Origin of the sequence: Thermovenabulum sp. (assembly GCF_049723235.1) — a bacterium.
GTDB lineage: Bacteria > Bacillota > Thermosediminibacteria > Thermosediminibacterales > Thermosediminibacteraceae > Thermovenabulum.
The window spans coordinates 57,672-115,342 of record NZ_JBNARB010000005.1 but is presented as its reverse complement, the minus strand read 5'-3'; the positions used below and the strand labels follow the sequence as shown (position 1 = coordinate 115,342).

The 57,671-nt window shown below is 33.7% G+C and carries 64 protein-coding genes, 4 tRNA genes and 1 riboswitch (2 of these 69 cut by a window edge); of the genes, 5 read left to right on the top strand and 63 right to left on the bottom strand.

Annotation, left to right across the window (positions count from 1 at the left end):
* The 18 genes from ACPLOV_RS04445 to ACPLOV_RS04360 form a co-directional block, all read right to left on the bottom strand.
* A protein-coding gene (locus tag ACPLOV_RS04445) for a thiolase family protein (protein ID WP_424908726.1) crosses the window boundary here: on the bottom strand, window positions 1-677 show its 5' portion. The gene continues 508 nt to the left of window position 1, outside the view; the window shows 677 of its 1,185 coding nt (coding positions 1-677); it begins with the start codon at window positions 675-677; its stop codon lies beyond the left edge, outside the window.
* A gap of 272 nt (window positions 678-949) precedes the next feature.
* Window positions 950-1,153 carry an FmdB family zinc ribbon protein gene (locus ACPLOV_RS04440; protein ID WP_424908727.1) on the bottom strand — a complete coding sequence of 68 codons (204 nt, stop codon included), beginning with the start codon at window positions 1,151-1,153 and terminating at the stop codon, window positions 950-952.
* 13 nt (window positions 1,154-1,166) lie between these two features.
* Entirely contained in the window at window positions 1,167-2,594 is a 1,428-nt protein-coding gene (purB, locus tag ACPLOV_RS04435; RefSeq protein WP_424910715.1) for an adenylosuccinate lyase, read from the bottom strand.
* 46 nt (window positions 2,595-2,640) lie between these two features.
* Window positions 2,641-3,840: a pyridoxal phosphate-dependent aminotransferase gene (locus ACPLOV_RS04430; RefSeq protein WP_424908729.1), complete on the bottom strand. Its 1,200-nt coding sequence runs from the start codon at window positions 3,838-3,840 to the stop codon at window positions 2,641-2,643.
* A 23-nt stretch (window positions 3,841-3,863) separates the two neighbouring features.
* Window positions 3,864-4,592 (bottom strand): DUF6612 family protein, encoded by a 729-nt coding sequence (locus ACPLOV_RS04425; protein WP_424908730.1) that lies wholly within the window; start codon window positions 4,590-4,592, stop codon window positions 3,864-3,866.
* A 104-nt stretch (window positions 4,593-4,696) separates the two neighbouring features.
* Window positions 4,697-5,797 (bottom strand): AAA family ATPase, encoded by a 1,101-nt coding sequence (locus tag ACPLOV_RS04420; protein ID WP_424908731.1) that lies wholly within the window; start codon window positions 5,795-5,797, stop codon window positions 4,697-4,699.
* 77 nt (window positions 5,798-5,874) lie between these two features.
* A complete protein-coding gene (locus ACPLOV_RS04415; protein ID WP_424908732.1) occupies window positions 5,875-6,036 on the bottom strand; it encodes a YpmA family protein in 162 nt (53 codons plus the stop codon).
* 22 nt (window positions 6,037-6,058) lie between these two features.
* Complete coding sequence (gene surE, locus ACPLOV_RS04410; protein WP_424908733.1) at window positions 6,059-6,820, bottom strand: 5'/3'-nucleotidase SurE; 762 nt, start codon at window positions 6,818-6,820, stop codon at window positions 6,059-6,061.
* Window positions 6,821-6,834: 14 nt separating this feature from the next.
* The gene (locus tag ACPLOV_RS04405) at window positions 6,835-8,025 is read right to left on the bottom strand and encodes a tetratricopeptide repeat protein (RefSeq protein WP_424908734.1); all 1,191 of its coding nucleotides are present in this window, start codon (window positions 8,023-8,025) and stop codon (window positions 6,835-6,837) included.
* Window positions 8,026-8,151: 126 nt separating this feature from the next.
* A complete protein-coding gene (locus ACPLOV_RS04400) occupies window positions 8,152-8,457 on the bottom strand; it encodes a hypothetical protein (protein ID WP_424908735.1) in 306 nt (101 codons plus the stop codon).
* 135 nt (window positions 8,458-8,592) lie between these two features.
* Window positions 8,593-9,786 (bottom strand): PLP-dependent aminotransferase family protein, encoded by a 1,194-nt coding sequence (locus tag ACPLOV_RS04395; RefSeq protein WP_424908736.1) that lies wholly within the window; start codon window positions 9,784-9,786, stop codon window positions 8,593-8,595.
* Between the two features lie 19 nt (window positions 9,787-9,805).
* Window positions 9,806-10,327, bottom strand: coding sequence for a 2-oxoacid:acceptor oxidoreductase family protein (locus tag ACPLOV_RS04390; RefSeq protein ID WP_424908737.1), 522 nt, complete (start codon window positions 10,325-10,327; stop codon window positions 9,806-9,808).
* A gap of 13 nt (window positions 10,328-10,340) precedes the next feature.
* Window positions 10,341-11,177 carry a thiamine pyrophosphate-dependent enzyme gene (locus ACPLOV_RS04385; protein ID WP_424910714.1) on the bottom strand — a complete coding sequence of 279 codons (837 nt, stop codon included), beginning with the start codon at window positions 11,175-11,177 and terminating at the stop codon, window positions 10,341-10,343.
* Window position 11,178: 1 nt separating this feature from the next.
* Entirely contained in the window at window positions 11,179-12,306 is a 1,128-nt protein-coding gene (locus ACPLOV_RS04380; RefSeq protein WP_424910713.1) for a 2-oxoacid:acceptor oxidoreductase subunit alpha, read from the bottom strand.
* Window positions 12,299-12,520 (bottom strand): 4Fe-4S dicluster domain-containing protein, encoded by a 222-nt coding sequence (locus tag ACPLOV_RS04375; RefSeq protein ID WP_424909926.1) that lies wholly within the window; start codon window positions 12,518-12,520, stop codon window positions 12,299-12,301. Before ACPLOV_RS04375 ends, ACPLOV_RS04380 begins: the two co-directional genes overlap by 8 nt.
* 150 nt (window positions 12,521-12,670) lie before the next feature.
* Window positions 12,671-13,648 carry a M42 family metallopeptidase gene (locus ACPLOV_RS04370; protein ID WP_424910712.1) on the bottom strand — a complete coding sequence of 326 codons (978 nt, stop codon included), beginning with the start codon at window positions 13,646-13,648 and terminating at the stop codon, window positions 12,671-12,673.
* A 1-nt stretch (window position 13,649) separates the two neighbouring features.
* A complete protein-coding gene (locus tag ACPLOV_RS04365; RefSeq protein WP_424910711.1) occupies window positions 13,650-14,666 on the bottom strand; it encodes a M42 family metallopeptidase in 1,017 nt (338 codons plus the stop codon).
* Window positions 14,657-15,706 carry a M42 family metallopeptidase gene (locus tag ACPLOV_RS04360; protein WP_424909929.1) on the bottom strand — a complete coding sequence of 350 codons (1,050 nt, stop codon included), beginning with the start codon at window positions 15,704-15,706 and terminating at the stop codon, window positions 14,657-14,659. The genes ACPLOV_RS04365 and ACPLOV_RS04360 overlap by 10 nt, the downstream gene beginning before the upstream one ends.
* A 129-nt stretch (window positions 15,707-15,835) precedes the next feature.
* Between ACPLOV_RS04360 and ACPLOV_RS04355 the strand changes: the two genes are divergently transcribed.
* From ACPLOV_RS04355 to ACPLOV_RS04335, 5 genes are all read left to right on the top strand, one after another.
* Window positions 15,836-15,912, top strand: a tRNA-Ile gene (locus ACPLOV_RS04355).
* 9 nt (window positions 15,913-15,921) lie between these two features.
* Window positions 15,922-15,997 (top strand) — tRNA-Thr (locus ACPLOV_RS04350).
* Window positions 15,998-16,007: 10 nt separating this feature from the next.
* Window positions 16,008-16,093 (top strand) — tRNA-Tyr (locus ACPLOV_RS04345).
* An 8-nt stretch (window positions 16,094-16,101) separates the two neighbouring features.
* A tRNA-Lys gene (locus tag ACPLOV_RS04340) sits at window positions 16,102-16,177 on the top strand.
* Between the two features lie 492 nt (window positions 16,178-16,669).
* Complete coding sequence (locus tag ACPLOV_RS04335) at window positions 16,670-18,109, top strand: sigma-54 interaction domain-containing protein (protein ID WP_424908715.1); 1,440 nt, start codon at window positions 16,670-16,672, stop codon at window positions 18,107-18,109.
* On the opposite strand, the gene ACPLOV_RS04330 is transcribed toward ACPLOV_RS04335, so the two are convergent.
* The 45 genes from ACPLOV_RS04330 to fliR form a co-directional block, all read right to left on the bottom strand.
* On the bottom strand, window positions 18,091-18,864 hold the full coding sequence (locus tag ACPLOV_RS04330) for a CheR family methyltransferase (RefSeq protein ID WP_424908714.1): 774 nt from the start codon (window positions 18,862-18,864) through the stop codon (window positions 18,091-18,093). The two genes, ACPLOV_RS04335 and ACPLOV_RS04330, sit on opposite strands and share 19 nt — an antisense overlap.
* Before the next feature lie 291 nt (window positions 18,865-19,155).
* Window positions 19,156-19,530, bottom strand: coding sequence for an adenosylmethionine decarboxylase (gene speD, locus ACPLOV_RS04325; RefSeq protein WP_068749060.1), 375 nt, complete (start codon window positions 19,528-19,530; stop codon window positions 19,156-19,158).
* A 102-nt stretch (window positions 19,531-19,632) separates the two neighbouring features.
* Entirely contained in the window at window positions 19,633-20,673 is a 1,041-nt protein-coding gene (fni, locus tag ACPLOV_RS04320; RefSeq protein WP_424908713.1) for a type 2 isopentenyl-diphosphate Delta-isomerase, read from the bottom strand.
* Window positions 20,674-20,728: 55 nt separating this feature from the next.
* Window positions 20,729-22,720: a bifunctional 4-hydroxy-3-methylbut-2-enyl diphosphate reductase/30S ribosomal protein S1 gene (locus ACPLOV_RS04315; protein ID WP_424910710.1), complete on the bottom strand. Its 1,992-nt coding sequence runs from the start codon at window positions 22,718-22,720 to the stop codon at window positions 20,729-20,731.
* A gap of 32 nt (window positions 22,721-22,752) precedes the next feature.
* On the bottom strand, window positions 22,753-23,334 hold the full coding sequence (locus ACPLOV_RS04310) for a lysophospholipid acyltransferase family protein (protein WP_424908711.1): 582 nt from the start codon (window positions 23,332-23,334) through the stop codon (window positions 22,753-22,755).
* A 4-nt stretch (window positions 23,335-23,338) separates the two neighbouring features.
* Window positions 23,339-23,989 (bottom strand): (d)CMP kinase, encoded by a 651-nt coding sequence (gene cmk, locus ACPLOV_RS04305; protein WP_424908710.1) that lies wholly within the window; start codon window positions 23,987-23,989, stop codon window positions 23,339-23,341.
* Between the two features lie 12 nt (window positions 23,990-24,001).
* Entirely contained in the window at window positions 24,002-24,358 is a 357-nt protein-coding gene (gene aroH, locus ACPLOV_RS04300; protein WP_424908709.1) for a chorismate mutase, read from the bottom strand.
* An 8-nt stretch (window positions 24,359-24,366) separates the two neighbouring features.
* The gene (locus tag ACPLOV_RS04295) at window positions 24,367-25,608 is read right to left on the bottom strand and encodes an NAD(P)/FAD-dependent oxidoreductase (protein ID WP_424910709.1); all 1,242 of its coding nucleotides are present in this window, start codon (window positions 25,606-25,608) and stop codon (window positions 24,367-24,369) included.
* 23 nt (window positions 25,609-25,631) lie between these two features.
* On the bottom strand, window positions 25,632-26,093 hold the full coding sequence (locus tag ACPLOV_RS04290; protein ID WP_424908707.1) for a hypothetical protein: 462 nt from the start codon (window positions 26,091-26,093) through the stop codon (window positions 25,632-25,634).
* A 15-nt stretch (window positions 26,094-26,108) separates the two neighbouring features.
* Window positions 26,109-27,359 carry an ABC transporter ATP-binding protein gene (locus ACPLOV_RS04285; protein ID WP_424908706.1) on the bottom strand — a complete coding sequence of 417 codons (1,251 nt, stop codon included), beginning with the start codon at window positions 27,357-27,359 and terminating at the stop codon, window positions 26,109-26,111.
* Between the two features lie 14 nt (window positions 27,360-27,373).
* Window positions 27,374-28,237, bottom strand: a complete 864-nt coding sequence (gene speB, locus ACPLOV_RS04280; RefSeq protein WP_424910708.1) for an agmatinase — start codon at window positions 28,235-28,237, stop codon at window positions 27,374-27,376.
* A 14-nt stretch (window positions 28,238-28,251) separates the two neighbouring features.
* A complete protein-coding gene (gene speE / locus ACPLOV_RS04275; RefSeq protein ID WP_424908703.1) occupies window positions 28,252-29,076 on the bottom strand; it encodes a polyamine aminopropyltransferase in 825 nt (274 codons plus the stop codon).
* 110 nt (window positions 29,077-29,186) lie between these two features.
* A complete protein-coding gene (locus ACPLOV_RS04270) occupies window positions 29,187-29,645 on the bottom strand; it encodes a GNAT family N-acetyltransferase (protein WP_424910707.1) in 459 nt (152 codons plus the stop codon).
* Between the two features lie 13 nt (window positions 29,646-29,658).
* The gene (locus tag ACPLOV_RS04265; RefSeq protein ID WP_424910723.1) at window positions 29,659-30,342 is read right to left on the bottom strand and encodes a pseudouridine synthase; all 684 of its coding nucleotides are present in this window, start codon (window positions 30,340-30,342) and stop codon (window positions 29,659-29,661) included.
* 61 nt (window positions 30,343-30,403) lie between these two features.
* Entirely contained in the window at window positions 30,404-31,684 is a 1,281-nt protein-coding gene (locus ACPLOV_RS04260) for an FAD-dependent oxidoreductase (RefSeq protein ID WP_424910706.1), read from the bottom strand.
* The gene (locus tag ACPLOV_RS04255; protein WP_424910705.1) at window positions 31,681-32,625 is read right to left on the bottom strand and encodes a sulfide/dihydroorotate dehydrogenase-like FAD/NAD-binding protein; all 945 of its coding nucleotides are present in this window, start codon (window positions 32,623-32,625) and stop codon (window positions 31,681-31,683) included. The genes ACPLOV_RS04260 and ACPLOV_RS04255 overlap by 4 nt, the downstream gene beginning before the upstream one ends.
* A 96-nt stretch (window positions 32,626-32,721) precedes the next feature.
* Complete coding sequence (locus ACPLOV_RS04250) at window positions 32,722-33,807, bottom strand: hypothetical protein (RefSeq protein ID WP_424910704.1); 1,086 nt, start codon at window positions 33,805-33,807, stop codon at window positions 32,722-32,724.
* 6 nt (window positions 33,808-33,813) lie between these two features.
* Window positions 33,814-34,047, bottom strand: a complete 234-nt coding sequence (locus tag ACPLOV_RS04245) for a hypothetical protein (RefSeq protein WP_424910703.1) — start codon at window positions 34,045-34,047, stop codon at window positions 33,814-33,816.
* A gap of 59 nt (window positions 34,048-34,106) precedes the next feature.
* Complete coding sequence (locus ACPLOV_RS04240) at window positions 34,107-34,850, bottom strand: FCD domain-containing protein (RefSeq protein WP_424910702.1); 744 nt, start codon at window positions 34,848-34,850, stop codon at window positions 34,107-34,109.
* An 84-nt stretch (window positions 34,851-34,934) separates the two neighbouring features.
* On the bottom strand, window positions 34,935-36,059 hold the full coding sequence (locus ACPLOV_RS04235) for a D-alanyl-D-alanine carboxypeptidase family protein (protein WP_424910701.1): 1,125 nt from the start codon (window positions 36,057-36,059) through the stop codon (window positions 34,935-34,937).
* 79 nt (window positions 36,060-36,138) lie between these two features.
* Window positions 36,139-36,543, bottom strand: coding sequence for a MazG nucleotide pyrophosphohydrolase domain-containing protein (locus ACPLOV_RS04230; RefSeq protein ID WP_424908695.1), 405 nt, complete (start codon window positions 36,541-36,543; stop codon window positions 36,139-36,141).
* A 75-nt stretch (window positions 36,544-36,618) separates the two neighbouring features.
* Window positions 36,619-37,035 (bottom strand): GerW family sporulation protein, encoded by a 417-nt coding sequence (gene ytfJ / locus ACPLOV_RS04225; protein ID WP_424908694.1) that lies wholly within the window; start codon window positions 37,033-37,035, stop codon window positions 36,619-36,621.
* Complete coding sequence (locus tag ACPLOV_RS04220; protein ID WP_424910700.1) at window positions 37,016-37,402, bottom strand: DUF2953 domain-containing protein; 387 nt, start codon at window positions 37,400-37,402, stop codon at window positions 37,016-37,018. The genes ytfJ and ACPLOV_RS04220 overlap by 20 nt, the downstream gene beginning before the upstream one ends.
* Window positions 37,403-37,659: 257 nt before the next feature.
* Window positions 37,660-38,193, bottom strand: coding sequence for an SMC-Scp complex subunit ScpB (scpB, locus tag ACPLOV_RS04215; RefSeq protein ID WP_424908692.1), 534 nt, complete (start codon window positions 38,191-38,193; stop codon window positions 37,660-37,662).
* Complete coding sequence (locus ACPLOV_RS04210; RefSeq protein ID WP_424908691.1) at window positions 38,166-38,942, bottom strand: segregation and condensation protein A; 777 nt, start codon at window positions 38,940-38,942, stop codon at window positions 38,166-38,168. Before ACPLOV_RS04210 ends, scpB begins: the two co-directional genes overlap by 28 nt.
* 17 nt (window positions 38,943-38,959) lie before the next feature.
* On the bottom strand, window positions 38,960-39,946 hold the full coding sequence (gene trpS / locus ACPLOV_RS04205; RefSeq protein ID WP_424910699.1) for a tryptophan--tRNA ligase: 987 nt from the start codon (window positions 39,944-39,946) through the stop codon (window positions 38,960-38,962).
* Window positions 39,947-39,970: 24 nt separating this feature from the next.
* On the bottom strand, window positions 39,971-40,582 hold the full coding sequence (locus ACPLOV_RS04200; RefSeq protein ID WP_424910698.1) for a site-2 protease family protein: 612 nt from the start codon (window positions 40,580-40,582) through the stop codon (window positions 39,971-39,973).
* Between the two features lie 98 nt (window positions 40,583-40,680).
* Window positions 40,681-42,018, bottom strand: coding sequence for a diaminopimelate decarboxylase (lysA, locus tag ACPLOV_RS04195; protein ID WP_424910697.1), 1,338 nt, complete (start codon window positions 42,016-42,018; stop codon window positions 40,681-40,683).
* A gap of 129 nt (window positions 42,019-42,147) precedes the next feature.
* Window positions 42,148-42,337: riboswitch (Lysine riboswitch) on the bottom strand.
* Window positions 42,338-42,388: 51 nt separating this feature from the next.
* Window positions 42,389-43,393 (bottom strand): AI-2E family transporter, encoded by a 1,005-nt coding sequence (locus ACPLOV_RS04190; protein ID WP_424910722.1) that lies wholly within the window; start codon window positions 43,391-43,393, stop codon window positions 42,389-42,391.
* Window positions 43,394-43,478: 85 nt separating this feature from the next.
* The gene (locus ACPLOV_RS04185; protein WP_424910696.1) at window positions 43,479-43,661 is read right to left on the bottom strand and encodes a hypothetical protein; all 183 of its coding nucleotides are present in this window, start codon (window positions 43,659-43,661) and stop codon (window positions 43,479-43,481) included.
* A gap of 119 nt (window positions 43,662-43,780) precedes the next feature.
* On the bottom strand, window positions 43,781-44,857 hold the full coding sequence (gene mnmA / locus ACPLOV_RS04180) for a tRNA 2-thiouridine(34) synthase MnmA (protein WP_424910695.1): 1,077 nt from the start codon (window positions 44,855-44,857) through the stop codon (window positions 43,781-43,783).
* A 3-nt stretch (window positions 44,858-44,860) separates the two neighbouring features.
* Window positions 44,861-45,247: a Fe-S cluster assembly scaffold protein NifU gene (gene nifU / locus ACPLOV_RS04175; RefSeq protein ID WP_424909721.1), complete on the bottom strand. Its 387-nt coding sequence runs from the start codon at window positions 45,245-45,247 to the stop codon at window positions 44,861-44,863.
* Window positions 45,248-45,287: 40 nt separating this feature from the next.
* Window positions 45,288-46,460, bottom strand: coding sequence for a cysteine desulfurase NifS (gene nifS, locus ACPLOV_RS04170; RefSeq protein ID WP_424910694.1), 1,173 nt, complete (start codon window positions 46,458-46,460; stop codon window positions 45,288-45,290).
* A gap of 163 nt (window positions 46,461-46,623) precedes the next feature.
* The gene (locus ACPLOV_RS04165; RefSeq protein ID WP_424909718.1) at window positions 46,624-46,944 is read right to left on the bottom strand and encodes a hypothetical protein; all 321 of its coding nucleotides are present in this window, start codon (window positions 46,942-46,944) and stop codon (window positions 46,624-46,626) included.
* A gap of 26 nt (window positions 46,945-46,970) precedes the next feature.
* Window positions 46,971-47,597: a sigma-70 family RNA polymerase sigma factor gene (locus tag ACPLOV_RS04160; protein WP_424909726.1), complete on the bottom strand. Its 627-nt coding sequence runs from the start codon at window positions 47,595-47,597 to the stop codon at window positions 46,971-46,973.
* Window positions 47,598-47,650: 53 nt separating this feature from the next.
* Window positions 47,651-48,130, bottom strand: a complete 480-nt coding sequence (locus ACPLOV_RS04155; protein ID WP_424909725.1) for a chemotaxis protein CheD — start codon at window positions 48,128-48,130, stop codon at window positions 47,651-47,653.
* Window positions 48,108-48,740: a chemotaxis protein CheC gene (locus ACPLOV_RS04150; protein WP_424909717.1), complete on the bottom strand. Its 633-nt coding sequence runs from the start codon at window positions 48,738-48,740 to the stop codon at window positions 48,108-48,110. Before ACPLOV_RS04150 ends, ACPLOV_RS04155 begins: the two co-directional genes overlap by 23 nt.
* A 2-nt stretch (window positions 48,741-48,742) precedes the next feature.
* On the bottom strand, window positions 48,743-49,183 hold the full coding sequence (locus tag ACPLOV_RS04145) for a chemotaxis protein CheW (RefSeq protein WP_424909716.1): 441 nt from the start codon (window positions 49,181-49,183) through the stop codon (window positions 48,743-48,745).
* Window positions 49,184-49,185: 2 nt separating this feature from the next.
* Window positions 49,186-51,237 (bottom strand): chemotaxis protein CheW, encoded by a 2,052-nt coding sequence (locus ACPLOV_RS04140; RefSeq protein WP_424910693.1) that lies wholly within the window; start codon window positions 51,235-51,237, stop codon window positions 49,186-49,188.
* A gap of 22 nt (window positions 51,238-51,259) precedes the next feature.
* Window positions 51,260-51,895, bottom strand: coding sequence for a flagellar brake protein (locus tag ACPLOV_RS04135; protein WP_424910692.1), 636 nt, complete (start codon window positions 51,893-51,895; stop codon window positions 51,260-51,262).
* Window positions 51,896-52,771, bottom strand: a complete 876-nt coding sequence (locus ACPLOV_RS04130; RefSeq protein WP_424910691.1) for a MinD/ParA family protein — start codon at window positions 52,769-52,771, stop codon at window positions 51,896-51,898.
* Window positions 52,764-53,939: a flagellar biosynthesis protein FlhF gene (flhF, locus tag ACPLOV_RS04125; protein WP_424909385.1), complete on the bottom strand. Its 1,176-nt coding sequence runs from the start codon at window positions 53,937-53,939 to the stop codon at window positions 52,764-52,766. The genes ACPLOV_RS04130 and flhF overlap by 8 nt, the downstream gene beginning before the upstream one ends.
* Window positions 53,936-55,969: a flagellar biosynthesis protein FlhA gene (flhA, locus tag ACPLOV_RS04120; RefSeq protein ID WP_424909384.1), complete on the bottom strand. Its 2,034-nt coding sequence runs from the start codon at window positions 55,967-55,969 to the stop codon at window positions 53,936-53,938. Before flhA ends, flhF begins: the two co-directional genes overlap by 4 nt.
* A gap of 3 nt (window positions 55,970-55,972) precedes the next feature.
* A complete protein-coding gene (gene flhB, locus ACPLOV_RS04115; RefSeq protein ID WP_424909383.1) occupies window positions 55,973-57,043 on the bottom strand; it encodes a flagellar biosynthesis protein FlhB in 1,071 nt (356 codons plus the stop codon).
* Window positions 57,040-57,671, bottom strand: the 3' portion of a protein-coding gene (gene fliR, locus ACPLOV_RS04110) for a flagellar biosynthetic protein FliR (protein ID WP_424910690.1). Its footprint extends 154 nt past the window's final position; only the last 632 of its 786 coding nucleotides appear in the window; the start codon falls outside the window, past its right edge — the gene reads right to left on this strand; its stop codon occupies window positions 57,040-57,042. Before fliR ends, flhB begins: the two co-directional genes overlap by 4 nt.

Genomic DNA, 57,671 nt, shown 5'->3' with positions numbered 1-57,671 from the left:
AAGGAAATATCTCTTCTTGGTATCTCTTCGGTTTCAAAATATAAATTAGGATTTTTCTTATTTCCTATATTAATTGGTATTATTTCTTCTTTAAATTTACCTTTATCTATAGCTTCAATTGCCCTTTTATGGCTGAGATAAGCATATTCATCCTGCTCTCTCCTTGTTATACCGTACTTTTCAACCAATACTTCTGCCGTTGCTCCCATCATCATCCCGGCTAAGGGACACATGAAGCCATCTTGATGTAGATGATCTTGTATTTCACCGGCCCCCAAGCGATACCCCCATCTTGCTCCCGGCAAAAGATAGGGGGCACGGCTGGCCATTTCTGTACCACCGGCAATTATACAGTCTGCGTCACCTGCTCTTATAGCCTGGGCAGCTAAGGCTATAGCCTTTAATCCGGAAGCACACCTTTTGTTGATAGAAAAAGCAGAAACATCTACTGGAAGGCCGCTTTTTACAGCAACTAATCTTCCGAGATTTGGTCCCACACCGGCCTGCCATGCATTTCCCCAGATAACTTCATCCACCATATTTTTTTCTATTCCCGCTCGTTTTACCGCTTCCTTAATTACTTCACTTCCCAATTCAACAGGAGTTTTTTCAGACAAACTTCCGCCAAATTTACCGCAGGCGGTGCGAACAGCACTTAATATAACAACTTCACGCATTTTTACACCTCCTTCAAATAGTTAATTTCATAATATCAGCAAATTTTATGCCATTGTATAATTCTCAGATAAATCATGAAAAAATAATATAAAACTAAGGGTTTTAACTTTAATAAATGATATGTGTTTAAAAATTAAACTTATTGATTATATCAAATATATTAATATTAAAAAATCTTGTTCATTTTTTAAAGCATTATGTTCAAAAAATAAACATAAAAATATAAATAAAAAAGCTGGCTACCAAAATTATAGCCAGCATCTTATATTACTTATTTACATCCACTGCAAGAAGAACAGCTCCCGGCACATCCTCCCTGACCAGATTCTCCCTTTCGGGTATAAATAAACCCTGTAAATCTTTGAGTAACATTACCATTACATTTAGGACATTTTACTTTATCTTTATCTTTAATATTTATAAATTCGCTAAATAGAAATCCGCATTGATTACATATAAAATCATAGGTAGGCATTAAGATACCTCCTTTATACTTTTAATTCGCTGGAAATACCGAGAAATTCCTGGTACTTTTGCAAATACGGCTTTACCTCTTCCTGAAGAAATTCCAAAACCTGAGATGGACTCCTGCCAATATAATTTTTAGGTTCAAGTATTTTAATAATCTCCTCTTTGCTGATATTAAATCTTTTATCTTCTACAACTTTATTTATTAGATTGTTTTCCTTCCCTTGTTTTATTTCCTCCTGCGCCTCCCTGGAATAAACTCTTATTGCTTCATGAAGCTCCTGGCGATCTCCACCCTTTTTTACCGCTTCCATTAGTATATTTTCGGTAGCAATGAAAGGCAGTTCTTCTCTTACATGATTTTCAATTATTTTTTCATTTACAATAAGGCCCGCACTTACGTTCAAATAAATGTTTAAAATTGCATCCGTAGCAAGAAACATTTCGGGAATAACAATTCTTCTATTTGCAGAATCATCCAGGGTTCTTTCAAACCATTGGCAGGATGCTGTAATATAAGGATTTAATCCATTTACAATTACAAATCTGGAAAGTGCGGTCATTCTTTCACATCTCATGGGATTTTTCTTATATGCCATTGCCGATGATCCTATTTGAGTTTTTTCAAAAGGTTCTTCTATCTCCTTTAATCCCGAAAGTAATCTTATATCATTTGCAAATTTATGTGCGCTCTCAGCAATACCCTGTAAAACTCTCAATATAAAGCTATCTATTTTCCTGGTGTATGTTTGCCCGGAAACAGGAACGGATTTTTCAAAGCCAAATTTTTTAGCAATGATTTTGTCAAGTTTTTTAACCTTTTCTTCATCCCCATCAAAAAGTTTCAAAAAGCTCGCCTGAGTACCCGTTGTGCCTTTTACACCCCGTAATACCAAATTTTGTTCTGTATATTCCATATCCTTTAAATCCAAAATTAAATCGTATATCCAGAGGGTAGCCCTTTTCCCCACCGTAGTCAATTGGGCTGGTTGAAAATGTGTAAATCCCAGCGTAGGAAGGTCTTTAAACCTCATTGCAAATTCCGACAGGTTGTAAATCACATTAATCAATTTTTTCTTTAAAATCCCAAGCCCATCTCTCATTAAAATTATATCGGTATTATCCCCTACAAAAGCACTGGTAGCACCCAGGTGAATAATCGGCTTTGCCTTAGGACACTGTTTCCCATAGGCTAATATATGTGCCATCACATCGTGTCTTGTAGACTTTTCAAATTCTTCTGCATCCTCATAATTAATAATTTCAGCAAATTTTTTCATTTCTTCTATCTGTTCGTCTGTAATTGGAATTCCAAGTTCCTTCTCTGCTTCAGCAAGAGCAATCCACAACTTACGCCATAGGGAATATTTTTTTTGAGGTGAAAAGTTTTCCAACATTTCTCTACTTGCATACCTATCTATTAAAGGATTTTCGAAAACATCCCTCAATGCCTTCACTCCTTTTTAAAAAAATAAGCAGGCCTTTACCTGCTTATTATACCAAGTCTCTAACAAAATTTTCAATTCGATCAAGTCCTTTTTCAATATTTTTTAAAGAGGTGGCATACGATAACCGCACAAAATCCTCTGTTCCAAAAGCTATACCCGGAACAACAGCCACCATATAATTTTCTAATAGCTTTTGAGCAAAATCGGTAGAATTATTTATTTCAAAACCTTTTATTTTCTTCCCAAAAGTTTTTGAAATATTCATCATTACATAAAAAGCACCCTTAGGTTTTATGCATGAAAGCCCTGGTATTTGATTTATCCTTTCCACCATATAATTCCTTCTCTTGGAAAACTCTTCTACCATCGAAGATATAGCTTTCTTTCTCTCGGGATTTGTAAGTGCTTCTAAAGCAGCTTTTTGGGCTATGGAATTGGGGTTTGATGTGGTATGACTTTGAAAATCGGTCATGGCTTTCACAACTTCCTCGGGTCCCGCCGCATAGCCTATTCTCCAACCGGTCATTGAATATGCCTTCGATACACCATTAACTATCAAAGTCCTATCAAAAACATCTTTGCCGAGGGTAGCTATACTTATATGTTGTTCACCATCATATATGAGTTTATCGTAAATTTCGTCGGAAATAATGAATAAATTGTATCGAATTGCAAGCTCAGCAATGTCTTCCAATTCTTTCTTTGAATATACACTACCTGTCGGATTATTTGGGCTATTTACAATAATCACCTTCGTCTTAGAAGTGATTAAAGGTTCAATTACATCCTTTTTCATTTTAAAATCATCTTTTTCATAAGTGGGTACAAAAACCGGTGTTCCCCCACATAGTTTTACAAGCTCCGGATAGCTTACCCAATAAGGATGGGGTATTAATACTTCGTCTCCGGGATTTACAATACAATAAAGGGCATTATAAAGACATTGCTTGGCTCCATTGGAAACTATAATCTCACCGGGCTTATATGTAAGTCCCAACTCTTCATTAAAAATATCAGCTATTGCCTTTTTTAATTCAGGAATACCTCCTACCGGGGTGTATTTTGTAAAACCTTCATTTATAGCATTGATTGCCGATGATTTAATAAAGGAAGGAGTGTCAAAATCCGGTTCTCCAGCTCCAAAACCGATCACATCATAACCTTCACTTTTCATTTGTTTGGCTTTGGAATCTACTGCCAAAGTAGGAGATGGACTTATACCTTTAGCTTTTTCCGAAAGAAACATAGCTTTTACCTCCTATTCAATAATTATTTAGGCAAATCGGCGGGGAAATTAACGACAACATCTTTTTTATTAAAATCAAACAAATCAACGGTCATATTCATAGTTCTATTCCCGGAGGAATTATCTTTAATCAATATATCCACTTTCATTTTATAAATTAAGAAATCTTTTTTACCGACCCATAAAGTATAAACCGCCTGCACCTCATCCACATCTTCCGTATTAGTACCTTCTATTAATAATTCCTTTATTTTTTCACTATTTGGAACAAATTTTATAACCTTGCAGTCTACTCCTTTTACTTTTTCATCATTAAGATATTCAGCTTTTTCAATTATATCCTTAAGTTTTTCTAACGTTTTTTCCGGTGTTTTAAGAATATCGTTCATTTCACCAAACGCAAAATCATCCGTCTTAACCCATTTGCCATTTAGAGGATTTTTTATATAAAAACTGTTGTCTTTTTGATAAATATCAATGCTCATTCCCATTAAATCGCCATTCAGGTGCATCATATTTGGATTCTGTACTTCTCCTGTAAAAGAAAGTTTTTGGTCTACTTCTTTTATTGTAAACACCGCTTCTATATTCATCCTATACGATTTTACTAATTTTAATTTTTCACTAGCTTTTATTATAGAATCCTTTGGCTGTAAATTGCTGAATTTATCTCCACAACTTATAACATATATTGCCGTAGTAATAACGATCAGAATAATTATAAAATTTAATTTAATTCTATTTAATCTCATTGTTTTCCTCCTAAAATTTACTTCCTTTTATTATTATAAATTATTCTTCATTAATTTTATTTTTCCTTTTTTGTAACAAAAAAGTAAAAAAGGGCTAAAAAGCCCTATTTCTGATCAATATTTTTAATGATATCTTCATATATATCTTCTAATAATTTATCTATTCTATTAAAATTCATAGATTCTATATAGAATTTTTCTAAATCGTCATGCAGATGTTTTGCTTCTTTCATCCCTTCAACAGCTTCATCTAAAGCATTGATTATTCTTTCAGAAGCTAATTTAACAAATTTGTTTTGATTTATCTTGTTGAAATCTATATAGTTATCCAAATTCACAAGTTTGATATTTCCTACCGGTTCAGAGTATAAATGAGGTTCTTTTGAAGTAACAAAACCCAGGCTTATTTCCGGTAATATTAAATGATCAATCTTCTCTGTAGTAACCGGGCAATGAAATTCTTCTATATTATATCCCAACATTAATGCTCTATCCCTAATAGCTTTCAAAACCTCGTTTACTAATTCACCGGAGGCAGATGTAAAAATATATTTATATTTAAGGGGATCGAAAAGATTCTTAATAAAATTAACCTTGCCCTCGGGTGTTATTGAACTGGCAAACATTTTTCTTACCTTTGGGATTTTATGGGCTGCTTGCTTATCTTTAAATACATCATAAATAAATTCGTTTAAAAATCTTTGAAACTCCAATTTTTTAACAGCTTTAATGTAAATACTTTCTACCTCATCATAACAAGCCTTGGCAATTTTTAAATGAGTAAAAGCATGTAAATAACAATCTTTGATTTGCTCCTGCAGATTTATAATTTCATCCTTATTTTTTATTAGAATATTTGCGCTCCAATAATCTCCTAAATTTATTATTACATCCACTGCTCCAGGAAAATTTGGGTCTATCACATGAGGAGCTGTCCCATCCACAAGAGCTATACCTTCCTTAGCCAGGTAAATGCCATCTAAAGAATTGCTATCGGCTGAACAATGAAGGAATTCTACATCGTAACCTTCTTCCAATAATCTTTCCCCCAATTTCCCCAGGAATGTGGACTTACCGGTTCCTGGACCGCCTTTTAAAACATAAATTTTTTTGGCTTCTTTCCACGATATCACATTACTAAAAAATGGCAAATATCCGTAAGGAGTACTGGTTCCCGGAAAATATCTTCTTTCTTTTCCTCTCATAAAAATTACCCCCCCAAAAATGACTTTAATACTTAGGTTATTCAGGAGGGGTAAAAAAGGTTCCTTTTTTTATTGGGTTAAGTTTCGTATACGGATATTATAGCTTTATCTTCTTTTTTTGTTATTCCGAAAATAAAACCTTTCTTTTTAAAGGTTTTATTTAAAAAATCCACGAATTTATATAATTCATCATTATAATTTAATTCCTTTTGTGCAATTAATTCCAATTTGTCCTCCATTAAATCCCCTTCTTAAAATTATTCACAAATTTATTTTCCATGATTTTAACATATCCATAATTTCATACTTTGTCAAATCAAAGTGAATGGGAGTAATCGATATGTAACCATTATGAATTGCCCATACATCCGAATCCTCATCCATAAGATCTTCGACCACTTCCCCGGCTAACCAATAATAATCTTTTCCCCTTGGATCACATCTTTTATGAAAACAATTTTTATATTTTCTTGTCCCTAAGTGGGTTATCATTACCCCCTTTATTTTTTCCTTTGGCAAAGCAGGAATATTTATATTTAATAGTGAATCCTTCGGAAATTCCTTATCTTTTATGTACTCACACAACTTTCTAATGACTTCTGCTGGATAATCGAAAATTACATCCTCATAAGAAGCTACTGAAGCAGCAATAGCAGGAATACCATAAATTGATGCTTCTATTGCTGCAGATACGGTACCCGAATAAATTACATCTGTCCCTAAATTAGGTCCTTTGTTAATTCCCGAAATCACTAAATCCGGAGGTTCTTTAAGCAATGCATCTAAAGCCAACTTTACGCAATCGGAAGGCGTACCATTTACCTTAAATGATGTTACCTCCGATCCAAAAATTTCCACTTTATCAACCCTTAGAGGTTTATGCATGGTTATAGCATGAGCAGTAGCACTTCTTTCCCTGTCGGGCGCCACTACAAAAACTTTTCCAATATTTTTCAGTTCTTTTACCAGTGCGAATATTCCTTCAGCATATATTCCGTCATCGTTTGATACAAGTATTTTCAAAATTTTCACCCCGCTTAAGCTGTTAACGCTTTATTATAAAATTCTACTGCCTTTTCCTTATCACCCATATTTTCGTAGCATATACCAATAATGGTCTTTATATTAAAATCTATTCTTTCAGGGTTTATTTTTTCATAGCATTCTGCAGCTTCCTTATACATACCCATTTTGAAAAGACAGTAGGCTTTATTCAATAATATATCATCTTTTGCCTTTTTTTGCAAAATCCTATTTAATATTTCCAATGCCTCTTTATAGCGTTTCAAAGATATCAGACAATAAGCAATATTGTTTTGAAGGGTGAAGTCTTCGGGGTTTATTTTTTCAGCCTGTTTAAAACATTCCATAGCCTTATTAATCATATTTTTCTTATACAAGCAGTACCCTAAATTTATTAAAAGATCGCTATTTTGACAATCAATTTTTAATCCTTTTTCACATAATTTTATTGCTTCATCATATTTTCCTAAACCTGCTAACGCTGTAGTAAAGTTGTTAAGCAATGTAATGTCCACATCATTTTTTTCATAAACTTCTTTAAAAAGCTTTACGGCCTTTTTATAATCTTTCATCATCAATAAGCATGTAGCAAGATTCTGTTTAACACTCAGATCGTTTTCCGAAATTTCCAAGGCTTTTTCAAAGCTCTTCTTGGCATCTTTAATATTCCCTGTTTTCAATAAACATAGCCCTTTATGGTTTAATAAAGTCTTCAAATTTTCACCTTCAGTAGAATCTATTATAAAATCAATAAGATTTATAGCCTCTTCATATTTTTCAAGTTTATATAAAATTTTTATTATATTGCAATAGGATTTTAATTTTAATTCCGGGGTAGTCAAAGTAAGCTCATACTTTTCAATGGCTTTATCGTATTCGGACAATTCCTCAAAAATTTTCCCTAAGAAATATTGAACATAAGAGGAATTAGTAATTTTTTCTATTTCTCTGAAGTATTTCAATGCCTTTTTATAATCCTTTAATAAAAAAGAAAACAATCCCCCAAAGGCCAAAAGATATATATCCTGATACTTTTCCTTTTTTATTTTTTCTTCTATTTTATATAGCCCTTTGGAGTAAAGACCAATATGGAACATAATTTTATAAACATATATCTGTATGTAAGATAAAGAATTCTGAATATATATTGTACCTACGCTCTCAAGTATTTTACTAAAGACTTCCCAAACTTCGGTTTTTATCATCTAAATTCCCCCCAAATAAACTGAAAGCTTGTCTTAATTAAAAACATATATATTTATTCTATAATCAAAGAAAATTTCCTTTATACAAATTTTCATAAGATTTTATAAATATCGACATATTTTTATTTAATTTTCTCGATATTTGCATTTAAGCAAACAAAACTCTTCGGGTTCACTAAAAATTACGTTCATCAAAGTACAAAGAAAAGATGTTTCGCTTAAACCGCGTTTAATAAACTCTTTTTGCGGAATTAAATTAATGCAAATTTTGTCGTTAAAATCTTTCACTTTACAACCTTTACAGGCCCATTTTTCATCCAAGTCCTTTTCTTTTAATAGAGCATTCCCTAAAAGACACTTATAAATTTTAAGTTCGTTTTCTATAAGCGGTATTTTTTTGTGTAGTTTTAAAAATTTGCAATCGTATGTCAATACAATCCCCTCCACTGCATTTATCCCTTAAATTACTTTTATGATATTTTCCTATATAATGTGAATAAAAATAAAAAACTGTCGGAAATTAATTTCCAACAGTCTAAAATTAAATTTCTTAAATTATTGAACTTATCAAAAAATCTCCGACAATATTTTTACTCCTTTTTTTATATCATCTTTATTTACAGTAGCGAATGAAAGCCTCAAAGAAGATTTTAATTCTTTTTCTTCTCCTGGACCAAAGGAAGAACCAGGAACGTAGACCACACCTCTTTCAATAGCTTTATATATTAAATCTTTGGTATCTATTTCCTGTTTTAAAGTAATCCATGAAAAAAATCCGCCTTCAGGACTTGTAAAAATTATCCTGTCTCTAAAACATTCATTGATGGTTTTTACCATAATATCGCACTTTTCACGATAATAAGGAACAATACGATCTAAATGAGATTTAAGCTTCCCCTGCTTAAGAAATTCCGCTATTATTGCCTGATTTAAACTGCTGGTATGCAAGTCCATTCCCTGTTTTGCGATTATCATCTTTTTTATGATTTCTTTATGCGCGATTATCCATGCAACCCGTACTCCCGGACAAAAAATTTTAGAAAAGGAATTCATATATATTACAAATCCTTCATCGTCATAGGACTTTATCGGTTTAATGAATTCGCCGGAATACCTCAGTTTTGAATAGGGATCATCTTCAACTACAATTATTTCATATTTCTTTGCTATTTCTATAATATTCTTTCTTCTTTCTTCAGATAATGTGGTTCCAGATGGATTTTGAAAAGTAGGAATAGTGTAAATAAACTTAGGCATCTTCCCTATTATGGCCCTTTCTCGAATAATGTCTTCTAATAGATTTACATTTATACCCTTTTCATCCACCGGTACCCCGGTTATTTTAGCCTTATAACTTCTTAAAGTATGAAGGCTCCCGGGATAAGTAGGCAATTCTACTATAACTTCATCTCCCGGATTTAAAAGTACCTTGCATACTAAGTCCATACCCTGCTGAGAACCGGTTGTAATTAAAATATTATCCATCTCGCAATTTATTTCATCTTCTACAGATAAAAATCGAACCGCTTCTATTAATTCAGATAATCCCTCGGTGGGACTATATTGAAGTATTTTTTTGGCTCTTTCCTCAATTACTTTTTCAAAACATATTTTTAAATCCTCTACAGGAAAAGTATCCGGTGAAGGGTTACCTCCTGCTAAGGAAATAACACCGGGTTTTTGGGATATTTTTAAAAGCTCTCTTATAGGAGAGGGAGGCAGGTTAACAATCCCATCGGAAAAAAATTTATTGTAATCCATTTTTTTCACCCCTTATAATTTACGATACCATCTCAAAACCTTTATAAAACGCCCTAATATTTTGGTCCCTGAATTGAAGAGGAGAATTCTTTTCCAGCGATTTAATTATTGCCTCTAAACTTACAATCCCCGAAATCTTGACCAGAATACCCAATGCTATCATATTTAAAATTCTGATGTTTTTTAATTCCACTGCAGCGTTTGTCATCGAAAAACCATAATACTCTTTATTTTCACATTTTATCGTATCTTTATCGTAAATTAATATAGCTTTTTCCTTTATTTTGCCTTTGTAAATATCAAAGGCCTGGGGTGAAAGACATACAATATAATCGGGATTCATAGCTTCCGGAAAGGCAATTTCGTCTTCAGAAATTATTACCTCCGATTTTGAAAATCCCCCTCTTGTTGCTACTCCATAGGCTGTAGTCTGCACGGCATTTTTTCCATCAAAAATTGCTGCTGCTTCACCTAATATTTTACCGATTAATAACAATCCCTGTCCCCCGGAGCCTGCAAGAACAACTTCTATTCTTCCCATACTAATACCCCTCCTACCTTGCACCAGAATCTTGCTCAAGGGAAGATATTTTTTCCTTCGCTTGTTTTTGAACCTCTAAGTACTTTGTGGAAAAATCCGGTTTCTCAATATTCACAAATTCTCCCAGAGCAAACTTATTTGAGTTAATATCTCCTTCATTTTTATTAAATGTGCTATTATCCCTTAAAAACTCCATCATTTCCACAGAAGTCTTCATTTTATTGAGTCTTCCAAAATAAGTGGGGCATACATTTATTACATCCACCACCGAAAAACCTTTTTTCATGATGGCATTCTTTATATATTTTTCTAACAAATTAACGTGATATACGGTAGCCCTGGCCACATAACTTGCTCCTGCAGCAATTGCTAAATTAACTACATCAAAGGGGGGCTCAACAGAACCAAATCTCGATGTGCTGGTAACGCTTCTTTCCGGTGTGGTACCCGATACTTGTCCTCCGGTCATACCGTAATTGAAGTTATTTGAAATAATTGCGGTAATATCAATATTTCTTCTGGCTGCATGAATAAAATGATTACCTCCTATGGTCAACCCATCTCCATCTCCCATTAAAGCTAAGACTTTCAAGTTGGGATTTACCAGCTTAACTCCCGTAGCAGCAGGCAGTGCTCTGCCATGAGTTACATGAAGGCTGTTAACCGATAAATAATCATCCGCCTTTCCCCAGCATCCTATTCCAGTGACAACAACAATTTCACGAGGATCTAAATTTAAATCTGCAAATACCTTAGCAATAGTTTTCAATATTATTCCGTTACCGCATCCCTCACACCAAAAAAAAGGTAGTTTTTCTTCAATGATATAGTCAAATACGTTTCTTGCCACCTTATATAACCTCCTTAATCTTCTCAATTATTTCAAGGGGGGTTATTATTTCACTATTTACTTTGTTAACCCCTACAACAGGTATACCGTTATTTAACACCCTTTGAACTTCTCCTATAATTTGCCCTAAGTTCATTTCCGGTACAATTACTATTCTTGCCTTATCAGCTAAATTTTTTACTTTTTCATCAGGAAAAGGCCACAGGGTATTCAATTGTAAAAGACCTGCTTTTTTCCCCTGTTTTCTTAAAATATTAACGGCTTCCCTGGAACTTCTGGCAGATGCTCCAAAAGAAATCAACAGTATTTCAGCATCTTCTGTATAAAATTCCTTAGTAATTATTATATCTTCCTTATTTTGGTAAATCTTATTATATAACCTTTTAATTACCTTTTCAGCATTTTGTGGAGAGTTGTTTGGAAAACCAGTTTCATCATGCATGGAGCTGGAGGCATGAAAGGTATACTCGCTTCCAAAATAAGCCAAAGGTGGCACACCCGTTTTTTCAGGTTCATAAGGTCTATATTTTTCAGGATCAATATTGGGCATTCTTCTTTGTACAATAGGTATATTACTATGCAATACGACTTTTTCTCTCATATGGCCTACAATCTCATCCGATAAAAATATGACTGGTGTTCTGTATTTTTCAGCAAAGTTAAAGGCATAAATTATTAAATCATAGCACTCCTGCACCGTTGCAGGTGCAAGTACGATTGCAGCATGGTCTCCATGAGTACCCCACCGGGCTTGCATTACATCCGCTTGAGCTGGTTTTGTAGCAAGTCCCGTGCTCGGACCACTTCTTTGCACGTTGATTACGACACATGGTGCTTCGGTCATTATTGCAAGTCCAATATTTTCTTGCATAAGTGAAAATCCCGGGCCGCTGGTAGCTGTAAAAGCTTTTGCACCTGCAAAAGAAGCCCCTACCAAAGCTGCCATACTCGCTATTTCATCTTCCATTTGAATAAATACTCCCCCTTCTGAAGGAAGCCTTATTGATGCGAGCTCTGCTATCTCGGAAGAAGGAGTTATGGGATAACCCGCATAAAACCTTGCGCCTGCCTTTAGGGCACCTTCCACACAGGCTTCGTTCCCTTGAAGGAATTTAATGTCTTCATGCATTTAAAATCACCCCTTCGCCTTTTTCTTCTACAAAAATAGCAATATCCGGACATCTCAAATAGCATAAATTGCATCCTATGCATTCTTCTTCCTTATCTACAATAGGAAAAGTATTCATTTCTATTCTTAGAACTTTTTTAGGACAAAATGCTACACAGATTCCACATTTTTTACACCTTTGTTCATTAATCTTAACTTTAAATCGTCTTCTCAATTTAACCCCTCCAAAAATCTGATAATAATAAGTTAATTATATTATTTTCTAAGCTTTAATACTAATGCAATATTTATGCCATTTTATAATTTTTTGCCTTTTTATTTTAAAAAAAATTAAGCTAAAAAACATAAGACTTTGATTTAACAGTTATTGCTCAATTAAAGCTATTATTAGTTTCACGGTATTCTCTAAATCATCTAAATTAACCATTTCGGATGGCGTATGAACATATCTTGTGGGTATTGCAATTCCGCCGGAGGGTACACCCTCTTTTGTAAGATGTATTGCACCCGCATCGGTACCACCCAGATCCAATACTTCCTTCTGATATGGAATTTTATTTTTTTCTGCAGTATCAATTAAAAGCTGTTTTACTTCGGGATGGCTCAAAACACTCATATCTTTTATTTTAACAGCCGGCCCCTTGCCGAGTTCCACTGCAATTTTTTCTCCTTCAGGAGTATCTCCGCATAAGGTAACATCCACAGCAATTGCAAGATCCGGTTCAATTGCATAAGCCGAAGTCCTGGCACCTCTTGTGCCTACTTCTTCCTGAGTTGTAAACACGAAATATACATCATATTTTGGATTTTTTACTTCTTTAAGCACTTTTATAAGTACAGCACATCCGGCTCTATCATCCAAAGATTTTGCAGAGATATTTTTACCAAGGAAAGTGCATTCCCGGTAGTATGTTGCCATATCACCAATATTAACTTTTTCCATTGCTTCTTCTTTCGATGATGCTCCTATATCAATATAAAGTCTTTTCATCTTCAGCTCTTTAATGTCTTCCAATTTTTCAACTCCTATTATCCCTACCGTACCGTTTTCAAATATTACCCTTTCCCCCAATAACCCATGGGGAGATACTCCTCCTATATTAGAAAACCTTATAAAACCTTTTTCATCAATATTAGTTACTATTAGTCCTATTTCGTCCATATGAGCAGCAAACATTAGTTTCTTTCCCGGGCCTCTTTTTCGAATAATCAAGTTGCCCATTGCATCTATTTTAATTTCATCTGCATAAGGCTCCACCAATTCTTTTATAATATTTCGTATTTTTTCTTCATTCCCTGAAGGACCGTAAGATTCGGTTAAAATTTTTACTAAATCTTTCACTTTATATTCCCCTTTCTTGAAAATCGTTTATTAAAGCATCGACCAAGGAAATCGTATTATTAATATCATTAAGATCAGCAATACTAACGGGTGAATGAATATACCTCGTAGGAACGGAAATAACTATTGTCGGTATCCCTTCTTCAATAGATTGTATTCTACCCGCATCGGTACCTCCTAAATTTGTCCTTCTTGGCTGACATACGATGTTATTTTTCTTTGCTATTTCAAATACCCTATCCCTTAAACGTTTATCAGCAATAAAGCTTCTATCCATTGTAGTTATCGCCGGTCCCCTGCCAAGTAAAGTATTATATTCTTCTTCTTTCATACCGGGAACATCGGAAGCAAAAGTTCCCTCCACCACTATACAAACATCGGGCTTTAATTGGTATGCTGCAACTCCAGAACCTCTCAATCCAACCTCTTCTTGAACAGTAAAAGCCCCGCTAATTTCCACCTCATAATTCCTCTTTATTATTTCCGCTACCACAAAACATCCGATTCTATCATCTAAAGCCTTTCCTTTTACAATACTGTCACCATATATTTCAAATTCCGTATTAAAGCAAGCGTAATCGCCAATTTTTACTTTTTTTTCCGCATCCTCTTGATCTTTAGCACCTATATCTATATAAAGATTTTTTATTTTTAATGCATTTTCCCTTTCCTTAGGTTCCTGCCTGTGAATGGGTTTTGCACCTATAACTCCGAAAACCTTATTTGGGCCTATTGTAACTATCTTTGAAACAAGTACCCGCTCATCAATGCCTCCCACAGTTTCAAACTTTAAAAAACCATTTTTTAATATAGAGGTTATCATTAACCCTACTTCATCCATATGTGCTGCCAGCATTATTTTTGGTCTTTTGCTCTTATTCTTTTTTTCAAATATAAGATTTCCCAAAGCATCCGTTCTAATTTCTGCATATCCCTTTAATTCCTCTCTTAAAATATCTCTCACCTCATTTTCATTTCCCGAAACACCTGCAGCTTCAGAAAGTCTTTTTAATAACATTTTAATCCCTCCACAAATTCCGTATCCACAGAAGCTATAAACAATGCAAGCAATCTTCCAATCAGTTTAATATCTTCAGTATTTAATGTTTCCACGGTAGTATGCATATATCTAAGAGGTATAGAAATTAGCCCTGTCGGAACTCCGGCTCGAGTTATCTGAATTGACCAGGCATCCGTTCCCGTATAGGACGGATTTGGGTCAATCTGATAAGGTATTTTATATTCATCGGCTAAGTTTTTCAATCTTTCATAAATTTTTGGATGAATATTGGGACCTAAAGCTATTACAGGACCTTTTCCCAATTTAAAAGTTTCTTCTTCGGGCAAATCTGGAATATTTCCATGACCGACATCTACTGCAATACCTATATCGGGATATATACCATAAGTCGAGGTTATCGCCCCTCTTAAGCCTACTTCTTCCTGTACAGTAGCTACTCCATACACATCGGCGGAAAAAATTAATTTCTTTAGCTCTTCTATACAGCATAATATTGCTGCTATACCGGCCTTATCATCCAGTGCATTAGAAGCAAAATGATTATTCAAAAGTTCCACAGGTCTTCTCTTAAAAGTAATAAAATCTCCCACACTTACAATATCTTTAATTTTTTCGTAGGAAAGCCCTGTATCAATAAATAAATCTTCTTTTTTCAAAGCTTTACTTTTTTCATCTGGTTCCTGCAAATGAGGTGGTTTACTTCCTATTATACCGGGAACAATTTCTTTACCGTGAATTAAAACCTCCTGACCCAGTAATATCCTTTGGTCTATTCCACCCACAAATGTAAACCTAATAAAGCCCTTTTCTTCAATTTTTGTAACCATCATGCCAATTTCATCCATATGAGCAGCAATCATAACTTTAAATTTAGAGTCTTTTCCCGTCTTTTTTCCTATAATATTTCCCAGTTTATCTACCTTAACTTCATCAAAAAATTTACCGAACAATTCTTTTACTTTAAAAGCAGCCTCCGGTTCCCTTCCGGAAGGAGTATGATCTGTTATTATTTCCTTTAATAAATCTTTAATATCCAATTTTTTTGCCTCCCTTCCAATATATAACTTCTACAACTATTATTAGTTTCCTTCAAATTTTATAACTAAAAATTTTATTTGTAAGTATTGACGAATTTTTTAATTTCATGTATACTATAAATTGCGTTCGGGCCCATAGCTCAATCGGTCAGAGCAACCGGCTCATAACCGGTCGGTTCTAGGTTCGAGTCCTAGTGGGCCCACCAAAATTTTATGCCGACGTAGCTCAATTGGCAGAGCAGCTGACTTGTAATCAGCAGGTTGCGGGTTCGAGTCCCATCGTCGGCTCCATTAAGTAAGTGGAGAGATTCCCGAGCTGGCCAAAGGGGGCAGACTGTAAATCTGCTGGCGATGCCTTCGGTGGTTCGAATCCACCTCTCTCCACCATTAAATGTGGGCCATTAGCTCAGTTGGTAGAGCACCTGACTCTTAATCAGGGTGTCGTGGGTTCGAAGCCTACATGGCCCACCATAGTAAGACATAAACCTCCTGAAAAGGGAGGTTTTTTCATGCCTTTTATTCTGGCAATATATGTGAAATGGTCACATTTCAGGTCACATTTATATCAAAGCACTCCCGGATCTTCACCGGGGGTTCTTTTTTTATAAGTGTCTAAATTCTTTTTAACCCCTGGTTTCAATTATTTCAACACGGTTTCAATTTAGTTTGCCCAGTTTTTAAATATTTCCTATTCCACACTTTAATAAAAACGTCCTTAGCTAAAGAAGGACCAGGATTTAAAGCTTTTGGCTTAACATGAGCTTTAAACGGAGCATGTAATAATCGTTATATGAAAAAATAAAAATTTGTTTTATAACCTCCATAATATGACATTATTTTATATCCTTCTAAGTTTTATTTGTCTTTTTTAAAATACTGTCAAATATTGCTATGCCCCGGGAAATATTATGCTTAAAGAAGGAAATAAATTAATAATATAGAAATATTTTATTGGTGATATATATGTACGATATAGAGAAACAACTTCATAACATTTTTTCTTATGATTCAATAAAGAGGATATTTAACTCTCTTGATGAGGGTATAATAATTGTCGATAATAATTTCAAAATATTGTTCTACAACAAAATATTGGGAAAATTTGAAGGGATAGATCCCGATAAGGTTATTGGTAAAAACTTATTTGAGGTTTACCCTTCTTTATCTCCCGAAGAAAGCACAATATGCCAGGTGCTAAAAACGGGAAAGCCGGTTTTAAAAAGATATCAGCGATATCGAAGTTTTTTAGGAAACGAAATTAAAGCGGTAAATACCACCTTTCCTATTATCGAAAAAGGTAACATAATCGGTGCTTTTGAAATATCCAGGGATATTACTAATATTTACCACCTTGCAGAAAAAGTGGTAGAGCTAAGACAAATAGCTTCGGGAGCAAAAACTTTAAAGGATAATAATATTTCCTTGAAATATAATTTTAGTTCTATAATCGGCGAGAATAAAAAGATAAAAGAATTGATAGCTTTTTCTAAAAAAGTTTCTAAAACCTCTTCTTCAATTTTAATTTATGGAGAAACTGGTACAGGTAAAGAACTTTTTGCTCAAAGCATTCACGCAGAAAGCCCCAGGAAAGATGGTCCTTTTATTGCTCAAAACTGTGCAGCCTTACCCGAATCTTTATTAGAAGCTCTTCTTTTCGGCACTACAAAGGGAAGTTTTACCGGCGCAGAAAATAAACCAGGGTTATTTGAACAAGCGGATGGTGGAACTCTATTATTGGATGAAATTAACAGTATGGGCTTAAACCTTCAAAGTAAGCTATTAAGAGTACTGCAGGAAGGTGTAGTAAGGCGAATTGGCGCAGCATACGATATACCGGTTGATGTAAGGATTATAGCTACTACTAACGAAAAACCTGAAATTCTATTAAAAACTGGACGTTTACGAAAGGACTTATTTTTCAGGTTAAGTGTAATATATATCGAAATTCCTCCTCTTAGAGATAGAAAAGAAGATATAATATTACTTGTGAACCATTTTATTGAAAAGTACAATAAAAAATTCGGTAAAAACATAAAAGGAATCGATAAAAAGCTAATGGATTTATTTTTACAATATTCATGGCCCGGAAATATAAGAGAATTAGAGCACCTTATAGAAGGCTTAATGAATTGTCAGGATGATGGAATAATAACTTTTGACTCTTTAAAATATGTAAGTTTCAATTTTTTAAATGAAGCTTTGATGGACAACACAATTTCTCAAAAAAGTTTTGCCTTAAAGCAATTGGATGATTTTGAAAGAAAATTAATAATTGACACATTGCGGGAATGCCAGGGCAATATCACCCGGGCTGCTGAAAAATTGGGATTAAAAAGGCAATCTTTACAATATAGAATAAAAAAATACGGCATTCAAAAAGAAACTTATGAAATTTTTTTATAAAAAAAGCTTTTTATACTGGAAAATCCAAATCTCTGAGGCATAATTATTTGTTCCGTACTTCCTACGAACAAAATTCCGTCATCAGCTAAGGATTCATGAAATTTTTTGTAAATCATTTCTTTTGCTTCTTCAGTAAAATATATTAAAACATTTCTGCATAAAATTAAATGAATCCCCTTCGGAAATGGATCGGTTAAAAGATTCAATTTCATAAATTTCACCATATTTTTTATCTCGGCAGATATTTCATATTCTTCCTTTCTTTTAATAAAGAATTTCTTTTTTAAATCTTCAGGTACATTTGAAATTAGTTTTTCATAATAAATGCCTTTTTTTGCTCTTTCCAAAGCATCCTCATCAATATCAGTGGCTATTATTTCTGCTTTGTTATAATTCATCTTTTTGAATAAAAGAGCTACTGAATAAGGTTCTTCTCCGCTTGCACAAGCCGAACTCCAAACTTTCAATGAATTTTTGCTTAAAATTAGATTGGGAATAATCTCTTTTTCTAATATATCCCATTGTGCGGGGTTCCTGAAAAATTCTGAAACATTTATTGTAAGATAATTCAAGAATTCCCTTATCCTATTTTGATCATCTTTAATATATTTATAATAATCATCGTATTCCTCAAAGCCATGCCTTCTGATAAAGGATTCTATACGCCTCTTCATCTGTTTTTCCTTATATAAAGAAAGGTTAATTCCTGTTATTTTATTTATTTTTTCAATAAATTCGTAATACTTATCCTGCAACAAAATCCCCTCACCCATTTTATAGTTTGTTATATATTGTAATTATACATAATTAAATAAAAAAAAACCATGGTACACAACCAAAACAATAGTGTACCATGGGGGCTAATGTAAAGGGGGTCTATTCTAATTTTAACCATTCTTTATCATATTATTCATGCTAAATATAAATTCTCTATAAAAACAGAAAAATGCGCGACATTCCGTCCCGCATTTTTCCACTTAATCAAACGCAAAATCAAAAAATATTGAGTTCTTATAAATCAACCTATCCCCTTCTTTCAGTCTCTTTTAAAAGTTTACCACTTTCACAGGTTTTTCAAAAACCCCTCTTTTTACTTCAGAAGCTGTCATATGCTTTGCCTGAAATTTTTCAGCTATATAATTACAGGCATCCCACGGATTTACCTTATCGCCACAGGTAAAAACATCTACCGCGGCATACCCAAGTTCTGGCCACGTATGAACAGTTAAATGTGATTCAGAAATTACTACCACACCGCTTACACCTTGCGGGCTAAATTTATGGAAGGCAACTTCCCTGACCTCTGCTCCTGCTTCAAGAGCAGCCTTTACCAAAATATCTTCGATTAAATCTCTGTCATTTAAAACAAAAGGATCGCAATCGTAAATTTCCGCTAAGATGTGACGGCCCAATGCTTTCATTTTACTATCACAGCCCCCTTTGCAAAAAAATTAATCAATCACATTAAATTGTAGCAAATTATTTTAGAATGTCAATAGATTTTCTTTAAAATCTGCGATTTTTTAGTAAATACCTCTAAATTTCAGCCATTTATACGTATTTCCACCTATATAAATAGGTCTTTCGCTTAATTCCTTTAAATTATTTGCTCCTGCCATCGCTAACGTTAATTTTAGTTCATAAATTATCTCATCTATATAATTTAGTACCGATTTTTTACCATGTTTTAAAAGTCGGTAGAGAATAGGGGCTGCAATCCCACAGGCTTTTGCTCCCAGAGCAAGGGCTTTTGCCACATCCAGTCCATCCTTAATCCCACCTGATGCAATAACTTCTGCTTTCCCTTCTACAGCATACAAGACTTCGATTAGGCTAACAGCTGTAGGAATTCCCCAATTCGCAAATTTATACGGTTTAACTTTTTGCCTCATACTTTCAATTTTTATAAAGTTGGTGCCGCCAGAGCCCCCAATATCAATCGTCTTTACCCCTGCTTTTAATATTTTTAATGCTTCTTCCCTGGCAATTCCGAAACCGACTTCCTTTACAATAACCGGAACATCTAAATTTTCAGCAATCTCCCGTATCCTCTCCCAGGTACCGCGGAAATCTCTTCTTCCCTCTTTCATAAATAGCTCTTGAGGCACATTTAGATGTAATTGTAAAGCATTCGCTTCTATCATTTTCACCGATTCCTTGGCCTGATCCAAAGTACAATCGGTTCCAATATTTGCAAAAATTACCCCGTCCTTATTTATTTTTCTAACAATTTCAAAGCTTTTCCGGGCATGCTTATATTTAAAAGCTATTTTTTGAGATCCTACAGCCAATGCCAATTTTTTTTCTCTCGCAATTTCTGCCAAAGCACTGTTTATGTAATAACTCTCTTCGAATCCGCCGGTCATAGCGTTAATTATTAATGGAACATCTAATTTCGCACCTACTAGAGAAGAAGAAATATCCAATCCGTCAAAATAAATCTCCGACAAGCAATTATGTATTATTGTAATATCTTTGAATACATCCCTTTTTATATGTTTTTCCATTATAAGCGAATACTTAATATGTTCTTTTTTTCGTTTTAGCCTTGTTATTATTGACAATTACACCTCTCCTTTTAAAGGGGAGGATTTAAAATCCTCCCCTTTAAAATTTTAATTATTGAATGGACTTTTTAAGAAGATCTCCAAAAATTTCTCCAATGGTAATTTTTAGACCTTCTTCCTTTACTTCTTCTTTTGGATCTTCCATTTCCCCTGATACTTTATTTTCCTCTTCAAGAGCCTCTTTTATACTCAAACTTATCTTTTTTTCTTTTGAATTTACTTCCAATACCTTTACTTTTACCATATCCCCTACCTTCAAAACTTCCTGTGGATGTTTAATTTTTTGTTTTGAAATCTGGGATAAATGAACCAGTCCTTCTACTCCCGGTTGCAATTCTACAAAAACTCCGAAATTGGTTATTTTTACCACTTTGCCCTCAACTACATTCCCCTCATGGTATTTTTTATCAACTTCTGTCCACGGATCCTTTGCTAACTGCTTTAGTCCCAAGGATATTTTGCCTTTTTCCTTATCTATCTTCAAAACTTTAACTTTAACCTCTTGACCCGGAGTTAATATTTCCGAAGGATGTTTTACTTTACCATAGGACAAATCAGAAATATGTATCATCCCATCATAGCCACCAATATCAACAAAAGCACCAAAGTCAGCTATCCTTTTTACAGTACCTGTTATAATATCTCCTTCTTTAATTTTATCCCATATTTGATTCTTTGTTTTTTCTCTTTCTTCTTCTAAAAAAGCTTTCCGGGATAAAACTATTCGTTTTTGCTCTTTATCAATTTCGATAATTTTAAACTTCAAGGTTTGACCAATGTAATTTGAAAGATCTGGAACGTACTTAAAATCCATATGGGAAGCTGGAATAAATGCCCTTATATTAAAAACCCTGGCCAGAGCACCACCTTTAACAATCTCTTCAACAGTCGCATCTACAGTTTCTTTTTCGTTATAGGCTTTCTCTGCGTTTTCCCACCCGACAATAAAATCCGCCCTTTTCTTGGAAAGGATTAAATTACCCTCTTTATCTTCCGGGTTCAATACAAATACTTTTATATGTTCTCCCTCTTTAACAACATCAAGGGGAGAATTTACGGGCTTATAGGATACTTCGTTTAACGGTATAATTCCGTCTTGCTTAGCTCCTATATCTACTATTACTTCTTTATCCGTAACTTTAACTACCCTTCCATCAAGAATTTGACCCTTTCTAATTTCCGTTTCATGATTTTCACCAAATTGTTTTGCTATTTCTTCCATTTTATTTACTACCTCCTTTATAATCCAATCAGGTGTTGAAGCACCTGCAGTTATACCCACTTTATCTTTTTCTTTAAACCATTCTTTTTTTATTTCCTCCGCTGTTTCAATATGGTAAACCCTTGCTCCTTCCTTTTCACAAATAATTGCAAGTTTATTTGTATTAGCACTGTTTCTCCCTCCTACTACGAGCATTACATCCACTATTTTTGCCAGTTTTTTTGCAGCATCCTGTCTTTTTGTAGTAGCGTCACACCGGGTATTATAAAATTCTACTATTTCTCCCTTTTGATTCAAAATTTCCATTATTTTATCTATATTTTCTTGGGTTTGAGTAGTTTGAACAACTACAGCAGCTTTATCAAAGTTATCCACCTTTTCAGCATCATTTTCATTTTCCACTACAATACATTTTCCAAAGCAATGTCCTTTAATACCAATAACTTCGGGATGATTTTTTTCACCAATAATAATAAGCATAAGGCCTTTTTTAGAAATTTCCTCCGCGATTTTATGAACCCTTTTAACAAATGGGCAAGTAGCATCTATTATATTTATTCCTTTATCTTTTAATAATTTTTCTACTCCCGGTTCTATTCCATGGGTTCTGATGACAACATTTCTTTTCCTGTCGGAATCAAGATCATCTATTTCTATTGGCTTTATCCCTTCTTTAGCAAAATATTCTACCACCTGAGGATTATGTATTATAGGCCCAAGTGTAAAGGCCTCTTCTCCTTTTTTTACCATATTCTCCAATATACCAACAGCCCTTTTTACTCCAAAACAAAATCCCGAATAATCAGCAATATATATTTTCATAATTTCACATCCTGAATATTTATTTTAATATTTTAAGACACAAGTAATTGCTCAACTTTTTTAAATAATTCAATACTTAATTCATTTATTTTTTCCGAACTATATTTTTCATTTTTATTTTCAAAAACTATAGGCTCTCCAATAATAAGCTGAACTTTTGAAAAAAATTTGTAATTTCCTTTAATCGCCACAGGTACAAGTTTTAAGTTTTCCGTTTTTATAGCAAAAAGAGCTATACCCGGTTCGGGGTCTTTTAACATACCATCTTTACTTCGGGTACCCTCCGGGAAAATACCTAAAACTTTTCCTTCTTTTAATAATTGCAGGGCTTTTCTAATTGCTTTTCTGTCCGGAGCTCCTCTATTTACGGGAAAAGCGTACAAATTCCTCAGGATAAAACCAAAAATAGGATTTTTAAAAAGTTCAATTTTTGCCATAAAATTTACCGTTCTATCCAGCATACAGCCGATTAAAATAGGATCCCAAAAACTTTTATGATTAGAATAAACGATAACAGGTCCATTCTTTGGAAAATTTTCTTTTCCTAAAACCTCAATTCTGAAAAAGATCAAAAGGATTATTTTACATAATAACTTTGCAATTCTATATAACATCTTTTTACCCCTTTTTAATATATTCCATCAATTCTTTTACCACCGTATTTATATCCTTATCCGTTGTGTCAATTTCTACCGCATCTTCTGCCTTTTTAAAAGGTGAGCACTCTCTCTCAGCATCATTTTTATCCCTTCTTATGATCTCTTCTTTGACCTCTTGAAAACTTTTTAAAACACCTTTTTTTAATAGTTCATTGTATCTTCTTATCGCTCTTTCTTCAATGTTTGCAGTTAAAAAAAATTTATAATCGGCATCAGGAAGAACCACAGTGCCAATATCTCGACCGTCCATCACTACTCCCTGTTCGGCAGCCATTTTTCTTTGAAGCATTACTAATCTTTCTCTTACTTCAGGGATACTGGCTGTAAAAGATACTTTTTCATCTATTTCCGGTTTTCTTATTTCCTCCGTCACATCCATTCCATCCAGATAAATCCTGCCTTTGTCGAAAATTATTTGAGAGTTTTCTGCTATATCAATAATATCTTTTGTATTAAACCTTCCTAATTTTAAAGCCTTAAAAGTAATTGCCCTGTACATGGCACCCGTATCTATGTATAAGAGAGAGAGTTTTTCAGCTAAAATCTTGGCGATTGTACTTTTACCCGAGCCGGCCGGGCCATCAATAGCTATCTTTAAACTTTTACCCAAAACTTACCCCCCTTATAAATCCGGTCTTAACATTTTTGCTTCTTTCAGATATATATGTTTTATTTCTTCCGGTTTCTTATCAGAATTAAATACCATTAATATGCGTATACATCTTTTTAAAGCCTCCGGAACCTTCATATGAGAAAAATCCAACAACGGAACATATTTCATTCCCATTTCTCTTGCAGCTTGCGCAGGAAATGCCGCATCCAAATCATCAGTGGCGCTAAAAAGTATAAAGCATATATCATCTATGTCAACCCGATTTTTTTCAATCATTTCTCTCAACAATTCCTTTGTTGAATTTATTATCTCTTCTTTTGTGTTTGAATTTACGGTAATGGCTCCTCTTATACCTCTAATCTTCATTTTCTCACCTAACCCTCTTTACAGGCATTAACACCTGCTAAATAGCCCGTAGAAAAAGCAGCCTGTAAATTAAATCCTCCTGTATAACCATCTATATCAATTACTTCCCCTGCAAAATAAAGCCCTTTTACTAATTTGGATTCCATTGTTTTTGGATTTATTTCTTTTACACTAACTCCGCCTCGAGTAATTATAGCTTCTTTTTCCCTGCATCCTATAACTGTAAGTTTCAAGTTAGACAAAAGTTCAACCAGTTTCATTCTTTCTTCCTTGCTGACTTGATTTACAGGTTTTTCGGGTGAAATACCCGAAAGATTTATAATTACCGGAATGAGCTTTTTTGGTAAAAGATCGTCTAAGGAATTCTTAAAAAGCTTCCTGCTATATTTTTCAAAGTCTCTGCAAACTCTTTCATAAATTTTTTCCAAAGTTAAAGCCGGCTTCAAATTAATGGAAATAATTACTTCTTTCTTCTCGTTAATATAATCTACTATTTCTCGGCTAATTGTTAAAATTACAGGGCCTGATACTCCGTAATGGGTAAACAACATTTCGCCAAATTCAGAATTAATTTTTATTCCATTATAGAAAGAAGTAACTTCAACATTTTTAAGACTAAGCCCCTGTAAATCTTTTACCCAATTCTCCTTTGTTATAAGGGGGACCAGCGAAGGTCTTAAATCCACAATGGTGTGACCTAAGCTTCTTGCAATTTCATAACCATCCCCGGTAGAACCGGTAGAAGGATAAGAAAGTCCTCCTGTTGCTATAATTACTGCATTACAGGGAAAATATTCCTCTCTATCATATAATTTAATTCCCAACACTTTTCCGTTTGATACTATTACTTCCTTTACCCTTGAATTTAATCTTAAAATGATGCCTTTTTTTTCTAAAGCTCTTTTTAAAGCCACCACCACATCCTCGGATTTATCTGAAACAGGAAAAACTCTTCCACCTCTTTCAACCTTTGTTTTGACTCCGAGTTTTTCCATAAAATTTATTAAATCGATGTTGGAAAAGCTATTAAGGGCACTATATAAAAATTTACCGTTTCCGGGTATGTTTTCAATGATTTCTCTTACATCCTTAATATTTGTTAAATTACACCGACCTTTACCGGAAATTAATATTTTCCTCCCTAAATTATGGTTTCTTTCAAATAAAGTCACATCAGTATTTATTGTTTTGGCAAAATAAGCTGCTATTAACCCGGCAGCCCCTCCTCCAACTACTGCTATCTTTTTCATTTTTTTCCACCCATATACTATAATTACTTTTTTAATCTTTTTGCAAAATAAATGAGGTGGGACCTGAACTCCTCTCCCATCTTAAAAAGGATTCTTTCTAAATCCTTATTGGTTATAATCATCTGCGGAGGTTCAAGTATTTCTATTTTCCGAAACTCTTCCCTCATAATAAATTTAACCATATCTTCGATGGAATCGGCTGTAATAGTTAGAATAGCTGGAGCATATGCTACCTTTTCACCTATTAAATCATCAAAAATTACATAAGGTTCTGCAGAAATATCATAGTCTTCTAAAACGATTCCCTGCATGGGCATATTCTTTAATAGCGTAACCTGTTCTTCTCGTATCATCTGGGCAACCTGATCTACGGGACGACTGCCAAATAGAAATCTACCGGGTTTATACTCACCTCTAAAGTCTAATCGAACCTTGAATCTTATTTTACTTTGCACCACTTCATCTCCCAGCATTATCTTAACCATATAAACCTCCGACTTTTAAAAATAATAATTAAGTTCTCCAACAGAATTAACTACTATACTCTTTTCTTTTATCCTATTATATATTTCCTCTGCTTTTCCGTTGGTAAAATCTCTTTCCTTTATCGGCGTTTCTTCAACTATAAAGATCTTCTTTTCTTTTTCGCCTAATTTTTCAAGGAGTTGAAGGTTTTTCAAATTCCCCAAGCCAAAAGGTGTATTAACTAAAATAATTGCATCCGCTTTCTGCATTAATTCTAAATTGAGTTTTGCATTTTTCTCCGATATAGGCGAAAAGGGAATTTCTTCTATTACTCTAATATTCAATGCTTTTGCTATTTTCCAATCGCTATCTCCAATATTAAGTACCCCGCAGGATATATCATAATTTTTTTTCTCCAATAACATCATTACCTTTTCTCCGGTTCCTCCGCCGCAGATAACGTGCACTCTTTTCATAGGGCTCTTTTTTTCATGATTTTCAACAACTTTTCCATAAGTTATAAGAAGCGGTGCACCTTTTTCAGTAAAACCCGAGACGAAGGATTCTACTCCGAATACCTCTTTTATATTTTCTGCAGTTATTACTTCCTTAGGATTCCCGAATTTAAATATCTTACCTTCTTTTAAAATTAGTATTTTATCACAGAAAGTTGAAGCAATATTTATATCATGCAGAGTTGCAATTATAATAATATTTCTTGTTTTAGAAATATCCTTTAAAATCTCCATTACTTCCCATTTATATTTAATATCCAGATGAGATACAGGTTCATCCAGGAGAAGAATTTTCGGTTGTTGCGTTAATGCTCTGGCTATCAAAACCCTCTGTCTTTCTCCACCGCTTAAATGGGTGATAAAATTATGTTTTAAATTATAAACTCCCACGGCCTCCATTGATTTTTCAGCAATAAAATAATCTTCTTCTTTTTCCCTTTCCAATGCTTTAAGATAAGGAGTCCTTCCCATTAAAACTATCTCTTCTACAGTAAAATCATAATTTATTTGCGTATCTTGGGGAACCGTTGCTATGATTTTTGCAAGGGATTGGATCGATAACTTTTTTATATTCTCGTTATCAATAAAAATACAACCTTTTTGGGGTAAAAGCCAACGGTTAAGGTTTTTTAATAAAGTAGTTTTACCTGAACCGTTTGGCCCCAAAATACCAATAAACTCCCCCGGAAATACTTCAAAATTTATTTCTTCCAATATTTTTTTATCTTCATAATAAAAGGATAAATTATCCACCTTTAACCCATAATTCATACTTTCACCTGCATTTAACATATACAAATAAGCACTTCTCTTAAAATCTTTGCAGCAAGCAGGGAAGTCCTTTCGGATATATCGTTGATTGGAGATACCTCTACAATATCGAAACCTACAATGTTTAACTTTTTAAAGTAAGGGATTAGATCAAAGAAATCCTTGGAGGTACAGCCCCCGGGCTCTGGAGTTCCGGTACCGGGAGCAAAGGAAGGATCAAAAACATCTATGTCCAATGTAATGTATAAAGGATAATTTTTGAATTCATCAAATTTATTAATGAATCCTTCCTTTACTTCTGCAAAGCTTAAAAAGCCGTGCTGTTTAATATATTCGAACTCTTCTTTTATTCCCGATCTAATTCCAAATTGATAAAGTCTTTTATCTTTGAGATGCTCGCAAGCACGTCTTAATACAGTAGCATGGGAAAATTTTTCTCCAAAGAACTCGTCCCTGAGATCTGCATGAGCGTCAAAATGTAAAACTGCAAGTTCCGGATATTTCTCCGCAACCTTTTTTATTAAAGGATAACTAATTAAATGTTCTCCCCCTAAAAACACGGGAATTTTGTTATCCTCCAAAATACTCTCCACCGATTTCTCAATTATTTTTAAACTTTTTTCTACATTTCCAAAGGGTAAATCTAAGTCTCCCGCATCAAAGTAATTTTTATTATTTAAAGATTCATCCAAGTACGGGCTGTAATCTTCCAACCCATATGATACTTCTCTTATTTTTCTGGGTCCCATCCTGGTGCCGGGCCTGAAACTTACTGTGAAATCCATTGGGACTCCCACAATTACAGCTTTACTTGTCTCATAATCTTCTTTAGCTCTAAGAAATCCCGAGTTCTTGAGATAAAGTTCCTTTTGGAGCAACTTTCTCTCCCCTTCTAACCGGAAATTATCTTTTTTATAAATGCCGGAAGTACAAAAGCTGCTTTATGAATTTCCGGAGTATAATATTTGGTTTCAAAATCAATTTTATCAACGGTTCTTTCTAAAGGATTAATCTTTTTAGACCCCATTGTAAACGTCCAAAGAGCTCCGGGATATGTAGGAATGGTAGCAATATAAACATTTGTATATTTAAAAATTGAGGATACATCTTTATATATTCTCTTTAATAATTCACTGTAAAAGAAAGGTGATTCCGTCTGAGCGACAAAAATTCCATCTTCTGTAAGCGCTTCATACACGTTGTTGTAAAACTCTTTTGCAAAAAGTCCCACAGCAGGACCAATGGGGTCGGTAGAATCAATAATTATTATATCGTAAAAGTTTTTCTTGTCTTTAATAAAAGCTATACCATCTTCACAAAAAATTTTTGCACGTTCATCCTTGAAAGCTACACTCAATTCGGGAAAATAATTTTTAGCAGCTTCGATTACCCCTTCGTCAATTTCAACAAGGTGAGCTTCTTCCACCGGATGCTTTAAAATTTCCCTTAAAGTCCCTCCATCTCCGCCGCCTATCACCAATACTTTTTTTGCATTTCCATGAGTAAATAAAGGGACGTGAGACATCATTTCATGGTATACAAATTCATCTTTCATTGTAAGCTGGACCACATCGTCCAGTATTAACATTCTTCCGCAGTCCTCACTGTCAAAAACTGCCAACTCTTGAAATTTTGTTTTTTCCCTGTGTAGCTGCATTTTAATCCTGTAACTCATTTTTACATTTTTGGATTGATATTCACTGAACCAGAATTCCAATTCCTTTCACTCCTTTATTATATTGCTTCTTTTATATCGGAAAAATTATACCAAATATGGAGAAAATATTCAAATAGGTTTAAATTACTAAATTTATCCTATAAAAAGGCCTACTTACATTTGATATTTTCAAAAAACTCACTGATATTTAAACGCATAGGAATGAAACTAAGAGGACAGCTTGAAAGTTGTTTTGATTCGGGACAATTTTCCTGAATTTCACTTCTATTAGTTTTTCTAAATCCCACTCTCTCAAAAAAGTTTACAGCTTTATCTGTAAAAAGAAATAAAGTTTTAATTCCCATTCTATCAGCCAAATTAATAAGAGATCTAACAAGGCCGTCTCCGATACCCTGATTTCTAAAATCGGGCAATACCGCTACTGTACGAAGAATTCCATATTCACCATAATTTTCAATCCCTCCCGTGCCTATGACATTCCCATCTTCTTCAACTACCATGAAATCGTTTAACCATCTTTCCAGATCACAATCACATAATCCGCAGTCTTTTATAATTTGTTTTATTTTCTCAAAATCCTCTACTTTTGCCCTTCTGAAGGCTAACAAATGAAACCCCTCCTTATAAATTTTTTAAGTACTCAATTTCTTTTTTAGTTAAATACCTCCATTCTCCGGTCTTTAAACCTTTTAAAGTTAAATCTCCAATTCTTATTCTTTTTAAATTTATTACAGGATGTCCAACTTTTTCGCACATTCTTCTAATCTGCCTTTTTTTACCTTCATGTATTTTTATTTCTAAAATACTATAATCGTTTTCTTTTCTTAATACCCTCACCTTTGCAGGTGAAGTTTTCCCCTCTTCTAATATTACACCTTTTTCCAGATTATCAATAGCCTTTCTGGAAATATTTCCTTTTATCTTTACAATATAGGTCTTTTCTATGCCGTGTTTTGGATGGGTGAGTTTATACGCTAATTCTCCATCATTTGTCAACAGCAATAAACCTTCAGTATCTTTGTCAAGTCTACCCACCGGAAAAACCCTGGTACCTACACCTTTAATTAACTCCCATACTGTGGGACGACCGAAGGGGTCATAAAGAGTAGTTATATACCCCTTCGGTTTGTTTAATAGAATATAAACATTTAAATTCTTTAATTTGCAAACTTCACCATCCACCTGAACGATATCTTTTTCGGTATCAACTTTTATTCCCGGTTTTGTAACCGTAATACCATTAACTTTAATCCTCTTTTGCAAGATCATTTCTTCCGCTCTCCGCCTTGAAGCTACACCTGCCATAGAAAGAAATTTTTGCAATCTTACTTCCAAAGAAACTCTCCTCCCGTTTATAATCCAGGGTTTATAATATTTTTCTATCAAAAATTCCCGTTAGACCTTCTTTATTCACTCTTTCACTGATCTGCTTTTTATTTGTAGAATATAAACCTATTTGTTTCATACGTTCAAAATAGGTGGATCCGGCAAAAGTAAATCTTTTATAAAGACCATCGGGTTTTTTAATTTCCTCATTTACATAGCTTATTATATCGCCTATGGCAGTAGTTACGGGTAATTTTATTAAATCCTTGTTTTTTGCTTTCCTTACCGCATTAAGCCCCGCTAATAACCCGGTAACTATAGCTTCTGTATGACCCACAAAAGGACCCGCTTTTTCACCAGCACAAAAAAGGTTATCTATACCCCATACCTTCATGAAATCATCCCTCGGAGCCATTGACATATATCTTATAGAATTTCCTTTACTTGCTGCAAAGGGCCCTTCGTACATTACATTTTCAAATCCTTCTATTTTCCTTAAGTCTTCCAGATTAAAAAATGGAGACATTAATTTAATATGACCGGTATCCAAAAGGATAATATTTTCAGCATATTCATTTATTGCATACTGCTGGCAAACCTTCATTTTAAGTTTTTCCTTATTTATTAATGACTCTGGCAATTTAATTACCGCTACCCCTTCTTCATCCAGCTTTTTTTGCAATTCACTGCTTAAAGAATCCTTATTAATATCGCAGGAACCGCTCATTGCACCAAATAAATCCAGGGATCTTTTCCCAATTAAATCATTAACACCTGCCTTTTGGCTTATGCTGACTCTTGGACCGAAAGCTGGACATTTTTGTGCACACATTACACAACCATTACCATATTTTAAACAGTTACCCATCGGCCCCGAGGATCCGGTGGTTTCGATAAATACATCTCCTGATATTTTTTCGCCATCATCCATTATTATACCTTTTATTATATTTTTTTTCATTTCTACTTCTACAGCTCTTTTCATAAACTTTATTTCAACGCCTGTTTCTCTTAAAAACCTTCTTACTATTGGTTCTATTTTTGTAATATCGTATAAAGTTGCATGATTATGACCGGGAAAATTAACGTTCACATGTTTTGCAGTTCTATCAATAATCTCAAAAAGCTCTCCACCACCCATTTCAATTGCTTCTTCAGCAGCAGTAAATCTCCCATTATTTCTCATGATTCCTCCAAAAAGACCGCATCCCAATAACATATCGGTCTTTTCTATAATTAATACATCTGCTCCAGCCTTTTTAGCGGCAAGAGCAGCTCCGCACCCGGCCCATCCTCCACCTATTATAACTACTCTTATCATAACAATCCCTCCTCCAACGCCCTTTCCGCATCTAACTGGACTTTACAAAAGCGAACCATTTCTCCATCTAAATTTAATGCACAGCTCCCGCAGACACCTTCTCCACAGCATATTTGAAAATTATTAGATATTGCAAGTTTTACATCTAAACAATTTTTCCTGATTAAATCAAATATAAATTTATGTTGAGAATTTGATCCAGCGCTGAATATTAAATCAAAATTGCCTTTTAAAATTAAATCTCTAAGACTCTCTTCCTCATAGGGTTCTACTAAAAAGCCGTATTTTTTTAAAATTTCCTCTGCAATATTAAACATTACAGCCCCGGGATTTAACAGAGCAATAATCCTATTATTTCCTCTATTTAATGTTTTTGCTACCATCACCAATGATGCCTGACCTATACCTCTCCCGATAAGCATACAGTTTTTCGATATAGATGATTTAATATATTTTAATCCTAAAATCCCGTTATAATAAGGCCCTCTCAAGACGATTTTTTCATTTTCATTAAAAAGATTTTTAGTTTTTGGCCCTAATACCTGAATTGCAAAAAACATTAGATTGTTTTCTTCATCAATATCCATTACACAAATCGGGACCTCATAAAAATTCGGAGAATCCTGGGGTTTCATGAAAACAAAGGTTCCAGCCTGACCGAAATTGATTGCCTGTATATCCTGCGGTAATTTAATAGTAAGGGTAAACAGGTTTTCACTGTATATTTTTTTTTCTATTATTTTTGCTTGTATAAAATTCCTCATATTAGCCTTTTTTCGACCATTCCACAAAAATTCCTGATAAATGCAAATTTTCGGCCAGCGGCAATCACAATTATTATTACCTCTTAAAACGGAACATACTATGCAATCTCCCGTTTCAGCTAAATAACATGGACAATAATTCGATGCTGTATCAATACAGCTATAATCCAATTTCATTGAAAAGGTCCCTCCTAAGAACAAAAATATTATTTCTATTACCATATGTTTTAAAAAAGATTTTTGTGAATAAAAAATCCCCCATAAGGTATTGCCTTACAGGGGAATTAACCTGCTGTATTTAAAGCTTTCTATAATATTTATTAATTTTTGCGGACCATCTTCTTTAATATTGATTACGGGAACACTGGTTTTTTCCAACATACTCTCTTTGAGTTTTAATTCATCAATGTAAGCTTCTTTATAGACATTTTCCAGGGGATTGTATAATGGGTAATAAGGATTTATTGTAAAAGCAAGAAGAGAAATTTTACCCAAATATTTACAATTTATCCCATTTAGAACTGCTTTATATATCACTTCCATTGTTTTTTCCGGAGCTCCTGCCAGCAATAATCTTACGGGATTTTTAAAAATAATTGTAGTTCTGAAGTTCTTTTCAATCAATTTATTTAAAAATTCTTCCAGTAAGTAATTTATGCAAAGACCCGGTATATAAATAATATCGTTCTTTTCAATTTTCCCTAATACTTCATCCAAATTTTCATAATCCAATAAGGAATTAAAAGACATTTTAATAAAATCTCTTTCTTTAAATATGGTTACTCTTTCAATACCTTCTAAAGTTTCTGCTATTTCATCTTGAACTTTATCAATATCATTAAATATATAGGATATAGCTTTGGCATTATCACTTATTCTTTCAATATCCGTATTCATTGCTGCCCCTGTTGCAATAATTATAGCATCCGTGTTTTCCATTGGGGCAATCCTATTTAAGGCTCCGTCAATTAGCATAAATTTTATTCCCATATTATAAAATAACTTTTTTATTTTCTCAATTTCGCTTCCTTTATTGGGTCCAGCTACAACAAAAAGCCCTTCTTTTTTAACCTTTACCACTTTTACCTTCCCTAAGGGGGTGGGGATTTCGGTATTCCAAATCTCCTCAAATGTACTGTTATTCATTAAGGTTTTACTAGCTGTAGCCAAAATCATACCCTCTTTTAAATTATACCTGGGTTTAAAAAGACCCGTAACATTATCAATTTCTTCCCCATCATAGCCTATACTTGTCAATGCAATTTTTCCATTATTTTTATAAAGCTCATCAATTATTGACGAAAGGGTGGTAGTTTTCCCTGTATTTTTTGCTGTGCCAGCAATACCAATCGTTATCAATCTCTTTTATTCCTCCTCACTTAATAACCATTTATATTGATCGCCCGGCTTATATACATATCCCCTCAAACGTACACGAACACCCGCTCCCTGAAATTGAATGAAAACCAAATCCGCATCTTTGAATCCCAATTCTCTCATTAACGATAATGCCATTTTTCTTCCTTCTTCTTCATTTTTAGCAACAATAAAAGTTTCAAGATCAACGGCATCCATAACCTTTTCTAACATTTTTGACATACAGATCCTCCTTCTCATCATAGATGAGTAGTATTTTCTAAAAAAATTAAAAAATTATTTTATCTTTTGACTTCCTGCCCTGAATAAAGTTCATCCCAGTATTTTTCCACATCTTTCATTAAGTTTTCCATATGTTCAATCATTGCATCCTCCGCTGCTTTTTCATCCCTTTTTTCTATTGCCTCATATATTTTATTGTGATCGGAAAGCATTTTACCTTTTACCTGCAATCTGATATATTCAAGTATTGGTGAAAGCTGTCCGTATTGTCGTATTAGATCCAGGGCAGCATCCAATACACGGTTTCTTGCCGCTTGAGCTATCAACTTATGAAATTTTACATCTTCCTCGGCAATAGAGATTCCTTCTTCCACATGTTTTCTTTGAACTTCTAACACTTCTTTCATTTCCTTCAGTTCCTTGGAAGTAACATTCCTTGCCGCGAGTTTTGCCATCTGACTTTCAATCGCTTTTCTTGCGACTAAAATGTCCAAAAGCTCCTGCCTTCCTGTAGCCTTGATCACCTTTTTCAGTTCATTGCTGTACGCATTAATTTTCTGTTCGCTTTCTAATTCTCTTAGTTTTTGTAATCCAAATGAGGTTAATATCCTTCCTTTAAAGCCTATTTTTTCTGTATATCCCTCGGTATCTAACTGTCTTAAAATTCGTCCACAGGTGGCTTCGCTCAGGTCAATGCCTTTTAATCTGAGGTTTTCTCTAACATATCCCGAACCTACTGGTCCTGGATTTTCAGCAATCATTTTTAAAATTGAATAGATTACCTCCTCTTTTCTATGAACCATCCTACCTCTCCTTATATAAAATATACCATAATGGATTTATAATTCTATAATTATATTAAAAAATCCTCTTTTAAATCTAAATTTTTAAAATCTGGCCAACTCTGTAAGTAATAGCTTGAAAACATCAAACATATTTTTTTTCCTGACATCGAAGGCCGCTTTAAGCTTTACATTACACAATAGCTTACCGTCAATAAAAATTTGTAAGGTACCTATTTCTTCATCTTTTTTTACCGGCGCAATTATTTCCTGAGGTAGCTGGCTTTTAATTTCAACATTTTCATCTTTTCTTATAAGAGCAACTATTTTATTTGCCGGAATTAAATCTACACTATCGAATATTCCATTTTTTACTCGGATGGTTGTATATACGTTATTATCCTTTAACAATTCTAAAGGATGATAGTTTTTTATTCCATAATTTAATAGTTTAATTGTTTCTGCAAAATGATCCTGAGAATTAAGAACCACCGAAATAATGTTAAGATTATCTAATTCGGCAGAAGCCACCAAACATTTTCCCGCTTTACCGGTGTACCCGGTTTTTACACCATTTACATAATCTAAAATTCTTAAAAGCCTGTTGGTATTATTAATCTTTTTTTTAAAATCCCCATCAACTATTTCTATTTCTTTAGTACCAACTATTTCACAAAATACAGGATTTTCAAGGGCATATTTAGTAATTAATGCCAGATCTTTTGCTGTGGTATAGTGTTCGGGGTTATCAAGGCCATGCGGGTTTGCAAAGTGAGTATTTTTTGCCCCTATTTCATAAGCTTTTATATTCATCATATTAACAAAATTTTCTACATTTCCTCCTATATGTTCTGCAATAGCAATTGCCGCATCATTTCCGGAACATAATAATAGTCCGTAAAGCAAATTTTTTAAAGTAATCTGTTGACCCTCTTTAATGTTAAATTTTGAACCGCCAATTCTTGTAGCCCTTTTGCTGACAAATACTTTATCGTTTAAATCTCCTTTTTCTAAAGCAACTATTGCGGTCATTATCTTCGTAGTACTCGCCATGGGAAGTTTCATATCCTCATTTTGGCTTATAAGTATTCTTCCAGAAGTTCTATCCATTAACACAAAAGCTTTCGCATTGATGTACGGCTTTTCTATTTGGGCAAGACAAATATTTTGAAAACAAAAAATCACCCAGAAAATAAAAAAAGCGGAAAAATATTTTTTATATCTATTCATCAAAAATCCCTCCATATTTCTATTCTGAGTAAGTAAAAGTTAAAAAATTCTGCTAAAATATGGAGGGATTTAACATTCACTATTTTTCTTCGTAAATTATATGACAGCCAAACTCTTTTGCAATTTTTTCAGCCTCTTTAATATCTTCTTCACATCCCAGGGACCATCCGCCCTTCAGTTCCCCATCCACATATATCTCGACCCTATCCCTTTTAAAGATCATTGTTCTACCCTGTCTTTTTCTCATCTGAGCTATTTGTCTATTTACCGCTTCTTCAGGGTCAATTTCCATTACCTTTAGAGCAATAAACAAACAGGATAAAGCATCTTCCAGCTCTCTTTTTGCTTTAGACGTCTCCCCCCTCATTAAAGCTTTAAGAGATTCAGCCACCTCTTCATTAAGGTGACTTATAGCTTCTTTTGGATCCTGTGTTTCATATTTTCGATTTTCCCAAATAAGTTCCATTGCTTTTTTCAATTCCACTTCTATCACCCTTTGATTAATAATAAATGGTAATATTTATCCTTTGTTAATATTATCAAATAAAAAAAGCCCGGTCTATAAGGGCTGAACACTCTTTTCCTCTGATTTTTTAAAAATAGTCTTTATCTGCTCTAAAATTTGAGGGGAAATATCTAAAATTCTCTCCCACATAGCATTTTGGTAAACCGGAAGAAGTTTTACTTGTCCTCCCCCTACTATTAAAAAAGCTATTGGTTGAAGGCTTATCCCTGCTCCTGTTCCTCCTCCGAAAGGTAATACTTTTTCCTCTTTTTTTTCTTTATCCTGGACATTCTTTTGTGATGAAAATTCACTGCCTCCTGCAGCAAAACCAAAGGTAACCTTGGAAACAGGAATAATCACGTTTCCATCCATACTTTCCACCGGATCTCCTACAATTGTATTGACATCTATCATTTCCTTTAAACTTGCCATTACTGTTTTCATCAAGCTCTCAATAGGATGTGTATCCATATTGCTTCGCCCCTCTTTTTTTTCTAAAAATTTTTATCAAATAATAACCTACTGCAGTAATAATAATATTACCTATCTTTATGGATATTATACTTTCAAAAATTACCTTTAATTGATTATTCAGGAAATCAGGTTCAATAAAAATAGATGAGCTTTTTTTATCAAGGTCAAAAAATATATCAAAAAAAGAATATATTATAAATAAAATAGACCATGCGATACCTATAATAAAAGCAAGAAAGGCCGGATCATTATACCCTATCCTGCAGTAAAAATTTAATTTTTTTATTCTTATGTATCGGGATAAATTATCAATAAAATTTAATAATTCCTTTATATTAATTTGAGAATTTCTCCTATTTTTCATTACCTTAGGTTTTGTTTTTTTCTTGGAAGCAAATACGGTAAATTCTAAAAAAGGAAAAAAAATCCTCGTTTGAATTTTATTTAAAACAGGATTATATTTTATAGTAATTCCCAAAAAATTTAATAAGACGACAACCCCTGAATTATTGTAATGAAAATAAATACGAATAGTTAAGGGGAAAATAAAAAAAAACCCTATCAAAAATAATAAAACAATTAGGATTGCATTAAACAATTTTAATACCACTCTAAATCCCCTTAATTAGTTTCTGCATTTTTCCTGTTTTCATATTCATCTTTTAATTTTTCTATTGATTCCAACCCAAAATATTCAAGGCAATAATCAGTGGTACCGTAAAGTATGGGCTTCCCCGGTGCATCTAATCTATCAACTTCTTTTATCAATCCTTTTTCAATAAGGCTGTTGAGGGTCTTTTCCACATTTACCCCTCTTATCATTTCAATTTCGGTTTTTGTAATAGGTTGTTTAAACATTATTATGGCAAGGGTTTCTAAAGCCGCTCTTTTTAACTTCACTTTTGTTTTTTGTTTAAATAATTTTTCAAGATATGGAAATACTTCGGGTTTAGTCGTAAGACGTATTTTCCCACCTATTATAGAAAGGAATATACCCCTGCTTATTTTTTTGTATTCCATTTTTAAATTTTCTATAGCATTAATTATTTCCTCTTGACTTATTCCCAGAGCATTTGAAATTTCCTCAATAGAAACGGGTTCTCCCGAAGAAAAGGCAATAGCTTCTATTACTGCCATAATAAATTCTCTGTCCACCGATTTTCTCCCCTTATTTTTAAGAAAATATAAATATCATCAAAAGGTTTTTCTTGAATAATATCTATTTTATTCAACTTATACAACTCCAAAACCGCAAGAAAAGTTACAATAATTTCCATTCTGGTACAGGTTTTATTAAAAAGATCTGCAAATGTCGCTTTTTTCTTTTTTAAAATTTGTTTATAGACATTTTTGATTTTTTGTTTTAATGGAATACTGTCTTTTAATTCCAACTTTATTTCAAAATCTTTATTATTTTTACTTTCCTTCATTAATGAATAATATATATTAATAATATCTTTTAACGTAATTTTTGGGAGGATAAATTCATCCTCCCAAAAATTACTAAAATCTTCGGGCTTCTTTTTTATTAAAAGCATTTCTTTTTCTTCCCTTTCCCTCAAAAGGGAAGCAATTTCTTTATATTTTCTATATTCCAGCAACCTTTCTACCAGCTCTGCTCTGGGATCTTCATCAATGGCAGAAAATATTTCCATCTGGGAATCATTACTTTTTCTTGATTGAGGTAAAAGCATTTTGGATTTTATGCTTAAAAGAGTAGAAGCCATGAGTAAAAACTGGCTGGCAATTTCTATGTCCATATTTTCTAAATTATAAAGATAGGAAATATACTGTTCGGTAATTTCCGATATAGGAATATCGTAAATATTTATTTTATTCTTTTCTATCAAATGTAAGAGAAGATCCAACGGGCCTTCAAAAGCCTCCAATTTTACACTTATCAAAGCTTTCACCTTCGCTTTTATATCTTCATAGCTTCCCTTACCTCTTCAAGAGTTTTTGAAGCTACTTCCCTTGCTTTCTTCGCACCTGTATTCAAAATATCATTAACCAAATCAGGATTTTTTTCTAAGGAAATTCTTCTTTCGCGAATGGGTTCCATGTACTTTACCAGCAGGTCCGATAATTTTTTCTTGCATTCCACACAACCTATTTTAGCATTTTTACAGGATTCCTCCAGTTCTTTAACCCTTTCTTCTTCAGCAAAAACTTTGTTAAAAGCGTATATCGTACAAATTTCCGGATGACCCGGATCGGATTTTTTTATCCTTGCGGGATCCGTAACCATCATCATTACCTTTTGACGTATTTCCTCAGGAGTAGCCGAAATTGCAATATAATTGTCGTAACTTTTGCTCATTTTCCTTCCATCAATACCCGGAAGAATCTTAGCTTCTGTATACAAAGCTTCCGGCTCGGGAAATACCGGCTTATAAAGATAATTAAAGCGGCGTACGATTTCCCTTGCTAATTCTAAATGAGGGGCTTGATCTTCTCCCACAGGCACCAGGTCAGCTTTGTAAGCTAATATATCCGCAGTCATAAGAACCGGATAGCCTAAAAATCCGTAAGTATTTATTTCCCTTCCCTCTAACTGCCGTAGCTGTTCTTTATAGGTAGGGCACCTTTCCAGCCAGGAGAAAGGAGTGATCATGGAAAGCAATAGATGTAGTTCTGCATGTTCCTTTACTTGAGATTGAACAAAAATATTACATTTTTCCGGATCTAACCCTACACTTAGCCAGTCAATTACCATTTCTCTAATATAGCTCTTTAAACCCGAGGTATCATTGTATCCCGTTGTTAATGCATGCCAATCAACTATAGAATAAAAACATTCGTACTCATCCTGAAGTTTGACCCAGTTCATTAAAGCTCCCATCATATTTCCTAAGTGAAGTTTTGCAGTTGGTCTCATTCCACTCATTATTCTGTGACTTTTTGACATTGCTTTCACTCCTTTAAATATTTCTTAAATAAATATACCGACCATTGCGGATAATATTTTGTAAACAAAGGATATCAACGGATTTAAAATAAAATCAATTACATTAAAATAAACAAGAAGAATAAGAATAAATGGCCCGAATTGTTCTAACTTATAAAAAAATTCATTATTGGCGCCGGGCATGATCCCCATTAAAATTTTGGAACCATCTAAAGGCGGGATGGGGATTAAATTAAAAACAGATAATATCAGATTATATGAAAACAGAACATATAAAAAACTTTCTAAAATTCCTTCTGTAATACCCAATTTTAATATAAAAAAACTTATAAAAGCAAGTAGAAAATTTGATAAGGGTCCCGCAAAAGCGACGGCAGTTAAACCTAATTTTCTATTTTTATAATAAAATGGATTAACCGGAACGGGCTTGGCCCATCCAAAACGAAATATCCACAACATCAAAAGCCCAATAGGGTCAAGATGGGCAAAAGGATTCAACGTTAGCCTTCCGCTCCATCGAGGTGTGGGATCGCCAAACATTTGGGAAGTTATTGCGTGAGAATATTCATGAATCGTAATAGCAATTAGCAGTGCAGGAATTCTTAACAACATTTCTGGACCAAAAAATGCTGGCATAGAAAACATCCTCTCTATTGGCAAAAAATATTAATATTTTATATAAGCATTATATCATATTTTTATGAAAAGAAAAAAGTGCGCTTCTGGCGCACCTTTTAAACAGTATGTTCAAAAAATGATACCGTTTTACCCTTATCTTCAAATAATTCATTTTTGATTAAATCTTCATAGGTTTCTCTTTTTACTACCAGCCTTGCTTTTTTATTATTAATAAATACCACAGCAGGACGAGGAAGCATATTGTAATTGCTGGACATAGAATGATGATAGGCACCTGTTGAGAATACTGCGAGTATGTCTCCCGGCTCAACTTTTGGAAGATTTATATCCCATATTAACATATCTCCGGACTCACAGCATTTTCCCGCAATTGAAACAACTTCTTCTAAAGGTTTCGAAGCTTTATTGGCAATCACTGCTTCATATTTTGCATTATACAAAGCTGGTCTTATATTATCGCTCATTCCTCCATCTACGCTTACATATTTTCTAATCCCCGGGATATTTTTTATTGCACCTATGGTATATAAAGTTACTCCCGCCGGCCCTACAATAGCTCGTCCTGGCTCTATCAGTAGTTTTGGAAGTTTCAATCCGAATTCTTCGGCTTTTTCTCTAACCGAAAGAACTAACGCTTCAAGATATTCTTTCACGGGGAGAGGTTTATCATCTTTTGTATATTTTATGCCAAAGCCTCCGCCAAAATCCAGTTCTTCTATTTCGTAATTAAACTCATCTTTAATAGTCTTTACGAGTTCCATCATTATAATTCCGGCATCTTTAAAAGGCTGTGTTTCGAAAATTTGAGATCCGATATGACAATGAAGCCCTATAAGATTTACCGTCTTCATTTTTACCGCAGTTTTCACAGCCATTAGCGCATGTCCATTTTCGAGGCCGAAGCCAAATTTAGAGTCAATTTGTCCGGTTTTTATATAATCATGAGTATGGGCTTCTATACCGGGGGTTATTCTCAGTAAAATATCCACCGTTTTTTTCATTTTCTTGCAAATATCATTTATCAATTCAATTTCGTAAAAATTATCAACAACAATCCTTCCTACGCCATATTGTATTGCCATTTTTAATTCCTGATACGATTTATTATTTCCGTGAAAAAATATCCTGCTGGCAGGAAAATTAGCTTTTAAAGCCGTATATAATTCTCCCCCGGAAACTACATCCAGATAAAGACCTTCTTCCTCTACAATTTTTGCCATATTCATTGTCATAAAAGCTTTTCCAGCATAGATAACCCCGCTGTTTTCATATATATTTGCTAATTCCTTTTTAAACTTCCTGCAATTTTCCCTTATTAATCCCTCATCAAAAACATATAGCGGTGTTCCAAAGGTATTAGCAAGTTCTACCGCATCTACCCCTGCAATTTCTAAATGTCCTTTTTCATTAATCGAAAGATTTTCATGAAGCATAAAAAAGCCTCCCCTTTTAGATTTTTTTGTTTTTCGGGGAGATATTTGCCAATTAATAAAAAAAGACACCCGGTGTATTTGCCGGCTGTCTTTCTGACGAAAACAAGGCAAATACCCCACTCTCCCCGAATTTGAAGTAGCGCTCCACCAAAAAACTGGGGATTTTTTGGTGACAGTCCTATACCTGTTCGGCATAGGCCCAGTACAACCTATCCGGAATATAGGCTGCACTTCGGCGGTAGCCCCTTTCCTTTTACATCATCGGCCTTCCGCGCCTATCGTAAAAGTACTATTGACTTACCGCGCCTCTACCTCAACTCATATCGAGATGAGGTATTAATATTCATTTTTTATATAATAACATGATAAATTATTCGCTGTCAATAAAATTTTTATTATATGATTTTATCAAAAGCTTTAACACGGCAGCCATTGGAATTGAAAGAATTAGACCCCATATCCCAAAAAAAGTACCACCTGCCATTAGAGAAAATATAACAGTTAATGGGTGGAGATTAAGATTTTCCCCCATTATCCATGGAGAAATAATACCGCTCTCCACCTGCTGAATAATAAATAAAGATACTAAAATCCAGGGTATTTTTTGAGGACATTTCATTAATGCAATTATAACCGCCGGTAAAGCTCCCATTATTGGTCCAAAATATGGTATTATGTTTGTCACTCCTGCCAGTATTCCTATTAAAAGAGCAAATTCTATTTTAAAAATAAACAAAATTAAAGTTGTTAATACTCCAATAAAAAAACACACTATTAGTTGTCCTCGAATATATTTTCCCAAAGCAAAGTCAATTTTATTTAAAAAGGGAAATATCACGAACTTGTATTTTTCAGGCAAAATATCTTCAATGTTTTTCTTTATTTTCTTTAAATCTTTTAATAAATAAAATCCTATAATTGGTCCTAATATTATCGAGCTGAAAAAGCTCGAAATTCCATGAATTAACAGGTTTACGGTGTTTTGCAAAAAGAGTGCTAACCCTGATTCAAGTTTAAATATTTGTCCTTCTATTGTGCTTTTAATATTTGAAGGGATACTATCACCCAGGCTAACTCTAATTGTATTAATAAAATTATCTACATTTTTTGAATATATAGGTAATAATTCTACTATCTTATTTATTTCATTTATCATAACCGGGATTATGTAAAATAATGTCACAATGCTATATCCTATTAAAATAAAATAAATTATAGAAATTGCTACCGTTCTATGTAACCCTTTCTTCTCGAGATAATCAACCACCGGATTTAATATATAAGCAATAATCCCCCCGATAAAAAATGGTAAAATTATTGATTTTATTTTTTTGCGATAAAGAAATAATATAAAAACTCCTACTAGGATTAGAATATAGTAAAATAGTTTTTTACTATTAATTTTTAATACATTATTAACTTTTGTTTCCCCCTTATTTAATCTTATTTAATTTAATTTATTAATTTCTCATTTCTGCAGGACATAATTTTTCCATGTATGGGATAAGCGATCCATCATCGGCTACTTCGTAAACCACAATTTTATTACTATTCACCGAAAATTCCATTAAACATTCCCAGCAAAAATATTGATTCGTACCGACCTTTCCGATCTCATTTTTGCCACATATTGGGCAGTTCATTATGATCACCTTCCAAAATTTATCTTTTTTATTAGTTTTCCCAGAATTTGTTTTTTATTCATAAAAAAAAGAACCTGCTGACTGTCAGGTTCTTTTTTTATATTATTTTTTTAATTATGTTATTCTATTATGCCTCCGCCTACCACCACATCTTCTTCATAAAATACAGCAGATTGCCCGGGAGTGATAGATTTTTGGGGTTCGTCAAAAACTACTTTAACCCTTCCATCCTCTAATGGATAAATAATTCCCGGTTTTTCATCAAAGTTGTACCTTATTTTTATATTAACTTTCTTTTCACATTGCAGTTTTTCAATTGAAATCCAGTTTAAATTATTAACGGTAAACCCTTTTTGGTAAAGTTCTTCTTCGCCTCCAACCACAATAGAATTATCTTCAGGGTTTATTCTAACTACATAAAGAGGTCTATTTGAGGATATACCCAAACCCCGTCTTTGACCAATGGTATAAAAAGCTATACCTTTATGTTTCCCCAGTATATTACCTTTTGTATCAATAAAATACCCGGGCTTTATTTTATCCGGTACCCTATTTTTTACAAACTCCTTGTAATCCCCATCAACAAAACAAATCTCCTGGCTTTCCTGCTTTTGCGCAACTGGAAGCCCCGCTTTTTCCGCAATATGTCTAATTTCACTTTTTGTGTAATCACCAAGAGGGAATATAATATGTTCTAACTCAAATTGGGTTAAATTATAAAGGGCATACGATTGATCCTTATTCCTATCCCTTCCTTTTTTTAGTAAAAACCTTTTGCTTTTTTTATCGTATTCAACTTTTGCGTAATGGCCTGTGGCAAGATAAAAAGAATCCATTTCTAATGCTTTTTTTAAAAGCAGATCAAATTTCATTACTTTATTACAAACGATACATGGATTTGGCGTTTTACCCGATACATATTCCGACAAAAAATAATCTATCACATTTTTTTTAAAATCTTCTTTAAAATTTACCACATAATAAGGAATATCCAATTTATCTGCAACTTTCCTTGCATCGTAAACTGCAGCTATTGAACAACAACCGCCTTCTTTTAATATATAATCCTCATCGGGGTCCTGCCATATTTGCATCGTAACTCCAATAACTTCATATCCTTTTTCTTTCAAAAGGTATGCTGCAGTAGAGCTATCCACTCCACCGCTCATGGCAACTACAACCTTATTTTTATTCATAAATTATTCCCCGCCCGATTTTTCAGCTTTTTTTCTCTCGTAATCCTTTATTGCAGCGTGAAGGGCATCGGCGGCAAGATTTGAACAGTGCATTTTTATGGGGGGAAGTCCACCCAGAGCTTCTGCCACCGCTTTATTTGTAACTTGTAAAGCCTCTTCTATTGTTTTGCCTTTTACCATTTCGGTTACCATACTGCTTGTCGCAATAGCAGCTCCGCAACCAAAAGTTTTAAATTTAATATCTTCGATAATATTATCTTTTACTTTAATATATATTTTCATCATATCACCGCATACCGGGTTTCCAACTTCACCTATTCCATCGGCATCGGGTATTTCGCCCACATTTCTCGGATTGGTAAAATGATCCATTACCTTTTCATTATACATTCAAACTTTCCCCTTTCAAACTTTACAGATTATCTATACCTTATTTCTTCTGATTGTACAGCGGAGACATTTGTCTCAATTTCTCAACAATTTCTTTAATTGCCTCAATTACATAATCAATTTCTTCTTCAGTATTATCTCTTCCAAGGGTAAGCCTTAATGACCCATGAGCTATTTCATGGGGAAGACCGATTGCTAAAAGTACATGCGAGGGTTCCAAAGAACCCGAGGTGCAAGCTGAACCGCTGGAAGCACAGATCCCTTTTAGATCCAGGTTCAAAAGTAACGACTCACCCTCAATATATTTAAAACAAAGGTTTACATTGTGCGGCAATCTATCTACCGGATGGCCATTTAAAATAACATCTGAAATATTCTCCATAATACCTTTTATTAATTTATCCCTGAGGTAAGATAGCTTTTTTTGTTGCTCTTCTAATTCCGAGGCAATAAGCTCAGCAGCTTTTCCAAATCCCACAATGCCAGAGACATTCTCCGTTCCAGCTCTTTTCCCAAATTCCTGGCCTCCACCCGTCATAAAAGGTTGGATTTTGGTCCCTTTCTTTATATAAAGTGCACCGACACCCTTGGGACCGTAAATTTTATGGGAGGAAATACTTAATAGATCTACGTTTAATTTATTTACATCCACCGGTATCTTCCCAACCGTTTGAACTGCGTCGGTGTGAAAGTAAATTTTTCTATCAAAATTCTTTAATGCTTGGCCGATCTCTTCAATCGGCTCTATTGTTCCAATTTCATTATTTGCATGCATTATAGATATTAATATTGTTTTATCATTAATAGCATTAATTACATCTTCAACCCTAACCTTTCCATATTTATCTACCGGAAGATAAGTAACCTTGAAACCTTTTTTTTCTAAATCTTCACAGGTGTGAAGAACTGCATGATGCTCGATAGCGGTTGTTATGATATGATTACCTTTTTCCTTATTGGCGTAAGCTATTCCCCGTAAGGCCCAGTTATCCGCTTCCGTTCCCCCTGAGGTAAAATACACTTCTTTTGGATCCGCTCCGATTAATGCGGCTACCTTTTCCCTCGCTTCCTCTACAGCCTTTCTTGCCTCTCTTCCATAGGAATAAACTGTAGAAGCATTACCAAACTTTTCAGTAAAATAGGGCAGCATAGCTTCAACAACTTCTTTTCTTACAGGTGTCGTCCCTGCATGGTCCATATATATTTTCTTCATATATTCATCTCCCATCTTTTCAAATAAAATTTTTTAAACTAAAATTATATTTCCACATTTTATTTTGTATAATTCCTACTATTTTAGTAGGATTTTAATTATAATATATATTTTTATCTGCAAGATGTCAAGAAATAATTCTATTTTATAATATAAAAAATATTTATACTCGTATATCTATATGAGACGTCTTTTTATTACTCATATTTACTTTTTTGTCATCATTGCTTTCATAGATTTCTTGATTTTTTTTATCCTTTTTCCTCTCATCCTTAGCACGATTATTTTTTTCTTTTTCAATTTTAACTCCACCGGCATTTTCAGATATATTAACTTTTCTCTTTGAGATTTCTACCTCATTTTTAAAATTACTTGCTATGATCATCATCTTATTGTCGTTTGCTGCTTTTATATTATGCTCTACCCTTGAAGTTTCGTAAGTACGGGGAATAGTAATTTGAAAGTCTATGGGTTTTGTTGACATACCCTTTCACCCCGGATTTCTATTATCTATAAATACTTCTTTTTTCTGCTCAAATATCCTCTCAATCTGCGAATAGCCTTTGAATGAAGCTGCGATATTCTGGCAGGGGTTAAGTCCAATACTCGAGATATTTCTTTTAAAGTTAGACCCTCATAATAGTACAGAGATACCACAATCTTTTCCTTCTCCGGGAGTCTGTCAATAGCTTCAGCTAAAACCTTTTTTGTTTCTGAAAGTTCCAGTTCATACTGGGGATCATTTATTAGATCTTTGTTGATATTAATTAAATCCCACAGCATAACCCCGTAATGTTCTTCACCCTCGCTAATGTCCTCATCGGGTGAAATTTCTTCGAAATTTGAAAAAAGGGCAGTGTTTTTATTTTTTATCGGATTCATTTTCCTTAATCCATCGGTAATTGCTCCCTTGATTCTGTAAAAAGCAAAGGTCTCAAATTTTACCCCCTTTGCCGGGTCAAATCTTTCTAAAGCCTGTAATAAACCGTACATACCCAGGCTGACCAGATCATCATAATCGATAAAGGAAGGCAGACCGATTGCCAACCTACCTGCAATATATTTTACCAGCGGGATATATAATTCTATCAGCTTTTCCAGAGAATCTTTGCTTTTTTGTGCTTTGTATTCATTAATTAATTTTTCCGTTAGCTCCTCTTCCCGCACTTTACCACCTCAAGCATTAAATTTTAAATTATTTTAATACCTCGTCCCACGGATTTGACTGTCAATAAACCCGTGTCACAGTTAAATTCTATCGACCTGCCGAAATTTCCCTCCACATCCTCCGCCACTATTTTTATATTAAATTGAGAAAGCGCTTTTCTTACAGCTTCCACGTTTCTTCTGCCAATTTTCATCATTTCCATCTGGGATTTTATCTCAAACATTTGAGCACCACCGGCAATTTTAGCAATCATTCTTTTTCTATTTGCCCCCAATTCTTCCATATCGTAGATTAATAAAGGTATGGCAGTGTCCGCAAATTTACCGGGATTAAAATTTTTAGTCGTGCTTAAATTACTATCCGGAAGCATAATGTGAGCAAGCCCTCCCACCTTTGTAAATTCGTCCCAAAGACATATCCCCACACAGGAGCCAAGACCAAGGGTTGAAATAACGGCAGGAGCTTTTGCAGATTTAAATTCACCTATTCCCACTCGTATCATCGTCAAAAATATCCACTCCAATTGCTTTCAAAAGTTTTTTAAAAGATTTATCATCATCCGGAATTAAATAAAAATCTATTAAGACTCCATCGGAATCCCCGTAAAATTCTGTTGAGAGCAATAAAGCGGTGTCCCCCATTATACCGTATATAGTCAGAGGAAAACTTAGAATAGCCGCTGCCATATCCAATGCTAAACTGGGAACGGAAATTTTTAGATTTAGCTTTGTAAAATCTGAAAGTGCGGAAACAAAGGAACTCACCAGTATGTTTCCTACTTCCTTTAAAGCAGATTGTTCCATATCATTCAATGTAAATAAATCTTTTATATCTTTTTTTAAAAGAAGTTTTAGAAGGTTTTTTGTCTCTTTTTCAGGAATAATTAAAACACAGTTACTCTCAAGTTCTCCTTCAATCCGGAAAAAAATCCCGGTTACAAAACTTTCGGGATCCTTCATGACATCGATAACTTCATTGAAAGGTAAAATCATAACCTCGGGTATTTTAATCAATACTTTTTTTGAAATAATTATTGAAAGCGCAGTTGCAGCATTTCCAGCGCCAATATTACCAATTTCTTTTAAAACATCCAGTTCAAAGTTTGAATACATTGTTAATTTACCCTCACATCCCCAATTAATTTTTCTAAATTTAAGATAATCAGTAATCTATCATCTTCCAATTTACCCACGCCTTCAATAAAATCAGAATTTATTCCTACTTTAATTGAATTGGCAGGCTCTATGGAATCTTGAGGAAGTTGAATAACTTCTGTAGCAGAATCTACAATCATTCCTATTGTAACATCAGCGACACTAACTATTATTATTCTTGCTTCGGGAGTCAATTCTTCTTCCTTTAAATCGAATTTCTTTTTTAAATCTATTACCGGTATTATTTCACCCCTTAAATTTATTACACCTTTAACATAATGGGGTGCTCTTGGTATACGAGTAATGGGTAAAACTTTCTCAATCGTTTTTACCTGTAATATATCAATCCCATATTCCTCGTCTCCCAATTTAAATACCACATACTGCTTTACTAAATCCATTATTATTCCTCCTCAAATAATGAATTAATGTCGAGAATTAAAGCCACCTGACCATCACCTAAAATAGTTGCACCCGCAATAAATTTGAGATTTTTTAAGTAATTCCCCAAGCTTTTAATAACTATCTCCTGTTCACCTATTAAATCATCCACTATCAGGCCAATGTCTTTTTCTCCTTTTTTAACAACTACCACAATTATCTTTTCGTTAATATATCCTTTCTTGCTTGTTTCAAGGAGTTCATGAAGGCTAATCAACGGAATCACTTTTCCTCTTAAAACAATAACATCCTTTTTGTAAACCTTTTTTATCTCATTTGTAGAAACGATAACGGTTTCTCTTATTGTGTTTAAAGGTATCGCATATTTTTCCTCATCCACCTTAATCATTAGTGCTTGAATAATAGCAAGGGTAAGGGGTAATCTTATTAAAAATTTTGTACCTTCTCCCTTTTTGGTATAGACTTCTACGTTACCTCCCAGGGACTCTATCTTTGATTTAACCACATCAAGACCTACTCCCCGGCCGGAGATATCTGTTATTTTTTCGCTTGTACTAAACCCGGGCTCAAAAATTAAAGATAAAAGTTCCGTTTCTTTCATTCTCAAGGCTTTTGCTTCATCTACAATACCTTTTTCAACAGCTTTTCTTGCAATACGTTCACAGTCTATTCCGGCACCATCATCGTTTATTTCAATTACTACATTATTACCATCATGATATGCCTTCATTATAAGATTGCCTTCTTCAGGTTTTCCTATTTTGACTCTTTCTTCCGGCTTTTCAATTCCATGATCAATGGCATTTCTAACAATATGAAGTAAAGGATCTCCTATCTCATCAATTACAGTCCTGTCAAGCTCGGTTTCAGCCCCCTCAATGATTAAATTTACTTTTTTATTGAGTTCTTTTGATAAATCATATACTATTCTCGGAAATCTGTTGAAAACATTTTCAATTGGTACCATCCGTACTTTCATAACCGCATCGTGCAGGTTTGAAGTAATCCTTGAAAGGTATTCTATCGCTTCCCTTTTATCTTGATCTTTATCTAAATCTCCCTCTATCTCTTCCAGCCTTGTTTTAATAATTATTAATTCGCTTACAAGGTTCATTAAATTATCAAGGCGCTCAATATCTACTCTTAAAGTCTTGCCCGATTTCTTTTTTATGTCCTTTGTATCTTTTTCTTCACCTATTTTATTAATATCTTTTGAACTATTTTCTGTGGTTGCACTAACTTTTTCATCTTTATTACTGGATTTTTGAGAGTTGAAAAATAACCCATATTTTTGAGCGATATTTTCAAAATTAATTTCCGTTATAATTACTTCACTTATTTCAGAAATAGATTCAACGGATTTTTGAATAATGTCCTTATTCGTATTTGTAATCAAATAAATATAAAATTCTCTATCAAATTTTTCATCTTCAATGTCCTTGACTTCAGGTATTGTTTTTATCACTTCTCCAAAATTTTCTATGGCTTTAAATACAAGAAAAGCCCTGGCAGATTTTAGTAGGCAATCTCGTTGCAAAACAACTTTTATCTGAAAAATATTCATGTTTTTTCTAGAAGCTTCTTCAAAAATTTTTAATTCATATTCATTGAAGGAATGCTCAATTTTATTTTCCTTTTCTTCAATCAAATATTTATTATTTTTCGCTTCATTCTCATTATTATTCTTTATCAGTATTTTTGCTTTTTCTATAATTTTTGAAATATCCTTATTTCCTTCCTGTCCGTTTTCCGCAATCTCCTCTACGAATTCCTGTAGAATGTCCACCCCTTCTAATAATACATCTACTACTTCTGGACTTATACTAATGCTCCCGGACCTTATTGCATCCAGTAAGTCCTCCAATTGATGGGATAGTTCTGTGAATTTTTCAAATCCCATAGTCCCTGCCATACCCTTAAGTGTATGCATATAACGAAATATTTCATCTACGTTTCTATCTCTGTTTTTTCCCAATTCCAGTAGTTCAATGTTCAGTTTTTGAATATATTCATTTGATTCTTCAATAAATACATTTAAATATTTATTATCCATAATAACACCCCTGCCTTAAAATTTAAAAATAACCCTTTTTTCTTAATTTTCTTTGCTCTTGTAAAATAAATCTTATTATTTTATCTCTATCTTTCTCGGAAATATCATAATATTCCACCGCAATTTCAAAGGGATTAATATATCGCATTATATCCTTTTCCACTCTGACAACCCGGGCTTTAACCTCAAGGGTTTCTTTATCTAACGGAATACGCAATTCCAATATATCATTTTTATTGCATTCCATATAGGTATGTAATAACGCTCCACCGCCGCTAATATTTTTTATATAAGCAACACACCAATTTATTGAATTAATATTTTTTACCTTTATTTTTAATGTAACTGGAATCCTGAAGAAACTTCTTCTTTGTATCCTCTTAGGTCCTTCTAAAATTTCTACTTCTATCACAGGAATAGGTATATAACTTTTGTCTATTACTTTTCCCCTAAAAAAATAAAATAAATCGTTGACCGAATAGTATATGGTAATTTCTTCTAAAAGATTAATAAAAAAATAATTCCCCTTATATATTGGCATACCGAGTATTAATGAATTTTCTTTTATTTCTTCAATTTTGGTCAAAAAATTTATTTTTTCTTCCGCTCGTTGTATTTCTATTTCTACTTTCATTCCTACCATTAATTTCTCTTTCATCTATTTTCCCCCTGAAGGTATAAAATTGGAAATTAATTTTTCAAACCACGTAGCAAAAGAAGGTTCGATTTTAGGAAGATCTATTTCTTCATATATAAGTTTTTTACCAATATTTAATACACACTTGGATGAAAGGCTATCTTTGTATTTTATATAAAAAGGAACCTGTTCTTTATTTGCTTTAGATACAACTTTGTCTTCCAGGATATATCCCAAGTATTCCAAATCCACATTCAAAAACTTTTTTGCCGCATTGGCAATTTTTCCAGCAGTTAAATCCGCTTCTTTATAATTATCAACCCTATTTACTACCAAATATATCTTTTTTACATCCTTAAATACCAATTTTATAACAGCATAGGCGTCGGTAATAGCAGAAGGTTCAGGGGTTGTTATTACAATTACTTCATTGGAAGACCGAAGGAGAATAACCACATTTTTATGAATACCCGCACCGGTATCAATGATTACAAAATCAAAATCATATTTAATTGCTTCAAAGGCATTCATCAAGTTTGCTAATTCTTCTTCCGATAAATTTGCCATCTCGTAAAGTCCCGTAGCTCCAGGGATTATTTTAATTCCTGAAGGTCCATTAAAAATTATTTCATCTATTTTTTTCTCTTTATTTATTACATGGGATAAGTTGTATTTAGGGAAAATACCTGAAATCACATCTACATTTGCAAGGCCAAAATCAGCATCAATCAATAAAACCTTTTTCCCCAGCTCTTTTAAAATAATTGCCAGGTTAACAGAAAAATTTGTTTTTCCAACTCCTCCTTTACCGCTGGATACCGCTATTATTCTCAGCTGCTTTGAGGCTTTTTCTTTACTTTTTATTAATTCTCTCAATCTATGGGCCTGATCAAGCATTATCACTCTCTCCCAGTAAAAGGTTTGCTATTTTTACAGGGGATGCTACTTCGATATCATCCGGAACATTTTGTCCCGTAGTGATATATGAAAGACAGCATTTAGAATAATAAACAGCATTTAATATTAGTCCATAAATGTTGGTTTCATCAATTTTTGTAAACAGAAGCTTGTTATAATTTAAATCCTTATAATTTTCTAAAATATTCTCGACTTCCCTTGTTTTTGTCGTAGCGCTAATCACCATATGGAGCTCCGTCGGCTCTATTGCTTCTATGATATTCTTTATCTTCTTCAAAAAGATTTTATTTTTAGGGCTGGTACCAAGGGTATCGTAAAAAATAATTTCGTAACCGTTCAGCTTTTTTAGTATATTCGATGCTTCTTTGGGCTCATAAAGTATTTCCACAGGAATTTCCAAAAGTTCTCCATATGTTTTTAACTGGCTTACTGCCCCTACTCTATATGTATCCGAAGTAATTAATGCTACTTTTTTCCCTTCATTAAGAGAATAATGTGCAGCTAATTTTGCAATAGTTGTAGTTTTACCTACCCCGGTGGGGCCAATTAAAGCTATTTTAGCAGGAATCTCTTTAATCTTTATTGGTTCAGGCTGATTTATCATTTTAATTATCTCATTCTTAGCATTTTCCAAAAGAGTTTTGGAATTATTGCCATTTGAGTCCTTTTTTAAATTATTTACAATTACTTTTATTACTTCATCTTTTACCTCCATGGAAGTTAACCTTTCAATTACCCCTTGAAAGCTTTTTGCCTTTTTGAATCCATTTTTGCCCAAAGAATCTTTATTATCATAAATTTCTTTTATTAGTCGCTTTACTTCCTGTAACTCATTTTTGATGTCTTCAATTTGATTCTCTTCAATAGAAGATTTTAAAGCATTAATATTTTCCGTGTAATTAAACATATTTTCGGAGGCCTTCATATTGATTCTTGGTAGGGTTAAATTTATTGAAGATTCAATGGATTTTTTAGGTTCTAATTCACAGGCCGCTATGACTTCTACCCTTGTTTTACCAAATAAACCAAAGATGCCTCCGGTTTTAATTTTTCTTGTTTGCAAAATTATTGCATCTCTCCCCATCTCACTTTTTACCTTATACAACGCTTCCTGAACATTATCTGCAATATAAGTTTTTATTTTCACTGTAATTTCACCATCCCAATGGCCTTAATTTCCACATTTGGATCCAATTCGGCGTAGGATAAGACCGGAATATTTTTTATATTATTTTCGATAATGTTTTTAAAATACCTTCTCACCAGGGGACTCGTTAGAATTAATGGCTGAATACCCAGCTTATAAGCCTTTTTTACGTTTTCAGCAGTCGAATTCAATATTTTTTGCAATATTTGAGGTTCCAAAGATAAATATACTCCGCTTTCTGTTTTAGAAAGAGCATCTAAAATCAAATCTTCCACCTGTTTGTCCAGGGTGATCACGCTTCCTCTTTTTTCGGGAAAAAATTTATTGGTAATTACTCTTTTCAGCCTTTGCCTTACATATTCGGTAAGGGTATCCGGATCTTTTGTTAGAACCGCATAATCACCTAAGGTTTCTAATATCGTCACCATATCTCTAATAGGAATATTTTCTTTTAAAAGATTTGATAGGACCTTTTGGATTTCACCCAAACTCAAAATTTTTGGAGTCAATTCTTCAATAATAGAGGGTGAATGTTCTTTTACTGCATCCAGAAGGTTTTTTACTTCCTGCCTACCGATAAGTTCATGGGCATAGTCCTTGATAACCTCCGTTAAATGGGTAGTAATTACCGAAGAGGCATCAACTACCGTATAGCCCAAGAGTTCTGCTCTTTCACGTTTTTCCTGAGGTATCCATTTTGCCGGTAATCCAAAAGCAGGCTCTCTAGTATCAATCCCATCCACTTCAATAGGACCACCGGTCGGATTCATAACAAGATAGTGGTCGATTTTAATTTCTCCTCTTGCAGCTTCAACCCCTTTAATTTTTATTACATACTCTCCCGGATTCAATTGTATATTATCCCTTAATCTGATCATCGGTACTACGAAGCCCAGCTCTAAAGCACATTGCCTTCTTAACATTACAATTCTATCCATTAAATCTCCGCCCTGATTCTTATCAGCAAGAGGAATTAAACTATATCCAAACTCTACTTCAATGGGATCTACCTGCAGCAAAGAGTAAATGTTTTCCGGTTTTCGCATCTCTTCAAATTCCTTTACTTTCTCAACTTCCTTTTCTTTTAAAGATTCTCTTTTATAAGCATTCTGGAGAGAAAAGCCCAAATAGCCGAATATACCCGCTAAAATTATGAAAGGTATATGGGGAAGACCGGGTATTATAGCGAAAAAAGCTAAGAGCCCTGATGCGATTAAAAGTATTTTGGGATAAGCTGTAAGCTGATTTACTAAATCGTTCCCCAAATTACCTTCTCCCGCAGCTTTGGTTACTATGATACCGGTAGCGGTAGAAATAAGTAATGCAGGAATCTGACTTACAAGGCCATCTCCAACAGTCAATAAAGCGTATCTTTTAATTGCATCGGAAAAATTCATTTGTTGAAATACCATACCGGTTATAAGGCCGCCGACAATATTGATTGCCGTTATGATTATTCCTGCTATTGCATCCCCTTTTACAAATTTGCTGGCACCATCCATTGCTCCGTAAAAATCTGCTTCTCTTTGAATTTCCTGACGTCTTCTTCGAGCCTCTGATTCATTGATTAATCCCGCGTTTAAATCCGCATCTATGCTCATTTGTTTTCCAGGCATTGCATCCAAAGTAAATCTGGCTGCCACTTCCGCTACCCGCTCCGCTCCACGGGTAATAACAATAAATTGAATAATAACAATAATTAAAAATATTATAAGTCCTACAAGAACATTCCCTTTAATAACAAAATTACCAAAAGCTTCTATTACCCTACCGGCATAACCATAAAGCAATATAAGTCTTGTAGAAGAAATATTCAAAGAAAGTCTGAATAATGTGGCTAACAACAAAAGTGTGGGGAAAACGGAAAAATTTAATGGTTTTTCTGTATTCATTGATACCAGTAATATCACCAGTGAAAGAGTTATATTCAGCGAAAGTAAAATATCCAGTAAAGCAGAAGGAAGGGGAATCACCATCATTACTACTACGAGGACGGATATCAAAGCTACCGCAATATCTCCGATTTTCATCTTTTAAATTCTCCTTCCCTTCAGACTATAAATGTATGCTAATATTTCTGCAACTGCTTGATAAAGCTCCTCGGGAATAGTTTCACCTATTTCTACTGATTTGTATAAAGTACGGGCAAGTGAAGGATTTTCCACAATAGGTATATCTTCCTCTACTGCTACTTGCTTTATTTTTAATGCAATTTCCCCCATTCCTTTAGCAATTACTACAGGTGCATCGTGTTTGTCCGAATCATAGGAAAGAGCCACAGCTAAGTGAGTGGGGTTTGTAATAACCACGTCAGCTTTCTTTAAATCCTGCATCATTCGCCTTCTTGCTAATTGCCTTTGTATCTGCCTTATTCTCGCTTTAATTTGAGGATTACCCTCGATTTCTTTTAATTCTTCTTTTATATCCTCTTTTGACATCCTGAGACTTTTTTCATATTCATACCACTGGTAAAGATAATCCAAAACGGCCAGTATAAGTAAAGCTAAGGAAATTTTTAAAACCACTTTAAATAAAACATCTGAAAAAAAACTTAGAATTTGTTCTATGTTCATATCCATCATTTCATCAATTCCGTCTTTAACAGTTATTACGCCGTTATAGGAAAATATAGATATAACGGTGACTTTAATAATTACTTTCAAAAGCTCTATCAAACTTTTTGTAGAAAATACTCTTTTTAATCCTTCAATCGGATTTATTCTTTCAAATTTTGGAATTATGAGTTCCAAATTAAATATTAAGCCTGTTTGTAAAACATTGACAATAATTCCGGTGAGAAAAGTTCCAAAAGCCAAAGGAACTATTACATATAAAAACAAAACCAAGGATTGATTAAATATTTGAGAAAGATTTTGCATTGTTAATTCTTGATTGAAAAAATTGCTATAGCTTTCTATTATAAACTTCATCACGCCATTGATAACGCTTTTTAAATAATATTTGAAAATAAAGATAGAAGCAATTAACATAAGGGCTGTAGTCAAGTCCCTGCTTGAAAAAACTTGCCCTTTTTGCCGAGCCTTTTGTCGCTTTCTGGGAGTTGCCTTTTCAGTTTTTTCCTGGGCAAAAAGTTGTAAATTCATTCTAAGGTCATCATTCCCCTCAATACGCTATATAAACCATCGTAAATACCATTGAAAATCCCATCAAGAGCGATTATAAAAGAGGGGATAACTATAATTATGGCAAACACTCCAATCAAAATTTTAAGCGGAAGACCTACTATGAAAACATTTATTTGAGGGGCTATTTTTGCTATTATTGCAAGAATAAAATCCACTATTAATATCATAGTAATTACCGGCAAACTCATCTTAATGCCAGTAATGACCATGTATTTAAAACTATTTAAAATTACATTTAATAAATTATAGGAAGCAAAACTTCCCCTCCCCATGGGGACAAAATCGTAACTTTTTATCAAAGCCGCAATCAAAACATGATGCCCGTTAACTGTCAAAAAAATTAATGTAGCCAAGATATAATAAAAATTTCCCATTAACGGAATTTGGGTATTACTTTGTGGATCAATAACATTTACTATCCCAAATCCCATTTGTAAATCTATCATTTGTCCGGTAATATAAAATAGTGAAAAAATGGTAAATACACAAAAGCCCATAATTAAGCCGGTAAAAATCTCCTTCAAAGTATAATAAATAAACTCAATTATATCGTAATTAAAACCCTGATTTTCGATAAAAGGAAAAA

Bases quoted from the DNA above. Each gene is read 5' to 3' on its own strand.
- flhA (WP_424909384.1), bottom strand. From the start codon at position 55,969: ATGAAAATCGGAGATATTGCGGTAGCTTTGATATCCGTCCTCGTAGTA.
- nifU (WP_424909721.1), bottom strand. From the start codon at position 45,247: ATGTATAATGAAAAGGTAATGGATCATTTTACCAATCCGAGAAATGTG.
- ACPLOV_RS04150 (WP_424909717.1), bottom strand. From the start codon at position 48,740: ATGTATTCAAACTTTGAACTGGATGTTTTAAAAGAAATTGGTAATATT.
- ACPLOV_RS04185 (WP_424910696.1), bottom strand. From the start codon at position 43,661: ATGAACTGCCCAATATGTGGCAAAAATGAGATCGGAAAGGTCGGTACG.
- ACPLOV_RS04365 (WP_424910711.1), bottom strand. From the start codon at position 14,666: ATGTTATTAAAAAGACTTTCTGAAGCTGCAGGTGTTTCGGGAAATGAA.
- ACPLOV_RS04140 (WP_424910693.1), bottom strand. From the start codon at position 51,237: ATGGATAATAAATATTTAAATGTATTTATTGAAGAATCAAATGAATAT.
- ACPLOV_RS04245 (WP_424910703.1), bottom strand. From the start codon at position 34,047: ATGTCAAAAATGTTAGAAAAGGTTATGGATGCCGTTGATCTTGAAACT.
- ACPLOV_RS04310 (WP_424908711.1), bottom strand. From the start codon at position 23,334: ATGTTATATAGAATTGCAAAGTTATTATGTAAAATAATCCTTTTGATC.
- ACPLOV_RS04415 (WP_424908732.1), bottom strand. From the start codon at position 6,036: ATGGAGGACAAATTGGAATTAATTGCACAAAAGGAATTAAATTATAAT.
- ACPLOV_RS04260 (WP_424910706.1), bottom strand. From the start codon at position 31,684: ATGATAAGAGTAGTTATAATAGGTGGAGGATGGGCCGGGTGCGGAGCT.
- ACPLOV_RS04285 (WP_424908706.1), bottom strand. From the start codon at position 27,359: ATGAATTATGGGTTAAAGGTGGATAATTTATCCTTTTATTATGAAGAT.
- ACPLOV_RS04145 (WP_424909716.1), bottom strand. From the start codon at position 49,183: ATGGATTTAGTAAAGCAGTATGTGGTATTTAAATTGGGAGACGAGGAA.
- ACPLOV_RS04390 (WP_424908737.1), bottom strand. From the start codon at position 10,327: ATGGGAAGAATAGAAGTTGTTCTTGCAGGCTCCGGGGGACAGGGATTG.
- ACPLOV_RS04240 (WP_424910702.1), bottom strand. From the start codon at position 34,850: ATGGTTCATAGAAAAGAGGAGGTAATCTATTCAATTTTAAAAATGATT.
- ACPLOV_RS04425 (WP_424908730.1), bottom strand. From the start codon at position 4,592: ATGAGATTAAATAGAATTAAATTAAATTTTATAATTATTCTGATCGTT.
- flhB (WP_424909383.1), bottom strand. From the start codon at position 57,043: ATGAATTTACAACTTTTTGCCCAGGAAAAAACTGAAAAGGCAACTCCC.
- ACPLOV_RS04395 (WP_424908736.1), bottom strand. From the start codon at position 9,786: ATGGATTACAATAAATTTTTTTCCGATGGGATTGTTAACCTGCCTCCC.
- ytfJ (WP_424908694.1), bottom strand. From the start codon at position 37,035: ATGGATACACATCCTATTGAGAGCTTGATGAAAACAGTAATGGCAAGT.
- ACPLOV_RS04315 (WP_424910710.1), bottom strand. From the start codon at position 22,720: ATGAAAATATATATTGCTGATTATTCGGGATTTTGTTTTGGAGTAAAA.
- lysA (WP_424910697.1), bottom strand. From the start codon at position 42,018: ATGCTTCATGAAAATCTTTCGATTAATGAAAAAGGACATTTAGAAATT.
- ACPLOV_RS04335 (WP_424908715.1), top strand. From the start codon at position 16,670: ATGTACGATATAGAGAAACAACTTCATAACATTTTTTCTTATGATTCA.
- ACPLOV_RS04155 (WP_424909725.1), bottom strand. From the start codon at position 48,130: ATGATACGAGTGGGAATAGGTGAATTTAAATCTGCAAAAGCTCCTGCC.
- ACPLOV_RS04220 (WP_424910700.1), bottom strand. From the start codon at position 37,402: ATGAAAAATAGGAGAAATTCTCAAATTAATATAAAGGAATTATTAAAT.
- ACPLOV_RS04420 (WP_424908731.1), bottom strand. From the start codon at position 5,797: ATGAGAGGAAAAGAAAGAAGATATTTTCCGGGAACCAGTACTCCTTAC.
- ACPLOV_RS04135 (WP_424910692.1), bottom strand. From the start codon at position 51,895: ATGAAAGAGAAATTAATGGTAGGAATGAAAGTAGAAATAGAAATACAA.
- trpS (WP_424910699.1), bottom strand. From the start codon at position 39,946: ATGTCAAAAAGTCACAGAATAATGAGTGGAATGAGACCAACTGCAAAA.
- ACPLOV_RS04290 (WP_424908707.1), bottom strand. From the start codon at position 26,093: ATGGTTAAGATAATGCTGGGAGATGAAGTGGTGCAAAGTAAAATAAGA.
- ACPLOV_RS04255 (WP_424910705.1), bottom strand. From the start codon at position 32,625: ATGAAATTGGATTATAGCTGTATTGATACAGCATCGAATTATTGTCCA.
- mnmA (WP_424910695.1), bottom strand. From the start codon at position 44,857: ATGAATAAAAATAAGGTTGTAGTTGCCATGAGCGGTGGAGTGGATAGC.
- ACPLOV_RS04430 (WP_424908729.1), bottom strand. From the start codon at position 3,840: ATGTTTCTTTCGGAAAAAGCTAAAGGTATAAGTCCATCTCCTACTTTG.
- ACPLOV_RS04265 (WP_424910723.1), bottom strand. From the start codon at position 30,342: ATGGCAGGTGTAGCTTCAAGGCGGAGAGCGGAAGAAATGATCTTGCAA.
- ACPLOV_RS04130 (WP_424910691.1), bottom strand. From the start codon at position 52,771: ATGCTTGATCAGGCCCATAGATTGAGAGAATTAATAAAAAGTAAAGAA.
- ACPLOV_RS04440 (WP_424908727.1), bottom strand. From the start codon at position 1,153: ATGCCTACCTATGATTTTATATGTAATCAATGCGGATTTCTATTTAGC.
- ACPLOV_RS04235 (WP_424910701.1), bottom strand. From the start codon at position 36,059: ATGAATAGATATAAAAAATATTTTTCCGCTTTTTTTATTTTCTGGGTG.
- ACPLOV_RS04295 (WP_424910709.1), bottom strand. From the start codon at position 25,608: ATGAAAAAGATAGCAGTAGTTGGAGGAGGGGCTGCCGGGTTAATAGCA.
- ACPLOV_RS04200 (WP_424910698.1), bottom strand. From the start codon at position 40,582: ATGCCAGCATTTTTTGGTCCAGAAATGTTGTTAAGAATTCCTGCACTG.
- ACPLOV_RS04380 (WP_424910713.1), bottom strand. From the start codon at position 12,306: ATGCATGAAGACATTAAATTCCTTCAAGGGAACGAAGCCTGTGTGGAA.
- ACPLOV_RS04405 (WP_424908734.1), bottom strand. From the start codon at position 8,025: ATGATAAAAACCGAAGTTTGGGAAGTCTTTAGTAAAATACTTGAGAGC.
- nifS (WP_424910694.1), bottom strand. From the start codon at position 46,460: ATGAAGAAAATATATATGGACCATGCAGGGACGACACCTGTAAGAAAA.
- ACPLOV_RS04165 (WP_424909718.1), bottom strand. From the start codon at position 46,944: ATGTCAACAAAACCCATAGACTTTCAAATTACTATTCCCCGTACTTAC.
- aroH (WP_424908709.1), bottom strand. From the start codon at position 24,358: ATGAAGATTAGAGGTATAAGAGGAGCCATTACCGTAAATTCAAACACA.
- speD (WP_068749060.1), bottom strand. From the start codon at position 19,530: ATGAAAGCATTGGGCCGTCACATCTTAGCGGAAATTTACGATTGCGAT.